The organism is Pseudomonas sp. C6002 (assembly GCF_013385805.1).
In the GTDB taxonomy this organism is placed as follows: Bacteria; Pseudomonadota; Gammaproteobacteria; order Pseudomonadales; family Pseudomonadaceae; genus Aquipseudomonas.
Genome location: NZ_JACAPH010000036.1, coordinates 56,815 through 106,641 on the forward strand (window position 1 = coordinate 56,815; position 49,827 = coordinate 106,641).

A 49,827-nucleotide genomic window follows, 5' to 3' on the forward strand; every position below is an offset into this window, starting at 1 on the left:
AATCCGGTCCAGCCGCTTTCGCGGACGGACACAGACCAGGCAAAGAGAAAAAGGGCTTCGATGTCGAAGATCACGAAGAGCATCGCGACCAGATAGAATTTGGCTGAGAGCCGCAAGCGGGCGCCACCTGTAGGTAGCATGCCGGACTCGAACGGTTCGTTTTTGCTGCGGCCCCAGGCTTTTGACCCGAGGAGGCTGGAGACGCCGAGCATGAAGGCGCAAAGGCCGACTACACCGAGGAGGAAAATGGCAAAGCCCCAGTTGTGGGCCATGAGTCCTGTCGCTTCGGTCATGCTGGAAATCCTTAACAGAGAGCAAAGGTCTCTGAGCTCGAAAAAGTAACGATGCAGTGACGATATGTCGCAGCGCAATCAATCGCGGTGATTTTATGGCTAAACACCGGGCAAGTAAAATTCCTATAGCGAAATTATTCGATGGAATAAGCACATAGTGCACCTTCTTGGGGCTGTAGCCCTTGTGCTGCGGGCATTAGCGGGCTTTTCACGAATTGTGTTTTGTTTAACCGGTAAAGAAGTTTTCATGCTCTAAATGATAATGAATATTGTTTGCGTGGGGTTTAAGCGAATGTTTCTCGTGTGGCGGGGGAAGTTGCCGTTACTTGCTAGATTGTCGCTTAGTTGCTGACGGAGATCTTTTAACCGATCTGGTTGATGCAGATACCGCTCTAGATCAATGTTTTGCACAAATTTTCAGAATGCACACATTCCCCTTGTGGGAGCGGGCTTGCTCGCGAATGCAGTGGGTCAGCCAATGAATCTGTTGACTGATACACCGCATTCGCGAGCAAGCCCGCTCCCACATTTTGATCTGTGTTGTGTCAGGCAGGGTTTCATCAGTGCAAAAAAAACGCCCCGAACCAGTCGGGGCGTCAGATCGTGCGGCACTGCGGTTAGGTCTTCCGTGGGGCCGCAGTGGCCGTGTACTCAGTACTTAGTGGAACTGCTCTTCTTCGGTCGAACCGGTCAGCGCAGTCACGGACGAGGTGCCGCCCTGGATCACGGTGGTCATGTCGTCGAAGTAACCGGTGCCCACTTCCTGCTGGTGCGCCACAAAGGTGTAACCCTTGGCAGCATCAGCGAACTCTTGTTCCTGCAGCTTCACGTAGGCAGTCATGTCGTTGCGAGCGTAGTCGTGTGCCAGGTTGAACATGCTGTGCCACATGTTGTGAATGCCGGCCAGGGTGATGAATTGGTGCTTGTAGCCCATGGCAGACAGTTCACGCTGGAACTTGGCGATGGTCGCGTCGTCCAGGTTCTTCTTCCAGTTGAAGGAAGGCGAGCAGTTGTAGGACAGCAGTTGATCCGGGTATTCCTTCTTGATGGCTTCGGCAAAGCGGCGAGCTTCGTCCAGGTCCGGCTTGGCAGTTTCGCACCAGATCAGGTCGGCGTACGGCGCGTAGGCCAGGCCACGAGCGATCGCCTGGTCGAGACCGGCGCGCACTTTATAGAAACCTTCCTGGGTACGTTCGCCAGTCACGAACGGCTGGTCGTACGGGTCGCAATCCGAGGTCAGCAAATCAGCCGCGTTGGCATCGGTACGGGCCAGGATGATGGTCGGAGTGCCAGCAACGTCAGCAGCCAGACGAGCAGCCGTCAGCTTTTGAACAGCTTCCTGGGTTGGAACCAGTACCTTGCCGCCCATGTGGCCGCATTTCTTCACCGAAGCCAGCTGGTCTTCGAAGTGAACGCCGGCAGCGCCTGCCTCGATCATGCTCTTCATCAGCTCGTAGGCGTTCAGTACGCCACCGAAACCGGCTTCAGCGTCTGCAACGATCGGTGCGAAGTAGTCGATGTAGCCTTCATCGCCCGGGCCTTTACCGGCTTTCCACTGGATCTGGTCGGCACGGCGGAACGAGTTGTTGATGCGCTTGACCACGGTTGGCACGGAGTCCACCGGGTACAGCGATTGGTCGGGGTACATGGATTCAGCGGAGTTGTTGTCCGCTGCCACTTGCCAGCCAGACAGGTAGATCGCCTGGATACCGGCTTTGACCTGTTGAACCGCTTGGCCGCCAGTCAGGGCGCCCATGCAGTTGACGAAATCTTTTTCGGGACGGAAGGACGGCTTGGCACCCTGGGTGACCAGCTTCCACAGCTTCTCGGCGCCGAGTTTTGCAAAGGTGTGCTCAGGTTGAACCGAGCCACGCAGGCGGACGACGTCAGCAGCGGAATAAGCGCGGGTCACGCCTTTCCAGCGTGGGTTTTCAGCCCAGTCTTTTTCAAGGGCTGCAATTTGCTGTTCGCGTGTCAGTGCCATGGGGAAAAACCTCGTCGCATAGGTCTAGGTGGAAAATTCCATTTGCCAGCCACGTAATCAGTGCGTGGTTATGGCTGCTCGCTGACCAGAAGCTTAGGCGGTCAAGTCAGGCTTGGCGGGGAAGGCGACGGGATGAACGATAGGCTCAAGGGGGAGTTGAGCAGGTAAGGGCGAACTGCGAACAGTCTTCGGGCGTCGTGGGCCTTTGTACGATCCATCAGTGTGTTGCCGGGTTACCTGGTTAGCTTCCGTCCCTCGGGACAACTTCGTTCCAGTCGCAACCTCGTCAAACACACCTTGTGGGCGGTACAGACACGAATCGGCTCAGGTGGGTGGCTTTGAGCGACGATCCGAAGGCCCTTGCCAGGGCCCCTGATTAGCGGGAGCGAGGCCATCATGCCCATGCTTTTTTGGATCGTCAAATGTTTTGTAGTGCTTTTTTTAAGGCACTACATCTTTAGTCTAATACGACTCGCCAGTCAGTTTTTGGTGCTTCAGTTCAGCGTGTCGACTTTGACCCGCAATGTCAGGTCATCGCGCCCTTGAGTAGAGTAGCTGCGGGTTGTAGTACTTTTGTCGGCCTGGGTCTGACGGTTGATCCCGGCCAGGGTGATCCACTCGCCCAGGCGTCCGCTGACAGTTGTGTCGGTACTTTGCACGTTCACTACATCGGGACGTTCCTGGCTCATGCGGTCACGATTGGTACTGATGCTCAGGTGAACGGTCTCGCCGGTGACGCTGGCCGTCACGTAGAAGCCCTGGGTTACGTTGCGATACTGGGTCTGGTTCTGCGGGCGGCCGTAGGCATCGGGCTGGGTGGTGGTGAGGGGCACGCTCTGGCCGATCTGGATCAGCGCGGGCACGCCTTCGCTGGCCTGGATCTGCTGGATCCCGCCGTCACGGCTCTCGGTGCTGTAGGTGATGACCTGGGTTTGGTTATTGCCGTTGCTCTGCTGGTTGTTTTCGTTGGTGTCGACGGTGATCAGCAGGCGCTTGGAAGGCGTGTCCAGTTGCGCGAGCAGGGCGCGCAGGCCCTGGATCTTGTCGGGCTCGGCATTCACGATCAGTTGGTTGCCGTAGGCGCTGACGGTGCCGTCCTTGCCGATAAAGTTCTGCGCCACCGGCAGCAGGTCGGCGCTGGTGCGGTTGCTCAGGGGCACGACTTCGGTGGCGGCCATCACCGAGAAACTGGTGGCCAGGAGCAACAGGGTGAGCAGGGTGCGTAGGGACATGTCCGTTATCTCTGCGAGTCATTTAGGCTAGATATTGCCAGTTTGTCGGCCTGGCGGGGTGCAAGTTGAATCCTGGACGGCAAAAGGCCCTGGCATCGGAGGATGGCAGGGCCTTTTGAGGTGTTGCTGATGGCGCCTTCGCGAGCAAGCCCGCTCCCACATTTGACCTCATTCCAAAGGATGTACTGGATCGAATGTGGGGGCTGGCTTGCCTGCGAAGGGCGCGGCGCGGTCTCGGATCAGCCCTCGCGCACCATATCAACGTGAGGAATCCCGACTTCCAGGAACTCATCGCTGACAATCTTGAAGCCCAGGCGCTCATAAAATGGCGCCGCATGGACCTGTGCACTGAGGATCTGCCGGGTCTGGCCGCGTTTCTCGGCCACGCCGATCACCGCTTCCATCAGCTTGTCGCCGACCTTCAGGCCGCGCCAGTCTTTGAGAACCGACACGCGGCCGATCTCGCCGGTAGGCAGCAGGCGTGCAGTACCGATGGGAAAGTCGCCTTCGAACGCCAGGAAATGCACGGCACTCGCGTCGTCTGCATCCCATTCCAGCTCCGGTGGAACCGATTGTTCAGCGATAAATACCGCTTCACGAATGCGCCGTATCTCGGCGATATCCTTTTGCCAGTCCGCGACACTTACGTGAATCTTATTCATCGGCAAACCCCAGGCTTCCTTGCTTGACCAGTTCCCACAGCAGGGCGCAGCCATCTTCATCCGCCAGCCATGGGCCGAGGTTGTCGATGTGCAGGGCGTCGGCGGCGCACACCAGCTTCAGCAGTTCCCGCAGCTTGCCCGGCAACAGGCGGCTCTGGCCGCTGGCGAACAGCAGCAGGTCGTCGTCGACTTCGGACCAGGCCAGGCGGGCGCTCGGGTTGCGGATCAGCACGGCGCCGTTTTCCAGGCTGCCCAGCAGGTCTTCTTCTTCCACTTCCGGGCCGGCGACCAGTTCCGGGTAGCGCGGCTCGGTCATGAACTGGCCGAACCAGGTCAGCAGCATGCGCTCGTCGCTCATGTGCTCGGCCAACAGGCTTTTCAGGCGGTCGAGGGCGTCGCCCTGGATCTGGTGCGGGTCGCTGACCGGCTGGGCATCGGCGTCGGTGTAGCGCTCTTCGTCAGTCAGGTACTGGCTGAGGAAGTCGGTGAAGTGGGTCAGCACTTCAGCGGCGCTCGGGGCGCGGAAGCCTACGGAGTAGGTCATGCAATCATCCACGGCCACGCCGCAGTGGGCCAGGCGGGGCGGCAGGTAGAGCATGTCGCCCGGTTCCAGCACCCATTCGGCGGTCTCTTCGAATTCAGCGAGGATGCGCAGGTCCGCGTGTTGCAGCAGCGGGCTTTCGGAGTTGCACATCTGGCCGATCTTCCAGTTGCGCTTGCCGGAACCTTGCAGCAGGAACACGTCGTAGTTGTCGAAGTGCGGGCCCACGCTGCCACCCGGGGCGGCGTAGCTGATCATCACATCGTCAATGCGCCAGCTTGGCAGGAAGCGGAAGTTTTCCAGCAGTTCGGCCACTTCCGGCACGAACTGGTCGACCGCCTGCACCAGCAGGGTCCACTCGCGCTCGGGCAGGGTGCTGAAGGCATCTTCGGCGAACGGGCCGCGGCGCAACTCCCACGGGCGTTCGCCGTGTTCGATGATCAGGCGCGACTCGACTTCTTCTTCCAGCGCCAGGCCGGCCAGTTCGTCGGCGTCGATCGGGCTTTCGAAGTCAGGGATGGCCTGGCGGATCAGCAGGGGTTTTTTCTGCCAGTAGTCGCGCAGGAATTCCCGTGCCGTGATGCCGCCCAGAAGTTGAAGAGGAATGTCAGGATTCATGTGTAACCTATTGAAAAAAAGCACTTTTCAGACGGGAATAAAAACGCCCGGCGCTGCCGGGCGTCTCAAGGGGTCAAGCTTCTATCAGATGCGTTTGGCTTGAGCCACAGCGTTGCCGATGTAGTTGGCCGGGGTGAGCAGTTTCAGCTCGGCCTTGGCGGCGGCTGGCATGTCCAGGCCGTCAATGAAAGTTTGCAGCGCTTCGGAGGTGATGCCCTTGCCGCGGGTCAGCTCTTTGAGCTTCTCGTACGGGTTTTCGATGTTGTAGCGGCGCATCACGGTCTGGATCGGCTCGGCCAGGACTTCCCAGCAAGCGTCCAGGTCGGCGGCGATCTTCTGCTCGTTGAGCTCCAGTTTGCTGATGCCTTTGAGGCTGGCTTCGTACGCGATCACGCTGTGGGCGAAGCCCACGCCGAGGTTGCGCAGTACGGTGGAGTCGGTCAGGTCGCGCTGCCAGCGGGAGATTGGCAACTTGCTGGCCAGGTGCTGGAACAGGGCGTTGGCGATCCCGAGGTTGCCTTCGGAGTTTTCGAAGTCGATCGGGTTGACCTTGTGCGGCATGGTCGACGAACCGATTTCGCCGGCAATGGTGCGCTGCTTGAAGTAGCCCAGGGAGATGTAGCCCCAGATATCGCGATCGAAGTCGATCAGGATGGTGTTGAAGCGCGCAATCGCGTCGAACAGCTCGGCGATGTAGTCGTGGGGTTCGATTTGCGTGGTGTACGGGTTGAAACCCAGGCCCAGTTCGTCTTCGATGAAGGCGCGGGCGTTTTCTTCCCAGTCGATCTCAGGATAGGCCGACAGGTGGGCGTTGTAGTTGCCTACGGCGCCGTTGATCTTGCCCAGCAGCGGTACGGCCGCGACTTGAGCGATCTGGCGCTCCAGGCGGTACACCACGTTGGCCAGTTCTTTACCCAGGGTGGTCGGCGAAGCCGGCTGGCCGTGGGTGCGCGACAGCATCGGAACGTCGGCGAAACGGATCGCCAGTTCGCGGATGGCGTCGGCAGTCTGGCGCATCAGTGGCAGCATCACGTCATCACGGCCTTCGCGCAGCATCAGGGCGTGGGACAGGTTGTTGATGTCCTCGCTGGTGCAGGCAAAGTGGATGAACTCGCTGACCTTGGCCAGTTCCGGCAGCTTGGCCGCTTGCTCTTTGAGCAGGTATTCGATGGCTTTAACGTCGTGGTTGGTGGTGCGCTCGATCTCTTTGACACGCTCGGCGTGCTCCAGAGCGAAGTTTTCCGCCAGGGCGTTCAGCACAGCGTTGGCTTCGGCGGAGAACGCCGGCACTTCGCTGATGCCAGGGTGAGCGGCCAGGCGCTGGAGCCAGCGCACTTCAACCAGAACACGAGCACGGATCAAGCCGTATTCGCTGAAAATAGGGCGCAGGGCCTGGGTTTTGCCGGCGTAGCGGCCGTCAACAGGGGAAACCGCAGTGAGCGAAGAAAGCTGCATGGGGTGTTCTCGGACAGTCGGGCAACGAAATGGGGCGCGTATCATACATGAAAAAATCCGCCGGTCCGTTGCCAACTGACCGGCGTATTACGCGTGGGGCTATAAAAAAATCGGTTGCTGCGACTTATTCGTTGCGCATCAACGGGTAAAGCTCTTTCAGCAATTTGCGTCGGCTGACCACCAACTGCCAGCGATGACCGCCCAATTGGCGCCATAACCGCGCCGAACGAATACCGGCCAACAGCAGGGCGCGGATTTTCGAGGCGTTGTTTGGTTGTTGCAGGTTGCGCATATCGCCGTGCACCTGGATCCGCTGGCGCAAGGTGCTCAGGGTGTCCTGGTACAGGGCGCCACAGGCTGCGATCACGTTTTCGTGGGCCGGGCCAAAATGCTCGACCTGGGACTGGATCTGCGGCAGGCGCTTGCCGATGGTGTCCAGCAGGTCGTCGCGCTTGGCCAATTGACGCTCCAGGCCGAGCATCGACAGGGCGTAGCGCAGCGGCTCGCGCTGCAAGGTGCTTGGGTCGCGCTCGAGGGCGCCGACCAGTGCGCGATAACCTTCGCGCAGGGCCAGGTCGTCGCCGCCGTACACTTCCAGGGTGTCCTTCGGGTCGCGGATCAGCAGGCTGCCGAGCATGCAGGTCAGGCCTGCCTCGGTGACCTGGCCGGTCTTGGCGATCTTGTCCACCAGCACCGCGGCGAGAAACACGCCGCCCAGTGCCGTCAGTTGCTCCTGGGTCGGGCTCATGCCTGGCTGCTCCAGGGTTCGGCAACTTCGATCACACCGCCCCCCAGGCAAATCTCTCCGTCATAGAACACTACCGATTGGCCCGGTGTTACGGCGCGCTGCGGGTCGTCGAAGGTGGCGCGATAGCCGGTGGCGGTTTTTTCCAGGGTGCAGGGCTGGTCGCTCTGGCGATAGCGCACTTTGGCCGTGAGGCGGCGCGGGCTGCTGAGGTCCACCGGGTTGACCCAGTAGATGTCCGAGGCCAGCAGGGCGCGGGAGAACAGCCATGGGTGGTCATTGCCCTGGCCCACGATCAGCTCGTTGTGCTCCAGGTCCTTGACCAGCACGTACCACGGCTCTTCGCCGGCGTCTTTCAAGCCGCCGATGCCCAGGCCCTGGCGCTGGCCGATGGTGTGGTACATCAAGCCGTGGTGACGGCCGATGATCTCGCCTTCGGTGGTCTTGATCTCGCCCGGTTGCGCCGGCAGGTACTGCTTGAGGAAGTCGCTGAAACGGCGTTCGCCGATAAAGCAGATCCCGGTGGAATCCTTCTTCTTGGCGGTGGCCAGGCCGTGTTTCTCGGCAATGGCGCGCACTTCGGGCTTTTCCAGCTCGCCCACCGGGAACAGGGTCTTGGCGATCTGTTCGCCGCCGACGGCGTGCAGGAAGTAGCTCTGGTCCTTGTTGGCGTCCAGGCCCTTGAGCAGCTCGGTGCGGCCATCGATGTCGCGACGGCGCACGTAGTGGCCAGTGGCGATCAGGTCGGCGCCAAGGATCATCGCGTAGTCGAGGAACGCCTTGAACTTGATCTCGCGGTTACACAGGATGTCCGGGTTCGGCGTGCGACCGGCCTTGTATTCGGCCAGGAAGTGCTCGAACACGTTGTCCCAGTACTCGGCGGCGAAGTTGGCGGTGTGCAGCTTGATGCCGATTTTGTCGCAGACGGCCTGGGCATCCGCCAAGTCGTCCATGGCGGTGCAATATTCCGTTCCATCGTCTTCTTCCCAGTTCTTCATGAACAGGCCTTCCACCTCATAACCCTGCTCCATGAGCAGAACGGCGGAAACGGAAGAATCCACGCCGCCGGACATACCGACGATGACGCGCTTCTTTTGTGTGTCAGAAGGGGCTGGATCACGCATAGGATTTCAACGGGAGTCTTTAAAAAGGACGCGATTCTAGCAGGCTCGCGTCTGCAAGGCTAAAGAGAAGGGCGGATCAATTCGAGGCTGTGGCGCTGGCCGGCCAGATAATCGTCGATGCAGCGGATGATCAGCTCGCTGCGCCAGTCTTCGCGCAGGGCCATCAATTCGTCACGGGTCAGCCAGCGGGCGCGCAGAATACCGTCGTCCAGTGGGTAGTCCGGGTGGTGTTTCAGGGCCTTGGCGATGAAGCATACGCGCTGATAGGTCACGCCATTGCTGGGAGCGGTGTACAGGTAAATCCCTACAACCCCGGTGGCTTCGACGTCCCAGCCGGTCTCTTCGAGGGTTTCGCGCACGGCGGCCTCGGTCAGGGTTTCGTTCGGGTCGAGGTGGCCGGCGGGCTGGTTGAGCACGGCGCGGCCGCCCTTGAGTTCTTCGACCATCAGGAAGCGGCCGTTGTCTTCGACGATGGTGGCGACGGTGATGTGGGGGAGCCAGGTCATGGGAGAGTCTCGAGAAATCAGAGAAACATCATACAGGGGCGCCCGCCGAGAGCGCCCCTGTCGGTTACTTCGCGGCCTTGGTGATCGCGTCGAAGGCGACCATGTCATCAATCACTTCACCGCCGGTGGCTTTGGTTTGCGCTTGCCATACGACGATCACCACGTTCTGCGTGGGATTGATGTAGACAAACTGCCCGAAAATGCCGGCAGCTGTGAAGGCCTTGTCCGCCTTCGAGGCGGCGGTCCAGGCGGGCCACCACATGGAGGCAAAGTCGCCGTACGCCGGGTCGGTGCCGGTGGTGGCGCTGGCGAAGCTCATCCAGCCCTGGGGCAGGACCTGTTTGTCGCCGGCTTTGCCGCCGCTGAGTACGAACTGTCCGAAGCGCCCGTAATCTTCCAGCGTTGCACTGATGCCGCTGCCGCCGACTTCGTTGCCATTGGGGCCATCGAGCCACCAGTTGGCGTCGGTTTGCATGCCGTAGGGCGCCCAGATCTTCTCGCTCAGGTATTGCGCAAGTGGCTTGCCCGTGGCGGCGCTGACCAGTTGGCCCAGCACTTGGGTCTCGCCGGTACTGTAGTTGGTGCGGGTGCCGGGCGGCGCGGCGCTGGGCAGGCTGGCCATGAACTTGAGGGCGGAGCCGGGCACCTGTTCGGTTTGCAGCTTGAGCATCATGCGCCGGTCTGACATCGGGTCGGCGTATTTCTCACTCCATTTGACCCCGGAGCGCATCGCCAGGACCTGGCGTACGGTGGCCTGGTCGTAACCACTGCCGGCGAGTGCGGGCAGGTATTGGGTGACTTTGTCATCCAGACTTTTGATCGAGCCGTCCTGCAGCGCGGCGCCCACGAGGGTCGAGGTGATCGACTTGGCCACCGACATCGACATCCACCGGGTGTCCGGCGTGTTGCCTTTTTCGTAGCGTTCAGTAACGACCTGGCCGTTCTTGATCACCAGCAGGCCTGTTACCCGGTTGAGGGCGACGTAGTCGTCGAGGCTGTAGCGTTTGCCTTCATAGTCGAAGGCCACTGGCCCCAGCGGTTGGCTGCTGTGCGGCAGTGGAAACGGGTGGCCACCGGCCTTGATGGTGCGTACCGGGAACAGGCGATCAATGTTGCGGAAGGTGCTGACAGCGTCGGGTTCACTGAGTTTGCCGTCGTACATGGTCTGTACGTCGCCGATCGGTTCCTGGGCGTGGGGGTAGGGACTTGAAGTGCCTGCGCAGGCCGTCAGCAGGGCCAGGACCGAGGAGCAGGTCAGCGCCTGTAGGAGGTTTCTTGGCATGGGAACGTCCTTATTTATTGTTCTTTGAGGGTTGGAACAATAAGAAGACAAAGCAAGGACTGCGCCCGTTCCTGAAAAACAGGCAAAAAAAATCCGGAATCCTTTCGAATTCCGGATTTTCCTGCCGCACGAGGATCAGTCAGCGATCCTCGTGCGGCGGCACCTCAAGGCATCACACCAGCGCAGCGATTGCCGCGTTGAGGGTGGCGCTTGGGCGCATGGCCTTGCTGGTCAGCTCGGCGTTCGGTGCGTAGTAGCCACCGATGTCCACTGGCTTGCCCTGGACAGCGTTGAGCTCGGCAACGATGGTTGCCTCATTCGCGGTCAGGGTCTTGGCCAGTTCGCCAAACTGCGCTTGCAGTGCAGTGTCTTCGGTCTGGGCCGCCAGGGCTTGAGCCCAGTACAGCGCCAGGTAGAAGTGGCTGCCGCGGTTGTCGATGTTGCCGACTTTGCGCGATGGCGACTTGTTGTTGTCGAGGAACTGGCCGGTGGCCTGGTCCAGGGTCTTGGACAGCACCAGGGCTTTCGGGTTGTTGTACGTCACACCCAAATGCTCGAGGGATGCGGCCAGGGCCAGGAACTCGCCCAGGGAATCCCAGCGCAGGAAGTTCTCTTCAACCAGTTGCTGCACGTGCTTCGGAGCCGAGCCGCCAGCGCCGGTTTCGAACAGGCCGCCACCGTTCATCAGCGGCACGATCGACAGCATCTTGGCGCTGGTGCCCAGTTCCATGATCGGGAACAGGTCGGTCAGGTAGTCGCGCAGAACGTTGCCGGTCACCGAGATGGTGTCCAGGCCCTTGCGGGTGCGCTCCAGGGTGAACTTCATCGCGTCGACTGGCGACATGATGCGGATGTCCAGGCCTTCGGTGTTGTGGTCTTTCAGGTAAGCCTGAACTTTCTCGACCACGACGCCGTCGTGCGCGCGCTGCGGGTCCAGCCAGAAGATGGCCGGGGTGTTGCTGGCGCGGGCGCGGTTGACCGCCAGTTTGACCCAGTCCTGGATCGGCGCGTCTTTGGTCTGGCACATGCGGAAGATGTCGCCGGCTTCAACAGCCTGTTCCATCAGCAGGTTGCCCTTGCTGTCGGTGACGCGGACTACGCCGTCAGCCTTGATCTGGAAGGTCTTGTCGTGGGAGCCGTACTCTTCGGCTTTTTTCGCCATCAGGCCAACGTTTGGCACGCTGCCCATGGTGGTTGGGTCGAAGGCGCCATTGGCCTTGCAGTCTTCGATCACTGCCTGGTAGATAGTGGCGTAGCAGCGATCCGGGATCACAGCCTTGGTGTCGTGCAGTTGGCCGTCGGTGCCCCACATCTTGCCGGAGTCACGGATCATGGCAGGCATCGATGCGTCGACGATGACGTCGCTCGGCACGTGCAGGTTGGTGATGCCTTTGTCGGAGTTGACCATCGCCAGGGAAGGGCGAGCAGCGTATACCGCCTGGATGTCGGCTTCGATCTGCGCTTGCTGATCGGCCGGCAGCGCCTTGATGCGAGCGTACAGGTCGCCGATGCCGTTGTTCAGGTTGAAGCCGATCTGCTCCAGCACCACAGCGTGCTTGGCCAGTGCGTCTTTATAGAACTCGGCAACGATCTGGCCGAACATGATCGGGTCGGAAACCTTCATCATGGTGGCTTTCAGGTGAACCGACAGCAGCACGCCTTGTTTCTTGGCGTCTTCGATTTCAGCGGCGATGAAGCTGCGCAGGGCTTTCTTGCTCAGCACGGCGGTGTCGATGATCTCGCCAGCTTGTACGCTGGTTTTTTCCTTCAGGACGGTAGCGGTACCGTCCTTGGCGATCAGTTCGATCTTGACGGCATCAGCGCCTTCGATCTGAACGGCTTTCTCGCTGCCGTAGAAGTCGCCGTTGCTCATGTGGGCAACGTGGGACTTGGAGTCGGCAGCCCAGGCACCCATTTTGTGCGGGTGCTTGCGAGCGTAGTTCTTGACCGACAGCGGGGCGCGGCGGTCGGAGTTGCCTTCGCGCAGTACCGGGTTCACGGCGCTGCCCTTGACCTTGTCGTAACGTGCACGGGTTTCTTTTTCCGCGTCGGTGGTTACGGTTTCCGGGTAGTCCGGCAGGGCGTAGCCCTGGGCCTGCAGTTCCTTGATCGCAGCTTGCAGCTGAGGGGTCGAGGCACTGATGTTCGGCAGCTTGATGATGTTGGCTTCAGGGGTAACGGCCAGGTCGCCCAGTTCGGCGAGGTGGTCCGGCACGGCCTTGGCGCCCAGTTGCTCGGGGAAGCTTGCGAGGATGCGCGCGGCCAGGGAAATGTCGCGGGTTTCCACGGCAATATCAGCGGAAGCGGTGAAGGCCTCTACGATAGGCAGCAGTGAATAGGTGGCGAGGGCTGGGGCTTCGTCGGTGAAGGTGTAGATGATCTTCGAGCGGGTGGGCATATTCGGATTAACTCTCTTCTTTGCTGAAAGCATGCGCAGAAACTCGAGATGCGCCGGGTAAAGCGCGTTCGTTCAAAGTCATCCATGAGCGAAATGTCGAAGTTTCTTCGCGGTGATGTTGGGTTGCATCAGTCGAGCGTCAAGCGGGTGAGCTACTGTAGTAGCTCGGCTTTTCTGGCGGAGGGCGTCTGTCTAGAGCGGTCGGCCGTCGTGACTCTTTGGTCAGCGGCGGCATTATACATAGGTCGCTATGCTTACGCCGAGCCTTCATACAAAAGGTGTGTCGTCCATTGGTCTAAAGGTCGCAGGCAGCGGGTTGCGCCTAAAGTCGCATGATGTGCTCAAGATTGGCGCTTTTCCCTTTGCTTTCAAGCTTGTAGGCCGCTAAATGTGCTGTTTTCGACGCAAATGTGTAGGGCCTGAGGTTTCAGTCCTCATTTATCTGGAGTAGGCTCGAACGCAGCCAGATGTTCAATCCATAGATGGAGTTCAGCATGGGATACAAGAAGATTCAGGTTCCGGCAGTCGGCGACAAAATCACCGTCAATGCAGACCATTCTCTCAATGTTCCTGACAACCCGATCATCCCCTTCATCGAGGGTGACGGTATTGGCGTCGACATCAGCCCGGTGATGATCAAGGTGGTCGATGCAGCTGTTAACAAGGCTTATGGCGGCAAGCGCAAAATCTCCTGGATGGAGGTTTATGCCGGCGAAAAGGCCACCCAGGTTTACGACCAGGACACCTGGCTGCCCCAGGAAACCCTGGATGCGGTCAAGGACTACGTGGTTTCCATCAAGGGCCCGCTGACCACCCCAGTCGGTGGCGGTATCCGTTCGCTGAACGTTGCCCTGCGCCAACAGCTCGACCTTTATGTGTGCCTGCGCCCGGTGCGCTGGTTCGAAGGCGTGCCCAGCCCGGTCAAGAAGCCAGGCGATGTGGACATGACCATCTTCCGCGAGAACTCCGAGGATATTTACGCCGGCATCGAGTGGAAAGCCGGCTCCCCGGAAGCGATCAAGGTCATCAAGTTCCTGAAGGAAGAGATGGGCGTCACCAAGATCCGTTTCGACCAGAACTGCGGGATCGGCATCAAGCCGGTGTCCCTGGAAGGCACCAAGCGCCTGGCGCGCAAGGCCTTGCAGTATGTCGTGGATAACGACCGCGACTCGCTGACCATTGTGCACAAAGGCAACATCATGAAGTTCACCGAAGGTGCCTTCAAGGAATGGGCCTACGAAGTGGCGGCCGAAGAGTTCGGCGCGACCCTGTTGGATGGCGGCCCGTGGATGCAATTCAAGAACCCGCGCACCGGCAAGAATGTGGTGGTCAAGGACGCCATTGCCGACGCCATGCTCCAGCAGATCCTGCTGCGCCCGGCCGAATACGACGTGATCGCCACCCTTAACCTTAACGGTGACTATCTGTCCGACGCCCTGGCGGCGGAAGTGGGCGGTATCGGTATTGCGCCGGGCGCCAACCTGTCCGACACCGTGGCGATGTTCGAAGCCACCCACGGTACTGCGCCGAAGTATGCCGGCAAGGACCAGGTCAACCCGGGTTCGCTGATCCTGTCGGCGGAAATGATGTTGCGCCACATGGGCTGGACCGAAGCGGCCGACCTGATCATCAAGGGCACCAACGGCGCAATTTCGGCCAAGACCGTGACCTATGACTTCCACCGCTTGATGGACGGCGCCAAGTTGCTGTCGTCGTCGGCGTTCGGGGATGCGCTGATTTCGCATATGTAAGCTGATACAGGGGCGTAAAAAAACCGGCCTGATGGGCCGGTTTTTTTTAGAGCGTTTGCTCAGTGGCTGATCAGGCCAGTTGTCTTTTTGATTTTTGAGCGACGCCCTCTTTGGGGGTAGTGGCGCTGACTGGAGCGCTGATATTCACTGCGTGCAAGCCCTTGGGTCCCTGAATGATGTCGAAGGAAACCGGTTGCCCTGCCTTTAGTGTCTTGTAGCCATCCATTTGGATAGCCGAGTAATGCGCAAATAGGTCGTCAGTCTTGTCGTCTTCGTTGATGAAGCCGTAACCCTTGGCATTGTTGAACCACTTGACCTTACCGCTCGCCATGCCCATATCCCTCTGCACCAGACTCCATCACTGGAGTATCATCCAGTTTATCCGTCCTAACCCGAATAAATAAGGTTGACTGCGCGGACCTTTTTTACCCACTGTGGGTTCTATTGGTTGTAACACTGATTTGCCGATAGTCAAGGCGACCAGTCGGTCAGAGTTGAAATTCTGACAGGTCGCCCCCACCACTGTATTTGAACCACTGACGAACCTTTCTTTCCATGCATGCAATCAGCCAGATTCGACTAACATTCAATCAGGATCGCCCGGATCATCAAGAAGACGACGACGGTTCTGCAGGCATTGCTGTCCAGGAGGCCAAGCCTGCTTTACAGGCGCCGCCGATGTACAAGGTGGTTTTGTTCAATGATGACTACACACCGATGGATTTCGTCGTCGAAGTACTCGAGGTGTTTTTTAACCTGAACCGCGAGTTGGCGACCAAGGTAATGCTGGCCGTTCACACAGAAGGACGGGCAGTATGTGGAGTGTTTACCCGCGACATCGCCGAGACAAAGGCCATGCAGGTCAACCAGTACGCCAGGGAAAGCCAGCATCCGCTACTCTGTGAAATCGAGAAGGACGGTTAACTCCGACCACTTGGGTATGAGGTGAAGCTATGTTAAACCGCGAGCTCGAAGTCACCCTCAATCTTGCCTTCAAGGAGGCCCGTTCGAAGCGTCATGAATTCATGACCGTCGAACACCTGCTGCTGGCACTTTTGGATAACGAAGCTGCCGCCACCGTACTGCGTGCGTGTGGTGCCAATCTCGACAAACTCAAGCATGACCTGCAGGAGTTTATCGACTCCACCACGCCGTTGATCCCCGTTCATGACGAGGACCGCGAGACCCAGCCAACCCTGGGCTTCCAGCGGGTACTGCAGCGTGCCGTTTTCCACGTACAGAGCTCCGGCAAGCGCGAAGTCACAGGGGCCAATGTGCTCGTGGCGATCTTCAGCGAGCAGGAAAGCCAGGCCGTATTCCTGCTCAAGCAGCAAAGCGTTGCCCGTATTGATGTCGTCAACTACATCGCCCATGGCATTTCCAAGGTGCCGGGGCATGGCGATCACTCGGAAGGTGAGCAGGATATGCAGGATGACGAGGGCGGTGAGTCTTCTTCTTCGAGCAACCCGCTGGACGCTTATGCCAGCAACCTCAACGAACTGGCGCGCCAGGGGCGGATCGATCCGCTGGTGGGGCGTGAGCTGGAAGTTGAGCGCGTGGCGCAGATCCTGGCGCGTCGCCGCAAGAACAACCCGTTGTTGGTCGGTGAGGCAGGCGTGGGTAAAACCGCGATTGCCGAAGGCCTGGCCAAACGCATTGTTGATAACCAGGTGCCCGACCTGCTGGCCAACAGCGTCGTCTACTCCCTTGACCTGGGCGCATTGCTCGCCGGGACCAAGTACCGTGGCGATTTCGAGAAGCGCTTCAAGGCGTTGCTCGGCGAGCTGAAAAAACGCCCGCAGGCGATCCTGTTCATTGACGAAATCCACACCATCATCGGTGCCGGTGCGGCTTCCGGTGGCGTGATGGATGCGTCGAACCTGCTCAAGCCGCTGCTGTCTTCGGGCGATATCCGTTGCATCGGTTCGACCACGTTCCAGGAATTCCGCGGGATCTTCGAAAAAGACCGTGCCCTGGCGCGCCGCTTCCAGAAAGTGGATGTGTCCGAGCCTTCGGTAGAAGACACCATTGGCATCCTGCGCGGGCTCAAGGGGCGCTTTGAAGCGCACCATGGCATCGAGTACACCGATGAGGCGCTGCGTGCAGCCGCCGAGCTGGCATCGCGCTACATCAATGACCGGCACATGCCGGACAAGGCCATCGACGTGATCGACGAGGCGGGTGCCTACCAGCGCCTGCAGCCGGTAGAGAAGCGTGTGAAACGCATCGACGTGCCTCAGGTCGAGGATATCGTGGCGAAGATCGCGCGGATTCCGCCAAAACACGTCAACACCTCCGATCGGGAGCTGCTGCGTAACCTGGAGCGCGACCTCAAGCTGACGGTGTTTGGTCAGGATGCGGCGATCGACTCGCTGTCCACCGCGATCAAGCTGTCCCGCGCTGGCCTCAAGTCGCCGGACAAGCCGGTCGGTTCGTTCCTGTTCGCCGGGCCTACCGGCGTCGGCAAGACCGAAGCGGCGCGGCAATTGGCCAAGGCCATGGGGATCGAGCTGGTGCGTTTCGACATGTCCGAGTACATGGAGCGTCACACCGTGTCGCGCCTGATCGGTGCGCCTCCGGGCTATGTCGGCTTCGACCAGGGCGGCCTGTTGACCGAGGCGATCACCAAGCAGCCACATTGCGTGCTGCTGCTCGATGAAATCGAGAAGGCGCACCCGGAAGTCTTCAACCTGCTGTTGCAGGTCATGGACCACGGCACCCTGACCGACAACAACGGGCGCAAGGCGGACTTCCGCAACGTGATCGTGATCATGACCACCAATGCCGGTGCCGAAACGGCCGCGCGGGCTTCCATTGGCTTTACTCATCAGGATCACTCTTCCGACGCCATGGAAGTGATCAAGAAGAGTTTCACGCCGGAATTCCGCAACCGCCTGGACACCATCATCCAGTTTGGTCGCCTCAGCCATGAGGTCATCAAAAGCGTGGTGGACAAGTTCCTCACCGAGCTCCAGGCGCAGTTGGAAGACAAGCGCGTGCAGCTGGAAGTCTCGGACGCGGCGCGCAACTGGCTGGCGGAAGGTGGCTACGACGCGGCAATGGGCGCTCGGCCAATGGCTCGCCTGATCCAGGACAAGATCAAGCGCCCACTGGCGGAAGAGATCCTGTTCGGCGAACTGGCAGACCATGGTGGCGTGGTGCACATCGATCTGAAGGACGGCGAGCTGACCTTCGACTTCGAAACCACGGCTGAAATGGCCTGATAGCTGACGCAACAAAACAAAAAGGCGCCGAGAGGCGCCTTTTTGCTGCCTTGAAACCGATGGAGATCAAATGTGGGAGCGGGCTTGCTCGCGAATGCGGTGTGCCAGTCGACACAATCAGTGACTGACACGCCGCATTCGCGAGCAAGCCCGGTCCCACAAGGGATTTCTGGTTTCAGGTAAATAGCGCGCACACAAAAACGCCCGGCATAACCGGGCGTTTTGTATTGACTTGATTAACGGGCGCGGTAAGTGATGCGCCCTTTGCTCAGGTCATAGGGCGTCAGTTCGACGCGCACTTTGTCACCGGTAAGAATACGAATGTAGTTCTTGCGCATCTTGCCGGAGATATGCGCGGTTACGACGTGCCCATTTTCCAACTCCACACGAAACATGGTGTTGGGCAGGGTGTCGACGACAGTGCCTTCCATTTCGAAGCTGTCTTCTTTCGACATGCAGTAAAGCCCTCGGTATCCAGTGAATGGCCCGGTGCAACTGCGCCAGGCAAAAGCGGCGTGCATTGTGCCCGAAAAAGGGTGTTTAAGCCAAGAGGTTCTAGTTCAACGTGACCCATCTTTGGTTAATTAGCAGCTCAATGGGCCGATATTGGGTCTTGTAGTTCATCTTTTTGCAGTTTTTTATCCAGTATCCGAGGTACACCGCCTCCAATTCCAGTCGCAAGGCTTCACCGATCTGCCACAGGATCGCAAAGCGTCCCAGGCTGCGCCGTTCCTCGGCGGGCTCATAAAAGGTGTAGACCGCCGACAGGCCATTGGGCAGCAGGTCAGTCACGGCGACCGCCACCAGTCGTCCCTCGAGCCGAAACTCATAGAAGCGCGAGAAGGGCAGGTCGCGCACCAGGAAGGTGGAAAACTGGTCGCGGCTGGGCGGGAACATGTCGCCGTCGGCGTGGCGCTGTTCGATGTAGCGTTGGTAAAGGTCGAAATATTCTTCGCTGAAGCCGGGTTTGGTGGCGGTGACGGTCAGGTCGGCGTTGCGCTTCAGGATGCGTTTCTGGTTGCGGTCCGGCAGGAACTGCGCCACCGGGATGCGCGCCGGTACGCAGGCGTTGCAGTTCTGGCAGTGCGGCCGGTAAAGGTGGTCGCCGCTGCGCCGGAAGCCCATTTCCGACAAATCGGCATACACATGCACGTCCATCGGCTGGCTGGGGTCGAGGAACAGCGTGGTGGCCTGCTCATCGGGCAGATAGCTGCATGAGTGGGGTTGAGTGGCATAAAACTTCAAACGCGCCAGCTCGGTCATGATCAACCCTCGGATAAGCTTTGAAATAAGTGTAAGCCAGGTGCGGGGAAGTCGCCTAGGAAACCCACGGAGCAGAGCTGGTTTGGTCCAGATGGTCGCGCAGGTAGTTGGCGAAGTCGCTGCGGGGAATGGCGCGGGCGCCGAGGCTGTGCAGGTGATCGGTGGGCATCTGGCAGTCGATCAGCACAAAGCCCCAGGCCTGTAGTTGCCGAACCAGGGTGGCAAAGCCGTATTTCGAGGCGTTGTCGGCGCGACTGAACATGGACTCGCCGAAAAACAACTGGCCCATCGCCAGGCCGTACAGGCCGCCCACCAGTTCGCCCGCGTCCCACACCTCCACCGAATGCGCATAACCGCGCTGGTGCAGTTGCAGGTAGGCGTTCTGCATGGCTTCGGTGATCCAGGTGCCATCGGCATAACTGCGCGGCGCCGCGCATGCCTGGATGACTGCAGCGAAGTCCTGGTCGAAGGTCACTGTGTAACGCTGCTGGCGCAACAATTTGCCGAGGCTGCGGGAAACGTGCAGCTCATCGGGGAACAGTACGGTGCGCGGGTCGGGCGACCACCAGAGGATGGGCTGGCCTTCCGAGAACCAGGGAAAACAGCCGTGACGGTAGGCCTGGATCAGGCGGTCGGCCGACAGGTCGCCACCGGCAGCGAGCAGGCCATTGGGTTCGCGCATGGCCTTGGCCAGCGGTGGGAAGGTCAGGGTGTTGCGTTGTAACCAGGTCAGCATGGCATCCAGGCTTACGGAAGGGGAGGGCGGTAACGGCGATGTTGTCCGTTGCAAGAGCTGTGATTATTGTCGACGAAACGCTCTGGGGCTACCCCGAACATGGGATCGGTGCAGATAAGCATGAACGGGTGTTTCTGCAACTCTATGCCGGGGGCGTGGTCGTAATCGCGTACGTCGGTCGGCAAGCTAGCCTGGATTGGCAAAACAGCTCATAAGCCTTTGTCAGTAAAGACAATGCATGCTCAAATTGAACGTTATGAAATTGAACATTGGCTATGCTGTGTAACGTAGGGCCAAGTGCGTGGCATCGCGCACACAAACCCGTACAATGCGGCCATTGGGGCGTTATCGCCGTTTCATGAATCAGTAGCAGGGTGTTAAAAGTAGCTCCACTGGCACTCGTTCATTTTTTACCTGCCCGGATTGGGCAGTGTTTTGCAGTCATTCAACAGATGGACGCGCTAAAGGCGCAGGAAAAGACCCCTTTTGAAGAAATCCGCCGCAACACCTAAAGCCGCAGTCGTGCCCGCCTGGCGCCAGCACCTGCACTACCGACTCAAGGAAGGTGCACTGATCGCCATCGGCGCGCTGTGCCTGTTCCTGATGATGGCCTTGCTCACCTATGGCAAGGACGATCCAGGCTGGAGCCACAACAGCAAGATCGAAGACGTGCAGAACTTCGGTGGTCCGGCCGGTTCCTACAGCGCCGACATCCTGTTCATGGTGCTGGGTTACTTCGCTTACATCTTCCCGTTGCTGCTGGCCATCAAGACCTGGCAGATTTTCCGCCAGCGTCACGAGCCGTGGCAATGGAGCGGCTGGCTGTTCTCCTGGCGCCTGATCGGCCTGGTGTTCCTGGTGTTGTCCGGCGCGGCCCTGGCCCATATCCATTTCCATGCACCTACCGGTCTGCCGGCCGGTGCCGGCGGCGCTCTGGGCGAAAGCCTCGGCGATCTGGCCCGCAGGACCCTGAATATCCAGGGCAGCACCCTGATGTTTATTGCGCTGTTCCTGTTCGGCCTCACCGTGTTTACCGACCTGTCCTGGTTCAAGGTCATGGACGTGACCGGCAAGATCACCCTCGACCTGCTCGAACTGTTTCAGGGCGCCGCCAATCGCTGGTGGTCGGCCCGGGTGGACCGCAAACGCATGGTTGCGCAACTGCGCGAGGTGGATACCCGCGTCAACGAGGTGGTGGCCCCGAGCACGCCGGACCGGCGTGAGCAGGCCAAGGTCAAGGAGCGCCTGATCGAACGCGAGCAGGCCCTGACCAAGCACATGTCGGACCGCGAGAAGCAAGTGCCGCCGGTGATTGCCCCTGCGCCGCCGAAGGCCCCCGAGCCAAGCCACCGCGTGCAGAAAGAGAAACAGGCGCCGTTGTTTGTCGACAGCGCCGTGGAAGGCACCTTGCCGCCGATCTCGATTCTTGATCCTGCGGAAAAGAAACAGCTCAATTACTCCCCTGAATCCCTGGCGGCCGTCGGCCACCTGCTGGAAATCAAGCTCAAGGAATTCGGCGTCGAAGTCTCGGTGGATTCGATCCACCCGGGCCCGGTGATTACCCGCTACGAAATCCAGCCGGCTGCCGGCGTCAAGGTCAGCCGCATTTCCAACCTGGCCAAGGATCTGGCGCGTTCGCTGGCCGTGACCAGCGTGCGGGTGGTGGAAGTGATTCCGGGAAAGACTACCGTCGGTATCGAGATTCCCAACGAAGACCGGCAGATCGTGCGCTTCTCCGAAGTGCTGTCGACCCCGGAATACGACAACTTCAAATCGCCGGTCACCCTGGCCCTGGGCCACGACATCGGCGGCAAGCCGGTGATCACCGACCTGGCGAAAATGCCTCACTTGCTGGTTGCCGGTACCACCGGTTCCGGTAAGTCGGTGGGTGTGAACGCGATGATCCTGTCGATCCTGTTCAAGTCGGGCCCGGATGACGCCAAGCTGATCATGATCGACCCGAAAATGCTTGAGCTGTCGATCTACGAAGGCATTCCACACCTGTTGTGCCCGGTGGTGACCGACATGAAGGATGCGGCCAACGCCCTGCGCTGGAGCGTTGCCGAGATGGAACGGCGCTACAAGCTGATGGCGAAGATGGGCGTGCGTAACCTGTCGGGCTTCAACGCCAAGGTCAAGGAAGCCCAGGACGCCGGCACGCCGCTGACCGACCCGTTGTACAAGCGCGAAAGCATCCACGACGAAGCGCCGCTGCTGACCAAATTGCCGACCATCGTGGTGGTGGTCGACGAATTTGCCGACATGATGATGATCGTCGGCAAGAAGGTCGAAGAGCTGATCGCCCGTATCGCCCAGAAGGCGCGGGCCGCCGGGATCCACTTGATCCTCGCGACCCAGCGTCCGTCGGTGGACGTGATCACCGGCCTGATCAAGGCCAACATCCCGACCCGCATGGCGTTCCAGGTGTCGAGCAAGATCGATTCCCGGACCATCATCGACCAGGGCGGCGCCGAGCAACTGCTGGGCCACGGTGACATGCTCTACATGCCGCCGGGCACCAGTTTGCCGATCCGTGTCCACGGCGCGTTCGTCTCCGACGATGAGGTGCACCGTGTGGTGGAAGCCTGGAAACTGCGTGGCGCCCCGGAATACAACGACGACATCCTCGCCGGTGTCGAAGAGGCCGGCAGCGGCTTCGACGGTGGCAGCGGCGGTGGCGACGATGATGCCGAGACCGATGCGCTCTACGACGAAGCGGTGCAGTTCGTGCTTGAAAGCCGCCGCGCCTCGATCTCCGCCGTACAGCGCAAGCTGAAGATTGGCTACAACCGCGCTGCCCGCATGATCGAAGCCATGGAAATGGCCGGCGTGGTCACCTCGATGAACACCAACGGCTCGCGCGAAGTGATTGCGCCAGCGCAGATGCGTGACTGATTACGTGCCGCGTGGCAACACGCGGCACGCCTTGCAACCGAATCTAAGAGGACTCCCATGCGTCTTATCCGCATGCTGTTGTTGCCTGCATTGGCCCTGACTGCTGTTTCGGCTCATGCTGACCCGGCTTCCGTCGCGAGCCTGAAAAACCTGTTGGACAAATCCCAGACCCTGACCGCGCGCTTCTCCCAGCTCACGCTGGATGCCGGTGGCACCCAGTTGCAGGAAACCGCCGGCGAGATGGCTGTGCAGCGCCCAGGGCTGTTCTACTGGCACACAGAAGGCAAGGCCGAGCAGACCATCGTCTCTGACGGCCAAAAAGTCACCCTGTGGGACCCGGACCTGGAGCAGGCGACCATCAAGAAGCTCGACCCGCGCCTGAACCAGACGCCAGCGCTGTTGCTGTCGGGCGATGTGTCGAAGATCAACGACAGCTTCGACATTACCTCCAAGCAGACCAGCAACGTGATTGAATTCACCCTTAAGCCGAAATCCAAGGACACGCTCTTTGACACGCTGTCCCTGTCGTTTGGCAACGGCGTGATCAACAACATGCGTCTGATTGACAGCGTCGGCCAGCGCACCGATATCCTGTTCTCCGGGGTCAAGGCCAACCAGCCGGTACCGGCATCCAAGTTCAAGTTCGACATCCCGAAGGGTGCCGACGTGATCCAGGAATAAACTGCCCAGAGGTTTCAAACGCTGCCCATGGACCTGTTTCGAAGTGACCCGATTGCTCAGCCTCTGGCGGCGCGCCTGCGCTCGACCAACCTGGACGAGTACGTCGGGCAGGAACACCTGCTCGCCCGCGGCAAGCCTTTGCGCGAGGCCCTTGAGCAGGGTGCGCTGCACTCGATGATTTTCTGGGGGCCGCCGGGCGTGGGTAAAACCACCCTGGCGCGGCTCCTGGCAAAAGTCTCGGATGCACACTTCGAGACGGTCTCGGCGGTGCTGGCCGGGGTCAAGGAGATCCGCCAGGCGGTGGAAGTCGCCAAGCAGCAGGCCGGGCAGTACGGCAAGCGCACCATCCTGTTCGTCGACGAAGTGCATCGCTTCAACAAGTCGCAGCAGGATGCGTTCTTGCCGTATGTCGAAGACGGCACGCTGATCTTTATTGGTGCCACCACCGAAAACCCGTCTTTTGAACTGAACAATGCCTTGCTGTCCCGGGCGCGTGTCTATGTGCTCAAGAGCCTCGATGAAGCCGCGATGCAGAAGCTCTTGCAGCGTGCGCTGAACGAAGACAAGGGCCTGGGCAAGCGCCAGTTGAGTGTCAGTGAGGAAGGCTTCAAGATCCTGCTGACTGCTGCGGATGGCGACGGTCGACGTTTTCTCAATCTGCTGGAAAACGCTTCCGACCTGGCCGAGGATGGCAGCGAAATCGGCGTCGACTTGCTGCAGAGCCTGTTGGGCGACACCCGCCGGCGTTTCGACAAGGGCGGCGAAGCGTTCTACGACCAGATTTCCGCGCTGCACAAATCTGTGCGCGGCTCCAACCCCGACGGCGCGCTGTACTGGTTTGCGCGGATGATCGACGGCGGTTGCGACCCGTTGTACCTCGCCCGGCGCGTGGTGCGCATGGCCAGCGAAGATATCGGCAATGCCGACCCGCGTGCGCTGAGCCTGTGCCTGGCCGCCTGGGAAGTGCAGGAACGCCTGGGCAGCCCGGAAGGCGAGTTGGCGGTGGCCCAGGCCATCACCTATCTGGCCTGCGCACCGAAGAGCAACGCGGTGTACATGGGCTTCAAGTCCGCCCTGCGTGCTGCCGCCGAGCATGGTTCCCTGGAAGTGCCGCTGCACCTGCGCAATGCGCCGACCAAGCTGATGAAGCAACTCGGCTACGGCGATGAATACCGCTACGCCCACGATGAGCCGGACGCCTATGCGGCTGGCGAAGATTACTTCCCGGATGACCTTGAGCCGCAGCCGTTCTACCAGCCGGTGCCCCGCGGCCTGGAGCTGAAGATCGGCGAAAAGCTCAATCACCTTGCCCAACTTGACCGGCTCAGTCCGAAACAGCGGAGAAAGTAGTGCTCAGAACGATTCTTGCCGTGTCCGTGGCCGGCATCGCTGGTACATTATTGCGTTTCGCCACCAGCACCTGGGTCAGCGCCAATTGGCCGAAGCATTTTTATGCGGCGACCCTGGCGGTCAACCTGGTGGGCTGTTTGATCATCGGCTTGTTGTACGGGTGGTTTCTGCTTCGCCCGGAAGTGCCGATTGAGATTCGTGCCGGCTTGATTGTCGGTTTTGTAGGCGGTCTGACGACCTTTTCATCCTTTTCACTGGACACGCTACGCCTGCTGGAAAGCGGGCAGGCACCGGTCGCCTTCGGGTACCTGGCCGTCAGCGTGTTCGGCGGGCTGCTCGCCACCTGGGCTGGCCTGTCCTTGACCAAACTTTGATAAACGAGAGACCGACATGCTCGATTCCAAACTGTTACGTAGCAACCTTCAGGACGTAGCGGACCGCCTGGCATCCCGTGGCTTTGCCTTGGATGTTGCGCGCATCGAAGCGCTGGAAGAACAGCGCAAGACCGTCCAGACCCGCACCGAAGCACTGCAGGCTGAGCGTAATGCGCGTTCCAAATCCATCGGTCAGGCCAAGCAGCGCGGCGAAGACATCGCGCCGTTGATGGCGGACGTCGAGCGTATGGCTGGCGAGTTGGCTTCCGGCAAAGTCGAGCTGGACGTTATCCAGACCGAACTGGACTCGATCCTGCTGGGCATCCCGAACCTGCCGCACGAATCCGTGCCGATCGGCGAAGACGAAGACGGCAACGTCGAAGTCCGTCGCTGGGGCACGCCAAAAGCCTTCGATTTCGAGATCAAGGACCACGTCGCCCTGGGCGAACTGACCGGTGGCCTGGACTTCGAAACGGCGGCCAAAATGTCCGGCGCGCGCTTTGCCTTGCTGCGTGGCCCGATTGCACGCATGCACCGCGCCCTGGCGCAGTTCATGATCAACCTGCACACCGGCGAGCACGGCTACGAAGAGGCTTACACCCCGTACCTGGTCCAGGCTCCGGCGCTGATGGGCACCAGCCAGCTGCCGAAATTCGAGGAAGACCTGTTCAAGATCAGCCGCGATGGCGAAGCCGACTTGTACCTGATCCCGACCGCCGAAGTGTCGCTGACCAATATCGTGGCCGGGGAAATCCTCGACGCCAAGCAGCTGCCGATCAAGTTTGTCGCCCACTCGCCATGCTTTCGCAGCGAAGCCGGTGCATCGGGCCGCGACACCCGCGGCATGATTCGCCAGCACCAGTTCGACAAGGTCGAGATGGTGCAGGTTGTCGAGCCGTCGACTTCCATGGAAGCGCTGGAAGGCCTGACCGCCAACGCCGAACGCGTCCTGCAACTGCTGGAGCTGCCGTACCGCGTTCTGGCGCTGTGCACCGGCGACATGGGTTTCAGCGCCGTGAAGACTTACGACCTGGAAGTGTGGGTGCCGAGCCAGGATAAATACCGCGAGATTTCGTCGTGCTCCAACTGCGGTGATTTCCAGGCCCGTCGCATGCAGGCGCGTTTCCGTAACCCGGAAACCGGCAAGCCCGAGCTGGTCCACACCCTCAACGGTTCGGGCCTGGCAGTAGGCCGTACCCTGGTGGCCGTGCTGGAAAACTACCAGCAGGCTGACGGTTCGATCCGCGTACCTGAAGTGCTCAAGCCGTACATGGCGGGCGTTGAGGTCATCGGCTAAATGGAATTTCTGCCGCTGTTTCATAACCTGCGCGGCAGTCGTGTGTTGGTCGTCGGTGGCGGGGAGATTGCCTTGCGCAAATCCCGGCTGCTGGCCGACGCCGGCGCGTTGTTGCGGGTGGTTGCTCCCCAGATTGAAGACCAGTTGCGTGAACTGGTGCAGGGCAGTGGCGGTGAACTGATTTTGCGTGGTTATCAGGAGGCCGACCTCGACGGTTGCACCCTGATCATCGCGGCGACCGACGACGAGCCGCTGAACGCGCAAGTGTCCAGCGATGCCCGGCGTCGTTGCGTACCGGTCAATGTGGTGGATGCGCCGGCCTTGTGCAGCGTGATCTTCCCGGCGATTGTCGACCGTTCGCCGTTGGTGATCGCAGTGTCCAGCGGCGGCGATGCGCCGGTGCTGGCACGGCTGATCCGCGCCAAGCTGGAAACCTGGATTCCGTCGACTTACGGCCAGTTGGCCGGGCTGGCGGCGCGGTTTCGCAGCCAGGTCAAAGGCTTGTTCCCGGATGTGCAGCAACGTCGCGCGTTCTGGGAAGATGTCTTCCAGGGCCCGATTGCTGATCGGCAACTGGCCGGGCAGGGCGATGAAGCCGAGCGTCTGCTGGTGGAGAAAATCAACGGCGCACCGCCCCACGCACCGGGCGAAGTCTACCTGGTGGGCGCAGGCCCGGGTGATCCGGACCTGCTGACGTTCCGCGCCTTGCGCTTGATGCAACAGGCCGACGTGGTGCTGTACGACCGGCTGGTGGCGCCGGCGATTCTTGAGCTGTGCCGTCGCGATGCCGAGCGGGTGTATGTCGGCAAGCGTCGCGCCGACCATGCGGTGCCGCAGGACCAGATCAACCAGCAACTGGTGGACCTGGCCAGGCAAGGCAAGCGCGTGCTGCGGCTCAAGGGTGGCGACCCGTTCATCTTTGGGCGTGGCGGTGAAGAGATCGAAGAGCTGGCGGCCCATGGCATCCCGTTCCAAGTGGTGCCGGGTATTACCGCGGCCAGTGGTTGCGCGGCGTATGCCGGTATTCCGCTGACCCACCGCGACTATGCGCAATCGGTTCGCTTCATTACCGGGCACTTGAAGGACGGGACTTCGGATCTGCCGTGGAGTGACCTGGTGGGCCCTTCGCAGACCCTGGTGTTCTACATGGGCTTGATCGGGTTGCCGATCATCTGCGAACAGCTGATCAAGCATGGTCGTTCGGCGGATACGCCGGCGGCGTTGATCCAGCAGGGCACCACGTCCAACCAGCGGGTGTTTACCGGCACCCTGGCTGACCTGCCACGCATGGTGGCGGAACATGAGGTTCATGCGCCGACACTGGTGATTGTGGGAGAAGTGGTGCAGTTGCGTGAGAAGCTGAAGTGGTTTGAAGGCGCTCAGTCGCAAGTCTGACACGTCTCTTGTGGCGAGACCGTCTCTGTGGCGAGGGAGCTTGCTGTGGGGAGGGAGCTTGCTGTGGCGAGGGAGCTTGCTCCCGCTGGAGTGCGAAGCGCTCCCAGGATTTTGGGGCCGCTGCGCAGCCCAGCGGGAGCAAGCTCCCTCGCCACAGGGTGTGTCAGCTCAAGATGCCTTTTCCGCTCAGTCTCGCGCGGTCATGTTCCGCCTCAAACGTCTGCAACGGCCCCTTTGGCACAATCCCCGTCGGATTAATCGTGCGGTGACTGGCGTAGTAATGCCCCTTGATGTGAGCAAAATCCACCGTCTCGGCAATCCCCGGCCACTGATACAACTCCCTTAGCCAGTTCGACAGGTTCGGATAATCCGCAATTCGCCGCAGGTTGCATTTGAAGTGGCTGTAGTACACCGCATCAAACCGAATCGCCGTGGTGAAAAGCCTTACATCGGCTTCAGTCAGGTATTCTCCCGCCAGGTAACGATGCTCACCCAAGTGCTGCTCAAGGTGATCCAGTTCGGCAAACACATCATCAAATGCGGCCTCATAAGCCTTTTGTGACGTGGCAAAGCCTGCGCGGTACACACCGTTGTTCACGGCGGGATAGATTCGATCGTTCAGTGCATCAATGGTCGAGCGCTGGGCTTCGGGATAGAAATCCAGTTGATTGCCGGTCAGTTCATTAAACGCACTGTTGAACATGCGAATAATCTCCGCCGACTCATTGCTGACAATCCGCTTGAGCTTCTTGTCCCACAACACCGGCACTGTGACCCGCCCGGTGTAGCTGGCGGTGTCGGCGGTGTAGCGTTGGTGCATGAAGGTGAAGTCGTCAAGCTTGTCGCCGCTGGAGCCATGGGCCTTGTCGAAGGTCCAGCCGTTTTCCAGCATCAGCCAACTGACCACCGACACGTCGATCAGGCTTTCCAAGCCTTTGAGCTTGCGCAGGATCAATGTGCGGTGCGCCCAGGGGCAGGCGAGGGATACGTATAAATGGTAGCGACCGGCTTCAGCCGCGAAACCGCCTTTGCCGGTCGGGCCGGGTTCACCATCGGCGGTCACCCAGTTGCGGCGTTGCGCCTGCTCCCGTTGGAAGGCGCCGTCTTCGCTACTTTCGTACCACTGGTCATGCCAGCGTCCTTCGATCAGCAAACCCATGACTGACTCCTTGGCTAATAAGCGTTGGAGTGCAGTCTAAAGGTCTGAGTTCGAACAAAAAGCGCAAAGGCTGGGGGTTAATGATCGACTAAATCGATTTGTCCCGGGCATCCCAGTACTGCTGGGCCAGTTCGAACGCCTGTTCCCGCGGGTGGCCGAGGCCGCGCAAGGCCAGGGCCATGGTGGCGATCAGTGCCAGTTGCGGGTAGCTGTCCTGCACCTCACCGCGCCATAGCGCCTTGAGATGCTCGGGCTCCAGCGCGGCAGGCTTGACGTGACGCTGGGCGGAGAGGGCGGGCCACTCTTCATCCCAGCTCTCGCCGCCGGTAGTGCCGTACAGGTGGCTGATGGTGTCCGGGTTGATCTCGATCTCGCCGCCGTCGCCCTTGACCACGATGCTGTTGTCGCCAAGCAGGCCGCTGGCATCGCGGTGTACGCCCTGGTAGCCCGGGTGGAAGATGCTTTGCAGGCCGCAGCGGGCGCTCAACGGGTTGAGGATGCGCGCCAGTGAATGGATCGGCGAGCGCAGGCCCAGGGTGTTTCGCAGGTCGATCATGCGCTGCAGTTGCGGCGCCCAGTCCCCCAGGGGAATAAACGCCAGGTTGCCCTGTTCAAGGGCCGCTTCCACCTGTTGCCAATTGCGGCACAACGGAATCTGCAAGCCATCCAGCAACTGCTCGGTGTAGAGCCGGCCTGCCGTATGCGCGCCGCCGCCGTGCATCAGGATACGCACGCCGTTCTGTGCCAGGCACTTGGCTGCCAGCAGGTACCACGGCAGGTGGCGTTTTTTACCGGCGTAGGTCGGCCAGTCGACATCCACATTGAGCGACGGTGCATTCAGGCGCTCGCGCACGGCTTCGGTGAAGCCTGCGAGTTCTTCCGGGCTTTCTTCCTTGTGCCGCAGCAGCATGAGGAAGGCGCCGAGCTGGGTGTCTTCGACCTTCTCGTCCAGCAACATGCCCATGGCTTCCCGGGCTTCCTCACGGGTGAGGTTGCGGGCGCCGCGCTTGCCTTTGCCGAGGATGCGCACGAACGGCGCGAACGGGTGCTCAGCAGGGGTTTCAGTGATCAACGGGGCAAAATCAGTCATAAGCAATTCGTCGGCCTGGGCAGGCCCGCCAACTTGGCGGCGAGTTTGGCGGGAGTGCCTTTGAACAGTCGGTTGAGGTGCAGGCTGTTGCCCTTTTCCGGGCCCAGCTTCAAGGCGGTGTACTTGATCAGCGGGCGGGTGGCGGGCGACAGCTGGAATTCGGTATAAAAGCCGCGCAGCAGTTCGAGGATTTCCCAGTGTTCCGGGGTCAGCTCCAGCTCCTCGGTAGTGGCGAGGGCGTTGGCCACGTCGCTGGACCACTCGGTCAGGTCGACGAGGTAGCCGTCCTTGTCCAGTTCGAGGGTGCGTTCACCTACGGTCAAAGTGTTCATAGCCAGGTATTGACCTTGTCATAGTCGATCGACAGCTGGACGAACGCCGGGTAATCGACACTGCCGGCCCATTCAGGCACGGCGAGGTTACGCGCCTGGCTGTCTTCGGCCAGTACAAACACTTTCACGCCCCTGGCCTGCAGGGCCTGGCAAGGCGCGCTGGCGGGTTGCAGGGCGTAGGCGCCGTCGCCGCACAGCAGGATCGCATCCTGGGTGCCACAGAGGCGCAGGCAGCTGTCCAGCCGGCTGTCGGTAAAAGGCGAGTGGGATACCACATGCAAGGTCGACATCAGAGGGTAATCACCTGGTCGTAACGGTCAATCATCTGTGAAATTTGTTCACTGCTCAGCGGCTGTGCGTTGTCGGAGGTGGCCAGCCCGCGCACGGCGAGGCTATGGCTGCAGGCAAACACCTCTTCGACGCCAAATAATTCCAGGGCCTGGAGGTTGGCGCTCAGGTCTTTCTGTTGCACGGCCCTGGCGTCCTGGCTCGCGGCCAGTTGAAACACGCCGTCATCCAGAAACAACAGGCCAATCGGCAAATCAAACGCGCCGCCAGCCAATACGATATCCAGCGCTTCACGGGCGCTGGGGCCGGACCACGGCGCCTGTCGGCTGATCACCAGCAAGGATTTCGACATGTCACGGCCCTCCGAAGCAGATCAAGCGGTCAGCGGACTGGGCGGCGTCATGCAACTGCCCAAGCCCGGACAATGCCCAAGGCGCGTCCAGGTTCACCGCGCTGCGCTGATAACGGGTGGCCTCTTCGGCATTCAGCACGCCACGGCGCAGGGCCGCGGCGATGCACACCACGCCATCGAGCTGATGCTCGCTGACAAACTCGCGCCACTGACGGGCGATATCCTGCTCATCCTGCGGCGCAACAATGTTAGTGGACGCGCTGTAGACGCCATCCTGATAAAAAAACAGCCGCACAATCTCATGTCCACCCGCCAGCGCCGCCTGGGCGAACAGCAAGGCACGGCGCGAGGAGGGCGCATGGGCGGCGGAAAAAAGCGCAATCGCGAACTTCATGGAACACTCTGAAGGCAAAACCTGTGGCAATGATAAAGCCGCAGGCAACAAAAAGCCCGCCGAAGCGGGCTTTTTGCATGCGGCTGCGATCAGTCGTCGCGGCCCATGATGCCGAAGATCTGCAACAGGCTGATAAACAGGTTGTAGATCGATACATACAGGCTGATGGTGGCCATGATGTAGTTACGCTCGCCACCCTGGATGATTGCGCTGGTCTGGAACAGGATGCAGGCCGAGGAGAACAGCACGAAACCTGCGCTGATCGCCAGTTGCAGGCCGCTGATCTGGAAGAACATGCCTGCCAGTACGGCAGCCAGCAACACGAAGAAACCGGCGGTGATGAAACCACCCAGGAAGCTCATGTCCTTGCGGGAGATCAGCACGTAGGCCGACAGGCCGCCAAATACCAGGGCAGTCATGGCAAATGCCGAGCTGACCACTTCCGCGCCGCCGGCCATGCCGAGGTAGCGGTTAAGGATCGGGCCGAGGATAAAGCCCATGAAACCGGTCAGGGCAAACGCCGACACCAGGCCCCAGGCCGAGTCGCGCAGCTTGTTGGTCAGGAAGAACAGACCGTAGAAGCCGATCAGCACGACGAAGATATTCGGGTAGCCGACGCGCATTTGCTGGGCTACGAAGGCCATCACGCCGCTGAACGCGAGGGTGAGAGCGAGCAAGCCGTACGTATTGCGCAGGACGCGGCTAACTTCTAGCTGCTCAGCCTGCGCGTTTCCATTCACTGCGTAATTTTGTTCGCGCATGGCGACACTCCTTCAGTTTTGAAACATTCAGTCGCAAGGATCATAACAGACGCTCTGTAACAAGCTATGGCGAGAGTTTGACAGTGTGTTTCATTCGGGTATTATGGCGCCCGCTGAGGCAGGATGAGCTACGCTAATCCTGTGTTGCACAAGGGAAATTGGCAGAGTGGTTGAATGCACCGGTCTTGAAAACCGGCGGACGTTAATAGCGTCTCCAGGGTTCGAATCCCTGGTTTCCCGCCAAGATTTACTCAAGAGCCCCGCTATTGCGGGGCTTTTGCGTTTCTGGGGTTCAGGAATACACCTCTAATCGTTTCCGTATCATTTCAGGCAGTTTCCGCAACTCTGCAAAAAGTGGGCGTCAGCGGGTAGGTTTCACGATCTCACCCCCCGCGCCGATAACCGTCTCGGTTATCAGTTCACGCTGGAGAAGTCAGGCACCCAAGCCGGGCGCGCTGACTGGCGTGATTCGTTACTGAGAAAAGGCGCAATTACAGGTGGAAGTCGCCCGCAGCCTCCGGCTGGTAAAGCACTTTCTTGATCTCAATCCGGCGGGTCCGGTCAGCAATTCGCCAGTCGATGGCGTCTCCCTCCTGATAGCCAAGGATGGCGGTGCCTATGTCGGAATACACGGAGTGCTTTGCTGCGTTGCTGTCCGCGTCTTCAGGGTAGACCAAGGCCACTTCGAACTCTTCATCGTCCAGTTGCAGCAAGGCCCTGGAGTTCATCGTGATGACATTGCACGCCACCTGCTGCGGCTTGACGACAATGGCCCGCTCAAGCTCATGTTCGAGTTCAACAACCGCCGGGCCTTGCTCGAACGCGATCAGATCCTCGAGCCTGGCCTTGTCGATTTCAGTGATGTAGATCCTGGTGGAGTCGCCACCGGCGCCTTCGCGCAAGAACTGGAAATAGCTCGCCGCCGTCATGGAAAATGACGTCAATGTCGGCGTTTCGCTCTCCAGCATAAAGCCGCTGCGCAGAAAGGCTTTCAGCGAGCGCGAGTTGTCCGGGTGAATCTTGGCGATGAGCTTCTCGGCCCGCATGTCGAGGAAGGCCAGTTTCATGCCTTCGCGGATCGTGCTGGCGCCCAGGTTCCGGCCCCATTTGTCGCTGTCTCCGATGACCAGGACAATCTCGCAATTTGAGCCGGTCTTGATGAGACGGACAAAGCCCACCGGGGCGTCATGCCGGTCATAGGCCATAAAGAATCTGCCGCCCTGGTTGAATAGATGAGTCAGGATCGGCAACTGAGTCCGATCAATGACTTGCTCAATGGAGCGGGAGACATGACGCGAATCGCTCAGATAGCAGGTGATGCGTTCATCCTCTAACCAATCCACCAACGTCAGCGCGTGCGCCCGCGTAATTTCAGGGCACAGCGAAATGAAAGGCTTGTTCATCTTGACCACACTTATTTGTAAAGGATTGAAGCCCTTCATGGATATGTCATGGCGGTTCTTCGGCAACCGGATATTTTAAGACATGCCGCGAGTAATGGCGAACATGCCAGAGAGTTCCAAGAAGCCACCGCTTGCTGAACCCGACCCAGGCAAGCACTCAAGAGAAAGGTGGGCTGACTACGCATCGCAGCCTGAGGGCGGCCTGTCTATCCAACCGAGCAAGCCGTTCCCGGCTGGTACTCAAATGTAAAAATTTTTATCTGGCCTCTTGAAAATTTTCCCGGCGAACATAAATTTTTATCACGCGACGCCGAATGCGGGTCGCGCACTTAATCACTTGGATTTAATCAGGAGATTTTGAGATGGCTACTACCCTTTCCTTGGCCCCTTTGTTCCGTCAATCCGTGGGCTTCGATCGCTTCAATGACCTGTTCGAGTCGGCGCTTCGCAGCGAGGCTCCGAACACTTATCCGCCTCACAATGTGGAAAAGCACGGTGATGACGAATATCGCATTGTCATTGCTGTCGCTGGGCTTACTGAAGCGGATCTGGATATACAGGTCGAGAAGGGCGTTTTGACAGTCGTTGGCGACAAGCGCGAAACCGAGAAAGCAGTCACTTATCTGCACCAGGGCATCGCGCAACGAGCATTTCGGCTGTCGTTCCGGCTGGCAGATCATATCGAGGTGCGCGGTGCTTCGATGAACAACGGGCTGTTAAGCATCGACTTGCTGCGCGTGGTTCCTGAAGAGGCCAAGCCCAAGCGCATCACGATTGGTAGCGGGAAAGAGCCCGAACTGCGTCAGGTTAGTTTGCAATAAGTCAGCGGTAACAAAAAAGGCGCTCTTGGTAGCGCCTTTTTTTGTGTGTGGAATCAAAACGCTTACCGATCAATATCTGGCTACGCAGAGTACCCGGTAGATCCATCAACCGGGCACTTCCGCCTGTTTAGAAGATATTCAACGGGTACTCGGTAATCAGGCGTGTCTGCACCAGATGCCCCCCGGTGGAAGCATCGCCATCGTGCCAGGCTTCCCTCAGGCGGAAGGACAGCTTCTTGGCCGGGCCACTCTGCACGACGTATTTCACTTCGGCGTCGGTTTCGTGTTCCTGGTCGTTGGCGCCATAGAACCCGGTGTAGGCCGAATTGCCGGGGGTATGCGTACCGTCGATGCCAGCACCGCGAATATGGCGGGCCATGAAGCTCAGGCCGGAGGCGCCAAAGGCTCCCATGTCCAGGTCATAGCGCATCTGCCAGGACCGCTCGCCCGGGCCGTTGAAGTCGGAGTATTGCACCGAGTCAGCCAGGTTGATCGAGTTGCCGTAGCGCCCGGCACCGACGCCGGCATTGGTCTCCCCAAAGCCGACGTAGTCGAACGGCTCGTCACCATGCACTTTCTGCCCGGCCAGGGTGAAGGTCTGTGCACCCAGGGTGTAGGCAGCCGCCAGCGAGGCTGCGGTGGTGTCGATGGTCCCGGCCTTGGCGCTGCCGTCGTCCAGTGTGCGATAGAGGTTGAAGTCCAGCGCGACGGATTGGTCATCGGTCAGTGGATGAACAAGGTTCAGGTTGACGTAGTACTGATTCCACACGTCTTCCAGGTGTGCTCCGTACAGCGACGCGGTGAATTCCTTGCTGAACTGGTATTTGCCGCCCGCGAAGCTGGCCGACGACGCTTCCACGCCCGCATAGCTGGCGAGAATGTCGCCGCTGCGCGAGGTGGTGGTGGTACCGGTGCCGGAGGTGTAATGGCCGGCCTCCAGGTTCAGGCCGGTGATTTCATGGCTGTCGATCTGGAAGCCTGTTGCGGTCTGTGGCATCAGGTAGTTATCGGCGGTGGCGAACACCGGCGACGTAGGCTGCAGGTCGCCGACCTTGAGCGTGGTATTGGAAATACGGAACTTGACGTCACCACCGGCCTTCGCGAAGCCATGATCCGGATTGCCATTGGCGTCGGACGGTATGTTCGGGCCACCGGCGCGGTCGGTGTCCCCGTCGATGCGCAACGCCAGGTCGGCAAACGCATCAATGCCGATGCCAATGGTGCCTTGAGTGAAGCCCGAGCTGTAGGTTGCCATCAGCGCCTGGCTCCAGTCACGGGTGTGGGCGCCGTTGCCGTTCTGGTTCCAGAACAGGTTGCGGTTGAGGATATTCAAGCTGCTGTCGGCGACAAAGCCCTTGGAGTCGGACTGATCGCTGGCATAGCTCATGGCCGGCAAGGCAAATGCCAGCGCCACGGCCAAGGTATTGAGCTGAAGTAACGGTTGACGTTTTTTCATTATATTTTGCTCCTGTGCACGAGTTCGTGTGGGAGCATTAAGGCGACAGCCCAGGCCATCAACAAATGAAACTGGATGAAGGTTTTGATATCCCTTTTACCAAATTCCAGGCAAAGAAAAGCCCGCGATGGGGAGTGCGGGCTTAAAGGTGTTCACTTAGGAGCTGGAGTGACGATAAGCGCTCGAGTGTGAAAGGGATGTGAAAGGTTGTTGGGTGCGTAGCGTATTTATCACGAGTGATCCTCTCCTCGCACAATCCTTCCGGCCTTCACCTCATCCGCGTACCCGCTGAGCTTTTCCTGCTGAGCCGCGAGCAGTGCACCCATCTTCATCAGGGCGACTGCTTCGTCGGGTGATTTGGCGACCCCGGCGATAGTGGCCAATTGATTGACCGACCAGGCGATAACGGCCGTCGCATCTTCGAGGTCGTAGAACAGTTCCTGCTGTGCGGTCCTTGGGCCGTCGAGCATTTCCATCAGTTCTGCCATTTACCCGTGCTCTCCAAAAAAGTGGTTCAGTGCGATCAGCTCAAGCACCGTTGCGCCAATCCTCCTGTAAGCCGGCGGACACGGCAATCGCGATTTTCCCTTGAATGCCGTTGTTGGGGCTTTCCAGGCGGGAATGGGCGAGCGGGATGTCGGCAAGGGAATAGACCGCGCCAACGTGTGGCCGCAGTTGACCGTTGGCGATCAGTGCGCTCATTTCATCCAGCTTGCCGCGGTTTTGTCGTGTGAAGACGAAGTGATAACTCGCGTTCCTGCCCCAGGCCTGGACGAGGTTCTGGGGGTGCGCCGTGTCCACAATCGTGACCACGCGACCCAGTTGCGCAAGCGCGTCCGGGCTACGGGACAATGTGGTGCCGCCGATGGTATCGAACACCACATCAACGCCACGGCCACCCGTTTCCCGCAGGATGGCGTCGACGTAATCTTCCTTTTCGTAGTCGATGATTACGTCCGCACCCAGGCTTCGCGCGAACTCGACATTGACGTCGCGTACGGTGGTGAACACCTGGGCGCCAATGGCTTTCGCCAGTTGGATCGCCACATGGCCGACGCCGCCCGCGCCGCCGTGCACCAGGATGCTTTCTCCCACCCTGAGGGCTGCACGCACCACCAGCGCTTCCCAGGCGGTGCCGCCGACCAGGCTCAGGCTTGCCGCTTCAAGGTGACTCAGGGCAGGGGGCTTCTTCCCGATAATGCCTTCGGCCGCCACGTGGTATTCGGCATAGCTGCCGGGTCCGTCAAATATTTGCGGGGTGTACCAGACTTCGTCGCCTGGCGCGAAGGACGTAACCCCCGGCCCGACTTCCTCAACGACCCCCGATACGTCATGCCCGGTAATCGCCGGTAGCGGCACCAGGTCAGCGTAGTCGCCACGTCGGACCTGGTAATCCAGCGGGTTGATGGAGGTTGCGTGTACGCGGACCAGGACTTGCCCCGTGTGCGGAACGGGCTTGGGAACGTCGCGAAGTTCGAATGATTCCGGGCCGCCAAATGACTTGAGTATCAACGCCTTCATTGCATTTCCTCGTTTCGACAAAAAGGGATATCGCGAAATCTCGATATTCTGTGGTAAAAAAACTACAAATCTTTCCCTATGATCTCGGCAAGCCTGCGGATGGTGGCTTCATTGCGCTTGTAGTAAGTCCACTGGCCGATGCGCCTGACTTCGACCAGACCCACCCGTTGCAGCGTTGCCAGGTAACCAGACACCGTCGACTGCGAGAGCCCGATGCCTTCCTGAATACTGCTGACGCACACGCCCACCGTGTGAACGTCCCCTTCATCTTGTGCAGGGAAGTTCTTCTCGGGGTCCTTCAAACCTTTCAGGATTTCGAGGCGTGTCTGGTTTGAGAGGGCTTTGAATATTTCGAGTAAGTCCATGGCGCGATCATATCGAGAATTATCGATATGTCAATGTGTGTCAGATATAAAGGGTAGTCAGTTTCAGGCCTCACCGGAGGCGGCGACCAAGGACCTGTCGCGCTGCGGGCCTCTGAGCTATAACAGTGTAAAAGCACAAAAAACAAACGTGTTTCCGGGCTGTTTTCAGGAGAGAACTCATGAGCGCCATGGACGTGGGGCAAGTGGTGCCTGGCTACGTAACCTTCGTCGGGCGTGAGGCATCGTGGGCCGGACGCCAATTCATGAGCTTCAGCTATAGCGTCAATGGGCAGCACTTTCACAAGTCTCTCAACGAGACGGTTGACGCTTGGTCAACGACGACGCTTCGTAAAGCTTCGTATGGCTTGCGAGTGGGAGACCCGGTGTCTGTCTGGTGTTCTCTCACCGACCCGGAGGTGTGTTGCATTGGCGAAAAACCAGCAGAGAAACCCGCGATCCTGCGGTGGATAGAGTCTCTCGGAGCGTTAGGGCCGTTATGAAATTGATCCACACCGTTCGTCCATCGTCCGGCACTCGCGACACCGCACCGTTTCTCATGTTCAAGCACGGACATCCCGCGCTAGAACGGAGAGCCAGCATGGAAATTAACGAGAAGGCCCCTGGAAACGTATCCCAGCAAGGCGTAACGCGCGGTACAGACAATGAAACTGGGCATGATCCTCGGCGCGATCAACCTGAAGCGCCTCTACCGCCGGACGATGACGCCCCTCTGGAAGAGGATATGTCGGATGTGGATGCCGCTGATTCTGTCGCGAGTGAACACCCCGACAACTGAAGCATCCGAATCAGCCCGACGCACACTGCGTCGGGCTTTTCGGTGTCAAGCGACGATTACGGCATCAGCACCGAATCAACCACATGAATCACGCCATTGGACTGCATCACATCCGCAATGCTGATGCTGGCCTTGCCACCCTTGGCATCCACCACCCACAGTTTGCCGTCATGCAGCTTGATCGTCAGCGACTCACCCTGCACGGTTTTCAACATCACGGTACCGCCGTTCTTCTTGGCGTCGGCCATCAGTTGTGCAGAGGTATGAGTGCCAGCCACCACGTGATAGGTCAGGATTTTTGTGAGATCGGCTTTGTGCTCAGGTTTCACAAGCGTATCCACGGTGCCTGCGGGGAGCTTGGCGAAAGCTTCGTTGGTCGGTGCGAATACGGTGAACGGGCCTTTGCTGTTAAGGGTATCCACCAGTCCGGCTGCCTTGACCGCCGCAACCAGAGTGGTGTGGTCCTTTGAGTTGACTGCGTTTTCGACGATGGTTTTCGTCGGATACATCGCCGCGCCGCCCACCATTACGGTGTCGGCGGCAAAACTTAGGGATGTGGTGACGGAGAGGATCGTAAAGCAGGCAACGGCAGCAATTTTTTTGTAGATGGCGTGCATGATGTATCTCCTTGGTGCTTGTGCCCTCCGGGTGAGGGTATTGAATCTACGTACCAAGGATCAAAGTGGATGCACCTCTGGAAAAATTATTGGTTTGCCGCCCTCACTGCACTTTTTCCCGTTCTTCCGATCTATCTCTGTCCCGACCACACTAATTTCCGGCGTGGACAGCAGACCCAGACCTGGTGCCGATGGATCGCACGTTACCTGTTTTTATCACCCGATGGATGCGTCAGCCGCTGTGGCTGGCTGCGGTTTTGATGCTTTGCGCCAACGGTTGCAGCCAGCAGCAGGGGCGCGATATTGCCACGCAGTTCAGCAACGGCAAGCCCGATGAATTCTTCCAGACCAGCGTTGATCGCATGGCCACCCTGAGCATGCGCGACAACCTGCAAAGCCTGTATCTGCTGATGAGCAAGCTCTACCTGCGCAACCCCAACCAGTGGCGTCAATCGGGTTACACCGACGCGGTGACCGCCGCCCGGCAAATCCGCCAGGCCATCGAACTTCGCCAACCACTGCCCGCCCTGGGCGATCGTCGCGACCTGGCGGCGCTGAGCTATTCGCTGAGCCCGGAGTTTCGCGGCGACCGGGTAGGCGCCTTCATCTACGCGATCGGCAGCATGCTGGTGACGGCACACGGCGGGCGCACCGAGTTTTATATAACGGACTCGATCAACCCGCAGTTCGTCAGCAATGCCGCGCGCAATATCGAGAAGGCCACTTGGCTGCTCAGTCAGCGCCAGGATGCCAATGGCTCGCTGTTGCTGTTCTCCAACGAGATCTCGGAGGCGGGCAGCAACCTCAGCTTTGCCGTGGAGTTCGGCAAGATCGTCGCGCGCCTCGACCTGTTGACCCAGATGCTCGACGAACGCTACCGGCGCATCGGGCTCAACTACGCGCAAAGCTTGCTGCTGATGAATTTCCTGCCGGTGCAGTGACGATGCGGGCCTCCCTCACACCTCGGTTTGCGCTTTGCCGCGGGCAACGGTTTTCTTCGGCGCGCGCATCAGCAGTGGGCCGAACGTCGCGAGCAAACCGAGCATCACCAGCGGGAAGAACATCAGCTTGCTCAGGCCGAAGTTGCTGACGATGACGGTGATGACGGCGGGGCCCACCAGCATCCCGGAAAATCCGATGCAGTTGACGATGCCGATATTGCGCCCGGCATGTGCCGGGTCCCGGCGCCCGGCGGCGGAGATCATCAACGGTGCGATGCACGAAAGGCCGAGGCCAAACAGCGCGAAGCCGACAACGCCGGTCACGGCCGTACCGCCCAATATCGTGGTGATCATGCCGAGGACGCACAACGTACCGCATCCAAACACCACCTGCGCATTACCGAACGCAGCGGCCAGGCGGTCGCCAAAAAGGCGCCCCACGAATGACGCACCGACGAACAGTGAGACCGCCATGCCTGCGGTCGAGGTGGTGGTCGCGAACTCCCGGCGAATGTATTCCTGGCCCCAGTCGGCAATTGCGTTTTCGCCCATCATGCTGCCCAGCAGCAAGGTGCCGAGAGCGATCATCACCAGCAGCGTCTTGGCCGAAGGGCCCTTGCCGGTTTCGTCCCGGGAATGGGTGCCGGCTTGCCAGTCGTCGAGCTGGGCGTCGGGCACATCATGCTTGCCCAGCAACCATCGGCTGAACACACAGCCCAGAATGAACATCGCCAGGCCCAGTACGGTGTAAGGCACCAGCACGCTGTCGGTGTAGAACCGGGTCAGCCAACTGCATGCCATGCCCAGCAGGAAGCCGCCCAGGGAATAGAAGGCATGGAAGCCGGACATGATCGAGCGTCGATAAAACCGTTCAACCTGCACGCCGTGGGCATTCAAGGCGGTATCCAGGGCGCCGCGCAACAGCCCCAGCACAGAGCCGAAACACAGCGCAAACCAGAAACCGTTGACGAAGCCCAGCGGGATAATCGAAAGGGGATAGGCGAGGGCGCCAAGGGTAATTACCGGCTTGGCGCCGAAGGTGTCCAGCAGCCGCCCGACCAGCAGCGCACCGGCTGCGGAACCGACACCGACCCCGAGGGCAATCAGGCCGAAACTCGAGTCCCCGAGTTCTCCCGTCAGGCCAAGCTGGGTCCTGAACACGCTTACACCGGTGGACCAGATGTACATCATGGCGCCGATCATCATGAAGCCGAGAAAGGTGGCGATACGTGCCTTGCGAATACGCGGGGGGATCGGGGTTTTCTGGAAAGTGCTTATCACGCTGCATGGTCCCTTTTGTTTTTGTGGGGTGGTTATGCAATTTTGGGTTATACGAATAACCTTGCGAAAGTAAAACCTGCACCCTGTGGGCTGTCAATGCTTTATCAATCCAGAATATGTAACAGTAACAAGGCAGTGGCTGGCGCTTGAGTTTTAAGTTATACGTATAACTCCAACTGTTCAGGTATTGGGGTTTCCGTGTCGTCTCAAGAGTTGTTATTGCCGTGCTCCACGCCGCATATGTCGGCCTACCGCTTGACGTTTCTGCTGTCCGGCCTGTGCATGGGCGCCTGGGCGCCGCTGGTTCCCTATGCGCGCAGCCGGGCCGGGGTGGACGACGGCGCATTGGGCATCCTGTTGCTGTGCCTGGGCCTCGGCTCACTGGTGATGATGCCGCTGGCGGGCATCCTGAACGCCCGCAAAGGTTGCCGCTTTACCATGCACATCGGCATCGCCCTGGTGTTTCTGACGCTGCCTCTGCTGGCGACCACACATTCATTCTTGGGCTTGATGTTTGCCCTGACCGTGTTCGGCGCAGGGTGCGGCGCAGTGGATGTGACGATGAACGTACAGGGCGTGATGGTTGAGCGTGCGACCGGGCGGTCCTTGATGTCGGGTTTTCATGGCTTGTTCAGCCTGGGCACGATTGTCAGTGCGGCGGGGATCACCGCGCTGCTCTGGCTGGGCGCCACGCCGTTGCTGGCCAGCAGCGCGGTGATGGCGGCACTGGCTGTGTTTGTCCTGAGTTACGGGCGCCATATGCTCGGGCGCAGCGGCGAAGAGGGCAGCCCGATCTTTGTGCGGCCCACGCGTAAAGTCCTGGTGCTGGGGGGGCTGTGCCTGTTCGCGTTTCTGGCCGAAGGTGCGATTCTCGACTGGAGCGCGGTGTTCCTGACCCAGGTGCGTGATGTCGAGCCTTCCATTGCAGGCCTGGGCTACGCCTGCTTCGCCGTGATGATGGCGTTGGGGCGCTTGAGTGGCGACCGGATTCTGCTCAGGCTCGGCGCCCGGCTAGTACTGGTGGGCGGTGGCCTGATTGTAATCCTGGGCTTTCTCACGGTGGTGCTCGCGACGAACTGGCAGGTGAACCTGGTGGGGTTTGCGGTCATCGGCATCGGTTTGGCCAACATCGCGCCGGTGTACCTGTCGCTGGCGGGCGCGCAAAAGACCATGCCGGGGGAACTGGCGATTGCCGCTGCCACCAGCCTCGGTTATCTGGGTATCCTGATGGGCCCGGCGGTGATCGGCTTGTTCGCCCACGCGACGGATCTATCCTGGGCGCTGCTGGCGGTTGCCTCGCTGATGGTCGCAATCATGTTCAGTGCCACACGACTGGTTCCGAAGGTTTCCCCTCAACGGGTACACTGAGCGCCTGTTTTTTCATGACCTCGCATGAGGTTTCAAAAGGATTGGGAAGCAAGCGATGGCCGTTTCAATGAAAGACGTAGCACTGGCGGCAGGGGTGTCCCAGCCTGCGGTGTCTTACGCCTACAACCGACCTTCCAAACTGTCCCCGGCCCAGCGCGAGCATATCCTCGAGGTGGCCGCTTCATTGGGCTACCCGGGCCCCAATGTGCTGGGCCGCAGCCTGCGCTCGGGCAAGATCGGCGCCATCGGGTTGATGATGATGGACAAGTTGTCCCTGGCCTTTGCCGACCCGTGCACCATCGCCATGCTGCGCGGCATCAGTGAAGTGGGCGAGTTGGAAAATGTCGCACTGACACTGTTTCCGCTCAACAACAACCGCCTGGTGGGCCGGGGCCCGGCGGCGAGCCACGGCAGCCTGGCCCTGCGCGGGCTGGTGGATGGCCTGATTATCTCGACCCTGCCCGATGATCACCCGGCGGTGCTGGCGGTGGTGAAGCACAGTATTCCGTTCGTGGTGATCGACTCGCCGCTGGTCGAGAATTCGTTTTTTGTCGGCATCGACGATCGCGGTGCGGCTCGCACGCAAATGCAGCATCTGCTGGACCTGGGCCACCGCAAGATCGGCGTCATCATTGACCGCCTCAACCCGGATGGTTACCGCGGCCCGATTGACCTGCAGCGCTTCAAAAGTGCCAGTGAGCGGATTGTCCGCGAACGCCTCACCGGTTACGTGGAGGCGGCCACCGCCGCGGGCCTGGCGTTTGAAGACCTGAGCGTGATCGAGGCCGGTGGGCTGGATTCCACGTCCGGCCAGGCCGCAGCGTTCACATTGCTGACCTCCAACGACGTCACGGCAGTGGTGGCGTGCTCGGATGTGATGGCGATTGCCTGCATGAAAACCGCCCACGCCCTCAGTCGCCAAGTGCCGCAGACGCTTTCGGTGATCGGCTTCGACGATATTCCCGAGGCGGTGCAACTCGGTTTGACCACCATTGCGCAACCCATGGTGGAGAAGGGCGTGTACGCCGCACGCATGCTGACCGAGCAATTGAATGCCCCGGCTGATGCGCCGCTGGCGCCCGAGCAGAAGATTTTCGCCACCAAGCTGGTGGTGCGTACCTCGACCCGCAGTATCCAGCAGGCAGACGCCTGATCCCGTTGGTAAGGGATCGCTGTAGGAGCTGGCTTGCCTGCGATGGCATCGACTCAATACCACTGACAGACCGAGTCGACTGCATCGCAGGCAAGCCAGCTCCCACCTTTACCCGGGCTGCCCCTTGAAGTGTGCCGCTACTCTGAGGGCATTCGCCGCGATGGTCAGTGCCGGATTAACCGCCGCCGACGACGGGAAGAACGAGCTGTCCACCACCCATACATTCTCCAGGTCATGCAGCTTGCAGTTCAGGTCCAGCACGCTGGTGGTTGGGTCCTTGCCCATCACGGCAGTGCCGCACTGGTGGGAGTTCGTCGCGATGCCCATGCGCGCCTTGAGGATCAGCGGATACCCTGCATCACGCATGGTTTGGGTGGCCTTGCTCACCAGTCCTTCATGGGCCTTGAGGTTGTTCGGCGTCCAGTGAACCTTGATCGCACCGCGCTGCGTGTCGTAGGTGACGCGGTTGTCCTGGGTCGGCAGATCTTCCGAGGTCAGGTACAGGTCGACGCTGTGGTCAGTGATATAGCGTGAAGCGAATTTCGGCAGCCAGGGCCGCATGGCACTGATCATCGGCTCGCGGATTTTCCCCAGCATCTGCACGTTACCCAAGGGGAATGCGTTGTGCGGGCTGGCGCTGTACCAGTCGTTGATGGCCAGGGTTTTCTGGAAGGTCACGTTGTTCTTGCGTCGCGGGTCCACCGCCAGCATGAAGGTGCTGTTGTGCACCATGTAGTTACGCCCCAACTGCCCAGAGCTATTGCCCAGGCCATGAGGATATTGAGCGTTCGCAGACTTGAACAGCAATGCCGCACTGTTGACTGCGCCGCACGCCAGCACGAAGCGTTTGGCACGCAGTGTCACCTCGCGTCCATCGAACAGACCCCGCGCTTGAGTCACGGTTTTGCCATCGTTATCGGTGTTCAGCTGCCGGATCGTGGTGCGAGTCATCAGCCGAATGCTGCCACTGCGCAGGGCGGGCCTGAGCGCAGAAACTTCGGCGTCGGCCTTGGCCTCCACCAGGCACGGATAGCCATCGCAGGTTGAGCACAATACGCAATCGCCGCCATCGCCATAGTCCACCGCCGCCGGCATCACGAACGGCTTGAGTCCGGCACGCTGCATGCTTTGTTCCAGCGCAACCAGGGCCGGGTCGTGCTTGAGTGCCGGTTGCGGGAAGGGTCCTGAACGCCAGGGTTCGCTGGGGTCAATGCCGGCCTGGCCATGCACGCGGTAGAGCTTTTCCGCTTCGGCGTACCAGGGTTCAAACTCGGCGTAGCTGACGGGCCACGCAGGCGACACGCCCTCGGCATGCTGGATCTCGCCAAAGTCCGCCTCGCGAAACCGTGGCAGCATGGCGCCGTAGAATTTGGTGTTGCCGCCGACGTAATAAAACACCCCCGGCGAAAATGCTTGGTTGGCCTGGTCCAGCCACGGTTCGGCATTGCGATAGCGTCCTTGGCCGAACACCGCTTCAGCGCTCCAGTTCTGGATTTCCCGGGGCAGGAAATCCCCTCGTTCGACGATCACAATATCCAGCCCGCTGTCACGCAGGGCATGGGCGAAGGTCGAACCGCCCATGCCCGAGCCGATAATCACCACGTCACAGTTGATCGTGCCATCTGCATCAGGTGTCACCACGTCGAGGGCGCGCGGTTCGCGCGGCGCCCCCGGTTGTGGATTCAGCTCTGCATGATGCGAAATCAATGCATCACTCATGTGAGCCGCTCCGGCATTTACAGGTGTTGTTCGGAATTACGGATTTGCCAGTACTCATCCTGGCGTTCGTCGGTGATGTATTCCGGAATCGGGAAGTCCCACCAGCCGGGCACCCAAGGGCCAGCCGCATCGCGGTCGGTGGGTACTTCGATCAGCACCGGCACATTCAAATCCAGCGCTTCCTGCAGGATAGGCTCAAGGTCTTCCGGGCGCTCCACACGGTAGGATTTGAGGCCGAAGGCTTCGCCCACCGCCTTGAAGTCCGGGCTGTAGGGCGTGCCGTCCGGGTGGTTGAATTCAGTGCCGATATGGCGGCTGGTCTGCTTGCGCTGGCCACCGCGAATCGACATGTAGCCGGCGTTGTTCTGGATCAGGAACACCACAGGGATATTGTTGGTCACGCAGATCGCAATTTCCTGGGAGGTCATCAGGAAATCGCCATCCCCGAGGATGCACACCACCGGCTGGTCAGGCGCCGCCAACTTCGCACCGATGGCCGCAGGTACGGCCCAGCCCATGGACGAGAAGCCGCCGGAGGTCAGGTGGGTACGTGGCGCATAGACCGGGAAAGTCTGCTTGACCGCGCCCTGGGTGTTGCCCGAGCCAACCACCACGATGGTGTCCCGCGGGAACACTTTGCGCAGCGCGCCGAGGGGGCGTTGGGAGGTGAACGGAAAGCGATCGGAGTCACGACGGCCCGCCAGTTTGGTCTCCCATTCTTCCTGATAACCGCGCAGGTCGCTCAGGTACTCTTCGCGCTCAACCGTCTCGCCTTTCAGGCTTTCGACAATGGCGGCGAGGGCGTATTTGGCGTCGGCACAAATGCCCACGGTCACCGGGTAGTTCTTGCCGATTTCATGCGGGTCGATGTCGATGTGGATCAGCTTCGACGGCGGGATCGCGAAGGTCACGCCCTTGGCGTAGCTGGACGACGACCAGTCGGTGAAACGGCAGCCCACGGCGATGATCACGTCTGCGGTGGACGCGACTTTATTTCCGCACAGGGTGCCGGTCTGGCCGACACTGCCGGCGAACAACGGGTGATCTTCCGGGAAGCCGCTCTTGCCGTTCCAGGTGGTGACCACCGGGATCTTCCAGGCTTCGGCCAGGGCGAACAATTGCGCGCTGGCTTCGCCGGTAATCACGCCGCCGCCGATCACCAGCACCGGGCGCTTGCTCAGTTTCAGCTCTTCCACTGCGCGAGCGGTGGCTGCCGGGTCCGGGAAGCATTTGCCGATCGGGGTGCGCTCTTCGAGGGCATGCAGGGTCACTTCAGCGGCCTCGGCCTGCACATCCATCGGGATTTCCAGGTGCACCGGCCCGGGGCGTCCGGTGACCATTGCGCTCCAGGCGCGGTGCATCATGAACGGCAACTCTTCAACACGGGTCGCCACCCAATGACGCTTGGTCACGGCCTCGGCGATTTTCGGGAAGTCGTTGTCGGTGTAGCGCTCCAGCTCCTGCAGCAAGCCATGGCCACGCATGTGGGTGGGTGGCCCGCCGGTGATCAGCATCAGGCTGGTGGAGTCGGTAAACGCGGTGGCCATGCCGATCACCGTGTTGGCGGCGCCGGCACCGATGGACGTCACTGCCGCCATCGGCTTGCCGCTCACCCGGTAGTAACCGTCGGCGAGATGCACCGCGCTCTGCTCATGGAACACCTGGATGAACTTGAGCTTGGAGTCTTCTTCGAGGAAGGCGTCGGTCAGGGTCCAGATACCGTGGCCGGGAATACCGGCGACGTATTCGACGCCATAGTTTTTCAGGGTTTGAGCCACGATCTGGCTGCCGGTCAATTTAGTCATGACAGGACTCCTTGGGTTGATGAAACGGAGGGGGTTGCCTCGGCGGTACTGGCTGCACGCCCGCGTGTCGCCCAGTTCAGGCCTTGCTTGGTCAGGCGGCGGATATTCGGGTCGGCGAGGTTGCTGGTGTCGTGCCCGATGGAGTGATAGAACACCCGCCCAAGGCCCCACTGGCGCACCCAGGCCACCGGGCTGCGATGGCCGTTGAGCCAGGGGAAGGGGTTGCCGTCGAAGGTGGTTTCAGCCAGCACATGAATGTTCGGGTCGACCTGCATGTAGTACTGCTCGGACCGTACCTCGAAATCCTCGACGCCCTGGGTCACCTCGTGGCTGTGGTCGATGACGTTGACCTGGTACGGGTGGGGAAAGCCTTCGCCCATCGGGTGTTCGAGGAATGAGCCGCCGAGCACCCAGTGATATTTGAGGCTGGCGCGAAACGCCGCGCCTGCGCCGTGCCAACCCACCAGGCCGGTGCCGCTTTCGATCGCTTCCAGCAGGCGGTTTTCCTGGGACGCGGTGAGCGTCTCGGTAGTGACGGCGTTGTTCCAGCCGATCACGATCAGGTCATAACCGGTCAAGTCCCTGTCCAGTGTGAAGATGTCGGTGGACTCTTCGACCTCGAAATCCAGTTCCTGGAAAACGGTGCGCGCCCATGCCGCAATTTCGTAGGGGAAATGGCCGGGCCAGCCACCGAATAGATACAAGACTCGACTCACGGTTGATCACCTCTTTACGTTGGGTGTGATTGTTAGGTTATACGTATAACCGCTTATTTAACCTATCACTCCGAATCCCTAAGTCAATGGGGCTTACATGTTTTTCATCGGGGGTTATACGAATAACGTCAGCAGCCCGCCGCAGTGCTTCAACACTGCGTCTGTGTTGCGTCAGGTTGCGTCACCAATAGGGAGGCTGCGAAATTGCCCGGGGCAGGGGGGTAGGAAAAGATGGTTGCCAATGCCGGGGGCATGTCGCGTGCCCTCAAGAACCACCTGGAGCCACTGATGATTCGTTACCTGAAAACGCCTAAACCGGTCGAAGCCCAAGCCGAGATTGCCGCCCAAGTCCGCGATACCGTTGAGCGCATCATCGCCAACGTCGCCCGTAACGGCGATGCGGCCGTACGTGAATACTCGAAGCAGTTTGATCAGTGGTCGCCTGTATCTTTCCGGCTGAGCGACGAAGAAATTGCCGCCTGCGTGGCGAGCCTGTCCGAGCAGGAAATCGGCGATATCACCTTTGCCCAGGCCCAGGTCCGGCGCTTCGCCGAGGTGCAAAAAGCCTCGATGCACGATGTGGAAGTCGAGACCTTGCCTGGCGTGATCCTTGGGCATCGCAATATTCCGGTGAACTCGGTGGCTTGCTACATTCCGGGCGGCAAGTACCCGTTGCTGGCGTCGGCGCATATGAGCGTGCTGACGGCCAAGGTGGCCGGGGTGAAGCGCGTTGTTGCGGCCGCGCCGCCGTTTGATGGCAAGCCTCATCCGGCCATTGTGACGGCGATGTATTTGGCGGGTGCCGATGAGATCTATTGCGTGGGCGGGGTGCAGGCGATTGCTGCGTTTGCGTTGGGCACCGATACGTTCAAGCCGGTGGATATGATCGTTGGGCCGGGTAATGCGTATGTGGCCGAGGCCAAGCGCCAGTTGTTCGGCAAGATTGGTATCGACTTGATTGCCGGGCCTACAGAGACACTGGTGATTGCTGATGACAGCAGCGATGTTGAAATCATCGCTGCCGATTTGTTGGGGCAGGCGGAGCATGGGGTTAATTCGCCTGCGGTGTTTTTGACGAACAGTGCGGAGTTGGCGCAAACCCTGCCGGCGGAGATCGAGCGGCAGTTGGCGATCCTGTCCACCGCACCGGTTGCTTCTGTCGCCTGGCGCGACTATGGCGAAATCATCCTGTGCGACAGCGTCGACGAGCTGGTGCAGGAAGCCGATCGCATCGCCTCCGAGCACGTGCAGGTGATGACCCGCGATCCGTTGTATTTCCTGGAGCACATGACCAATTACGGCGCGTTGTTCCTCGGTGAGCGCACCAACGTTTCCTATGGCGACAAAGTGATTGGGACCAACCACACATTGCCTACCACCGGGACTGCGCGGTACACCGGCGGGCTGTGGGTCGGCAAGTTCATCAAGACGTGCACGTACCAGCGGGTGCTGACGGATGAGGCTTCGGTGTTGGTAGGGGAATACTGCTCGCGGCTTTGCGGGATGGAAGGGTTTGCGGGGCACAAGGAGCAGGCGGATATTCGGATTCGTCGTTACAAGAAGCACGGTTGAGGGTACATATCCGTTGTTTGGGTAACGGCCTCTATTGGTTCCGCTCTTACAGCGGCTCACTTTTGAAGAGCGCAAAAGTAAGCAAAACGCTCTTGCCCCACCACTCGGCAC

General features: G+C 60.0%; 47 protein-coding genes and 1 tRNA gene (1 of these 48 only partly in view). 16 read left to right on the plus strand and 32 right to left on the minus strand.

What is annotated here, in order from left to right; genetic code table 11:
* The 11 genes from HX817_RS26825 to HX817_RS26875 all read right to left on the minus strand — a co-directional run.
* A protein-coding gene (locus tag HX817_RS26825; protein ID WP_003219575.1) for an NADH-quinone oxidoreductase subunit A crosses the window boundary here: on the minus strand, positions 1 to 293 show its 5' portion. Its footprint begins 121 nt before the window's first position; only the first 293 of its 414 coding nucleotides appear in the window; it begins with the start codon at positions 291 to 293; the stop codon falls past the left edge of the window.
* Between the two features lie 658 nt (positions 294 to 951).
* On the minus strand, positions 952 to 2,277 hold the full coding sequence (aceA, locus tag HX817_RS26830; protein WP_003219577.1) for an isocitrate lyase: 1,326 nt from the start codon (positions 2,275 to 2,277) through the stop codon (positions 952 to 954).
* Positions 2,278 to 2,771: 494 nt separating this feature from the next.
* Positions 2,772 to 3,509 (minus strand): secretin N-terminal domain-containing protein, encoded by a 738-nt coding sequence (locus HX817_RS26835; protein WP_177023236.1) that lies wholly within the window; start codon positions 3,507 to 3,509, stop codon positions 2,772 to 2,774.
* Positions 3,510 to 3,748: 239 nt separating this feature from the next.
* Positions 3,749 to 4,171, minus strand: coding sequence for a GNAT family N-acetyltransferase (locus HX817_RS26840; protein WP_003219580.1), 423 nt, complete (start codon positions 4,169 to 4,171; stop codon positions 3,749 to 3,751).
* On the minus strand, positions 4,164 to 5,330 hold the full coding sequence (locus tag HX817_RS26845; RefSeq protein ID WP_003219582.1) for a cupin domain-containing protein: 1,167 nt from the start codon (positions 5,328 to 5,330) through the stop codon (positions 4,164 to 4,166). Before HX817_RS26845 ends, HX817_RS26840 begins: the two co-directional genes overlap by 8 nt.
* Positions 5,331 to 5,414: 84 nt before the next feature.
* Positions 5,415 to 6,785: an adenylosuccinate lyase gene (gene purB / locus HX817_RS26850; protein ID WP_003219584.1), complete on the minus strand. Its 1,371-nt coding sequence runs from the start codon at positions 6,783 to 6,785 to the stop codon at positions 5,415 to 5,417.
* A gap of 124 nt (positions 6,786 to 6,909) precedes the next feature.
* Complete coding sequence (gene hflD, locus HX817_RS26855) at positions 6,910 to 7,533, minus strand: high frequency lysogenization protein HflD (protein ID WP_003219586.1); 624 nt, start codon at positions 7,531 to 7,533, stop codon at positions 6,910 to 6,912.
* Positions 7,530 to 8,654 carry a tRNA 2-thiouridine(34) synthase MnmA gene (gene mnmA / locus HX817_RS26860; RefSeq protein WP_003219588.1) on the minus strand — a complete coding sequence of 375 codons (1,125 nt, stop codon included), beginning with the start codon at positions 8,652 to 8,654 and terminating at the stop codon, positions 7,530 to 7,532. Before mnmA ends, hflD begins: the two co-directional genes overlap by 4 nt.
* 59 nt (positions 8,655 to 8,713) lie before the next feature.
* Positions 8,714 to 9,160: an NUDIX hydrolase gene (locus HX817_RS26865; protein ID WP_177041781.1), complete on the minus strand. Its 447-nt coding sequence runs from the start codon at positions 9,158 to 9,160 to the stop codon at positions 8,714 to 8,716.
* 64 nt (positions 9,161 to 9,224) lie between these two features.
* Complete coding sequence (locus HX817_RS26870) at positions 9,225 to 10,442, minus strand: serine hydrolase (protein ID WP_177041783.1); 1,218 nt, start codon at positions 10,440 to 10,442, stop codon at positions 9,225 to 9,227.
* A gap of 172 nt (positions 10,443 to 10,614) precedes the next feature.
* Complete coding sequence (locus HX817_RS26875; RefSeq protein WP_087693052.1) at positions 10,615 to 12,840, minus strand: NADP-dependent isocitrate dehydrogenase; 2,226 nt, start codon at positions 12,838 to 12,840, stop codon at positions 10,615 to 10,617.
* A 494-nt stretch (positions 12,841 to 13,334) separates the two neighbouring features.
* Here HX817_RS26875 and icd point away from each other — a divergent pair, with 494 nt between their 5' ends.
* On the plus strand, positions 13,335 to 14,591 hold the full coding sequence (gene icd / locus HX817_RS26880; protein WP_003219599.1) for an NADP-dependent isocitrate dehydrogenase: 1,257 nt from the start codon (positions 13,335 to 13,337) through the stop codon (positions 14,589 to 14,591).
* Positions 14,592 to 14,661: 70 nt separating this feature from the next.
* Here icd and cspD read toward each other — a convergent pair whose 3' ends face one another.
* Positions 14,662 to 14,922, minus strand: a complete 261-nt coding sequence (cspD, locus tag HX817_RS26885) for a cold shock domain-containing protein CspD (RefSeq protein WP_023658953.1) — start codon at positions 14,920 to 14,922, stop codon at positions 14,662 to 14,664.
* A 224-nt stretch (positions 14,923 to 15,146) separates the two neighbouring features.
* On the opposite strand from cspD, the gene clpS reads away from it, so the two are divergent.
* On the plus strand, positions 15,147 to 15,515 hold the full coding sequence (gene clpS / locus HX817_RS26890) for an ATP-dependent Clp protease adapter ClpS (RefSeq protein WP_003219604.1): 369 nt from the start codon (positions 15,147 to 15,149) through the stop codon (positions 15,513 to 15,515).
* 29 nt (positions 15,516 to 15,544) lie between these two features.
* Positions 15,545 to 17,815 carry an ATP-dependent Clp protease ATP-binding subunit ClpA gene (gene clpA / locus HX817_RS26895; RefSeq protein WP_003219606.1) on the plus strand — a complete coding sequence of 757 codons (2,271 nt, stop codon included), beginning with the start codon at positions 15,545 to 15,547 and terminating at the stop codon, positions 17,813 to 17,815.
* Positions 17,816 to 18,051: 236 nt separating this feature from the next.
* On the opposite strand, the gene infA is transcribed toward clpA, so the two are convergent.
* The 3 genes from infA to aat all read right to left on the minus strand — a co-directional run bounded on the left by infA (position 18,052) and on the right by aat (position 19,814).
* Positions 18,052 to 18,270, minus strand: coding sequence for a translation initiation factor IF-1 (gene infA / locus HX817_RS26900; RefSeq protein ID WP_002553999.1), 219 nt, complete (start codon positions 18,268 to 18,270; stop codon positions 18,052 to 18,054).
* Between the two features lie 100 nt (positions 18,271 to 18,370).
* Positions 18,371 to 19,078, minus strand: coding sequence for an arginyltransferase (locus HX817_RS26905; RefSeq protein ID WP_003219609.1), 708 nt, complete (start codon positions 19,076 to 19,078; stop codon positions 18,371 to 18,373).
* A gap of 55 nt (positions 19,079 to 19,133) precedes the next feature.
* Positions 19,134 to 19,814 carry a leucyl/phenylalanyl-tRNA--protein transferase gene (gene aat, locus HX817_RS26910; RefSeq protein ID WP_003219611.1) on the minus strand — a complete coding sequence of 227 codons (681 nt, stop codon included), beginning with the start codon at positions 19,812 to 19,814 and terminating at the stop codon, positions 19,134 to 19,136.
* A 486-nt stretch (positions 19,815 to 20,300) separates the two neighbouring features.
* On the opposite strand from aat, the gene ftsK reads away from it, so the two are divergent.
* From ftsK to cysG, 6 genes are read left to right on the plus strand one after another with little or no spacing between them, the layout of a single operon-like run.
* Positions 20,301 to 22,709 carry a DNA translocase FtsK gene (ftsK, locus tag HX817_RS26915; RefSeq protein ID WP_003219614.1) on the plus strand — a complete coding sequence of 803 codons (2,409 nt, stop codon included), beginning with the start codon at positions 20,301 to 20,303 and terminating at the stop codon, positions 22,707 to 22,709.
* 57 nt (positions 22,710 to 22,766) lie between these two features.
* The gene (gene lolA / locus HX817_RS26920) at positions 22,767 to 23,390 is read left to right on the plus strand and encodes an outer membrane lipoprotein chaperone LolA (RefSeq protein ID WP_003219615.1); all 624 of its coding nucleotides are present in this window, start codon (positions 22,767 to 22,769) and stop codon (positions 23,388 to 23,390) included.
* A gap of 27 nt (positions 23,391 to 23,417) precedes the next feature.
* Positions 23,418 to 24,740 carry a replication-associated recombination protein A gene (locus HX817_RS26925; RefSeq protein WP_003219616.1) on the plus strand — a complete coding sequence of 441 codons (1,323 nt, stop codon included), beginning with the start codon at positions 23,418 to 23,420 and terminating at the stop codon, positions 24,738 to 24,740.
* Positions 24,740 to 25,114 carry a fluoride efflux transporter CrcB gene (gene crcB / locus HX817_RS26930; RefSeq protein ID WP_003219617.1) on the plus strand — a complete coding sequence of 125 codons (375 nt, stop codon included), beginning with the start codon at positions 24,740 to 24,742 and terminating at the stop codon, positions 25,112 to 25,114. The genes HX817_RS26925 and crcB overlap by 1 nt, the downstream gene beginning before the upstream one ends.
* A gap of 16 nt (positions 25,115 to 25,130) precedes the next feature.
* A complete protein-coding gene (gene serS / locus HX817_RS26935; RefSeq protein ID WP_003219618.1) occupies positions 25,131 to 26,411 on the plus strand; it encodes a serine--tRNA ligase in 1,281 nt (426 codons plus the stop codon).
* Positions 26,412 to 27,806, plus strand: coding sequence for a siroheme synthase CysG (gene cysG / locus HX817_RS26940; protein ID WP_003219620.1), 1,395 nt, complete (start codon positions 26,412 to 26,414; stop codon positions 27,804 to 27,806).
* Positions 27,807 to 27,969: 163 nt separating this feature from the next.
* Here the strand turns inward: cysG and HX817_RS26945 are convergent, their stop codons facing one another.
* The 7 genes from HX817_RS26945 to HX817_RS26975 all read right to left on the minus strand — a co-directional run bounded on the left by HX817_RS26945 (position 27,970) and on the right by HX817_RS26975 (position 32,182).
* The gene (locus HX817_RS26945) at positions 27,970 to 28,965 is read right to left on the minus strand and encodes a glutathione S-transferase family protein (RefSeq protein WP_177041785.1); all 996 of its coding nucleotides are present in this window, start codon (positions 28,963 to 28,965) and stop codon (positions 27,970 to 27,972) included.
* 88 nt (positions 28,966 to 29,053) lie between these two features.
* Entirely contained in the window at positions 29,054 to 30,055 is a 1,002-nt protein-coding gene (locus HX817_RS26950; RefSeq protein WP_087693048.1) for a glycosyl transferase family protein, read from the minus strand.
* Positions 30,052 to 30,387: a TusE/DsrC/DsvC family sulfur relay protein gene (locus tag HX817_RS26955; RefSeq protein ID WP_177041787.1), complete on the minus strand. Its 336-nt coding sequence runs from the start codon at positions 30,385 to 30,387 to the stop codon at positions 30,052 to 30,054. The genes HX817_RS26950 and HX817_RS26955 overlap by 4 nt, the downstream gene beginning before the upstream one ends.
* A complete protein-coding gene (gene tusB / locus HX817_RS26960) occupies positions 30,384 to 30,677 on the minus strand; it encodes a sulfurtransferase complex subunit TusB (protein ID WP_003219628.1) in 294 nt (97 codons plus the stop codon). Before tusB ends, HX817_RS26955 begins: the two co-directional genes overlap by 4 nt.
* Complete coding sequence (tusC, locus tag HX817_RS26965) at positions 30,677 to 31,027, minus strand: sulfurtransferase complex subunit TusC (RefSeq protein WP_177041789.1); 351 nt, start codon at positions 31,025 to 31,027, stop codon at positions 30,677 to 30,679. The genes tusB and tusC overlap by 1 nt, the downstream gene beginning before the upstream one ends.
* Before the next feature lies 1 nt (position 31,028).
* Complete coding sequence (gene tusD / locus HX817_RS26970; RefSeq protein ID WP_003219632.1) at positions 31,029 to 31,421, minus strand: sulfurtransferase complex subunit TusD; 393 nt, start codon at positions 31,419 to 31,421, stop codon at positions 31,029 to 31,031.
* Positions 31,422 to 31,510: 89 nt separating this feature from the next.
* A complete protein-coding gene (locus HX817_RS26975; protein WP_003219636.1) occupies positions 31,511 to 32,182 on the minus strand; it encodes a Bax inhibitor-1/YccA family protein in 672 nt (223 codons plus the stop codon).
* A 152-nt stretch (positions 32,183 to 32,334) separates the two neighbouring features.
* Between HX817_RS26975 and HX817_RS26980 the strand changes: the two genes are divergently transcribed.
* Positions 32,335 to 32,425: transfer RNA gene (locus HX817_RS26980), tRNA-Ser, on the plus strand.
* 248 nt (positions 32,426 to 32,673) lie between these two features.
* On the opposite strand, the gene HX817_RS26985 is transcribed toward HX817_RS26980, so the two are convergent.
* The gene (locus HX817_RS26985; RefSeq protein WP_008431545.1) at positions 32,674 to 33,585 is read right to left on the minus strand and encodes a bifunctional GNAT family N-acetyltransferase/nucleoside diphosphate kinase regulator; all 912 of its coding nucleotides are present in this window, start codon (positions 33,583 to 33,585) and stop codon (positions 32,674 to 32,676) included.
* Positions 33,586 to 33,947: 362 nt separating this feature from the next.
* Between HX817_RS26985 and HX817_RS26990 the strand changes: the two genes are divergently transcribed.
* The gene (locus HX817_RS26990; RefSeq protein WP_003219642.1) at positions 33,948 to 34,406 is read left to right on the plus strand and encodes an Hsp20 family protein; all 459 of its coding nucleotides are present in this window, start codon (positions 33,948 to 33,950) and stop codon (positions 34,404 to 34,406) included.
* 127 nt (positions 34,407 to 34,533) lie between these two features.
* Here the strand turns inward: HX817_RS26990 and HX817_RS26995 are convergent, their stop codons facing one another.
* The 4 genes from HX817_RS26995 to HX817_RS27010 all read right to left on the minus strand — a co-directional run bounded on the left by HX817_RS26995 (position 34,534) and on the right by HX817_RS27010 (position 37,748).
* A complete protein-coding gene (locus HX817_RS26995) occupies positions 34,534 to 35,862 on the minus strand; it encodes an OprD family porin (RefSeq protein WP_177041791.1) in 1,329 nt (442 codons plus the stop codon).
* 230 nt (positions 35,863 to 36,092) lie between these two features.
* A complete protein-coding gene (locus HX817_RS27000; RefSeq protein ID WP_003219645.1) occupies positions 36,093 to 36,350 on the minus strand; it encodes a hypothetical protein in 258 nt (85 codons plus the stop codon).
* Positions 36,351 to 36,390: 40 nt separating this feature from the next.
* Positions 36,391 to 37,383 (minus strand): zinc-dependent alcohol dehydrogenase family protein, encoded by a 993-nt coding sequence (locus tag HX817_RS27005; RefSeq protein WP_003219647.1) that lies wholly within the window; start codon positions 37,381 to 37,383, stop codon positions 36,391 to 36,393.
* 62 nt (positions 37,384 to 37,445) lie between these two features.
* Positions 37,446 to 37,748 carry a helix-turn-helix transcriptional regulator gene (locus HX817_RS27010; protein ID WP_003219649.1) on the minus strand — a complete coding sequence of 101 codons (303 nt, stop codon included), beginning with the start codon at positions 37,746 to 37,748 and terminating at the stop codon, positions 37,446 to 37,448.
* 598 nt (positions 37,749 to 38,346) lie between these two features.
* Here HX817_RS27010 and HX817_RS27015 point away from each other — a divergent pair.
* Positions 38,347 to 38,544, plus strand: coding sequence for a hypothetical protein (locus tag HX817_RS27015; protein WP_023658951.1), 198 nt, complete (start codon positions 38,347 to 38,349; stop codon positions 38,542 to 38,544).
* A gap of 56 nt (positions 38,545 to 38,600) precedes the next feature.
* Here HX817_RS27015 and HX817_RS27020 read toward each other — a convergent pair whose 3' ends face one another.
* The gene (locus tag HX817_RS27020; protein ID WP_003219652.1) at positions 38,601 to 39,161 is read right to left on the minus strand and encodes a fasciclin domain-containing protein; all 561 of its coding nucleotides are present in this window, start codon (positions 39,159 to 39,161) and stop codon (positions 38,601 to 38,603) included.
* A gap of 191 nt (positions 39,162 to 39,352) precedes the next feature.
* Between HX817_RS27020 and HX817_RS27025 the strand changes: the two genes are divergently transcribed.
* Complete coding sequence (locus HX817_RS27025) at positions 39,353 to 40,102, plus strand: hypothetical protein (RefSeq protein ID WP_032898777.1); 750 nt, start codon at positions 39,353 to 39,355, stop codon at positions 40,100 to 40,102.
* A gap of 15 nt (positions 40,103 to 40,117) precedes the next feature.
* On the opposite strand, the gene HX817_RS27030 is transcribed toward HX817_RS27025, so the two are convergent.
* Positions 40,118 to 41,380 (minus strand): MFS transporter, encoded by a 1,263-nt coding sequence (locus HX817_RS27030; protein ID WP_177041804.1) that lies wholly within the window; start codon positions 41,378 to 41,380, stop codon positions 40,118 to 40,120.
* Between the two features lie 243 nt (positions 41,381 to 41,623).
* Here HX817_RS27030 and HX817_RS27035 point away from each other — a divergent pair, with 243 nt between their 5' ends.
* Together HX817_RS27035 and HX817_RS27040 are read left to right on the plus strand one after the other, a co-directional pair.
* The gene (locus tag HX817_RS27035; protein WP_177041806.1) at positions 41,624 to 42,751 is read left to right on the plus strand and encodes an MFS transporter; all 1,128 of its coding nucleotides are present in this window, start codon (positions 41,624 to 41,626) and stop codon (positions 42,749 to 42,751) included.
* A 55-nt stretch (positions 42,752 to 42,806) separates the two neighbouring features.
* Positions 42,807 to 43,904, plus strand: coding sequence for a LacI family DNA-binding transcriptional regulator (locus tag HX817_RS27040; protein WP_008431528.1), 1,098 nt, complete (start codon positions 42,807 to 42,809; stop codon positions 43,902 to 43,904).
* Positions 43,905 to 44,012: 108 nt separating this feature from the next.
* On the opposite strand, the gene HX817_RS27045 is transcribed toward HX817_RS27040, so the two are convergent.
* From HX817_RS27045 to HX817_RS27055, 3 genes are read right to left on the minus strand one after another with little or no spacing between them, the layout of a single operon-like run.
* Positions 44,013 to 45,623: a GMC oxidoreductase gene (locus HX817_RS27045; RefSeq protein ID WP_177041793.1), complete on the minus strand. Its 1,611-nt coding sequence runs from the start codon at positions 45,621 to 45,623 to the stop codon at positions 44,013 to 44,015.
* A gap of 17 nt (positions 45,624 to 45,640) precedes the next feature.
* Positions 45,641 to 47,428, minus strand: coding sequence for a thiamine pyrophosphate-binding protein (locus HX817_RS27050; protein ID WP_177041795.1), 1,788 nt, complete (start codon positions 47,426 to 47,428; stop codon positions 45,641 to 45,643).
* Positions 47,425 to 48,144 (minus strand): ThuA domain-containing protein, encoded by a 720-nt coding sequence (locus HX817_RS27055; RefSeq protein WP_177041798.1) that lies wholly within the window; start codon positions 48,142 to 48,144, stop codon positions 47,425 to 47,427. The genes HX817_RS27050 and HX817_RS27055 overlap by 4 nt, the downstream gene beginning before the upstream one ends.
* A gap of 288 nt (positions 48,145 to 48,432) precedes the next feature.
* Here HX817_RS27055 and hisD point away from each other — a divergent pair, with 288 nt between their 5' ends.
* On the plus strand, positions 48,433 to 49,716 hold the full coding sequence (gene hisD / locus HX817_RS27060) for a histidinol dehydrogenase (RefSeq protein ID WP_008431521.1): 1,284 nt from the start codon (positions 48,433 to 48,435) through the stop codon (positions 49,714 to 49,716).
* Positions 49,717 to 49,827 lie beyond the last annotated feature (111 nt).

Excerpts from the sequence above, each read along its gene's own strand:
- aceA (WP_003219577.1), bottom strand. The coding sequence starts at position 2,277 with ATGGCACTGACACGCGAACAGCAAATTGCAGCCCTTGAAAAAGACTGG.
- cspD (WP_023658953.1), bottom strand. The coding sequence starts at position 14,922 with ATGGCGAGCGGTAAGGTCAAGTGGTTCAACAATGCCAAGGGTTACGGC.
- HX817_RS27005 (WP_003219647.1), bottom strand. The coding sequence starts at position 37,383 with ATGAAGGCGTTGATACTCAAGTCATTTGGCGGCCCGGAATCATTCGAA.
- HX817_RS27035 (WP_177041806.1), top strand. The coding sequence starts at position 41,624 with ATGTCGGCCTACCGCTTGACGTTTCTGCTGTCCGGCCTGTGCATGGGC.
- lolA (WP_003219615.1), top strand. The coding sequence starts at position 22,767 with ATGCGTCTTATCCGCATGCTGTTGTTGCCTGCATTGGCCCTGACTGCT.
- tusB (WP_003219628.1), bottom strand. The coding sequence starts at position 30,677 with ATGTCGACCTTGCATGTGGTATCCCACTCGCCTTTTACCGACAGCCGG.
- HX817_RS26990 (WP_003219642.1), top strand. The coding sequence starts at position 33,948 with ATGGCTACTACCCTTTCCTTGGCCCCTTTGTTCCGTCAATCCGTGGGC.
- HX817_RS27015 (WP_023658951.1), top strand. The coding sequence starts at position 38,347 with ATGGAAATTAACGAGAAGGCCCCTGGAAACGTATCCCAGCAAGGCGTA.
- clpS (WP_003219604.1), top strand. The coding sequence starts at position 15,147 with ATGCATGCAATCAGCCAGATTCGACTAACATTCAATCAGGATCGCCCG.
- HX817_RS26995 (WP_177041791.1), bottom strand. The coding sequence starts at position 35,862 with ATGAAAAAACGTCAACCGTTACTTCAGCTCAATACCTTGGCCGTGGCG.
- HX817_RS26950 (WP_087693048.1), bottom strand. The coding sequence starts at position 30,055 with ATGACTGATTTTGCCCCGTTGATCACTGAAACCCCTGCTGAGCACCCG.
- tusD (WP_003219632.1), bottom strand. The coding sequence starts at position 31,421 with ATGAAGTTCGCGATTGCGCTTTTTTCCGCCGCCCATGCGCCCTCCTCG.
- mnmA (WP_003219588.1), bottom strand. The coding sequence starts at position 8,654 with ATGCGTGATCCAGCCCCTTCTGACACACAAAAGAAGCGCGTCATCGTC.
- infA (WP_002553999.1), bottom strand. The coding sequence starts at position 18,270 with ATGTCGAAAGAAGACAGCTTCGAAATGGAAGGCACTGTCGTCGACACC.
- HX817_RS26845 (WP_003219582.1), bottom strand. The coding sequence starts at position 5,330 with ATGAATCCTGACATTCCTCTTCAACTTCTGGGCGGCATCACGGCACGG.
- HX817_RS26875 (WP_087693052.1), bottom strand. The coding sequence starts at position 12,840 with ATGCCCACCCGCTCGAAGATCATCTACACCTTCACCGACGAAGCCCCA.
- HX817_RS26975 (WP_003219636.1), bottom strand. The coding sequence starts at position 32,182 with ATGCGCGAACAAAATTACGCAGTGAATGGAAACGCGCAGGCTGAGCAG.
- HX817_RS26905 (WP_003219609.1), bottom strand. The coding sequence starts at position 19,078 with ATGACCGAGCTGGCGCGTTTGAAGTTTTATGCCACTCAACCCCACTCA.
- HX817_RS27010 (WP_003219649.1), bottom strand. The coding sequence starts at position 37,748 with ATGGACTTACTCGAAATATTCAAAGCCCTCTCAAACCAGACACGCCTC.
- HX817_RS27045 (WP_177041793.1), bottom strand. The coding sequence starts at position 45,623 with ATGAGTGATGCATTGATTTCGCATCATGCAGAGCTGAATCCACAACCG.
- HX817_RS26840 (WP_003219580.1), bottom strand. The coding sequence starts at position 4,171 with ATGAATAAGATTCACGTAAGTGTCGCGGACTGGCAAAAGGATATCGCC.
- cysG (WP_003219620.1), top strand. The coding sequence starts at position 26,412 with ATGGAATTTCTGCCGCTGTTTCATAACCTGCGCGGCAGTCGTGTGTTG.
- clpA (WP_003219606.1), top strand. The coding sequence starts at position 15,545 with ATGTTAAACCGCGAGCTCGAAGTCACCCTCAATCTTGCCTTCAAGGAG.
- HX817_RS27040 (WP_008431528.1), top strand. The coding sequence starts at position 42,807 with ATGGCCGTTTCAATGAAAGACGTAGCACTGGCGGCAGGGGTGTCCCAG.
- serS (WP_003219618.1), top strand. The coding sequence starts at position 25,131 with ATGCTCGATTCCAAACTGTTACGTAGCAACCTTCAGGACGTAGCGGAC.
- HX817_RS26870 (WP_177041783.1), bottom strand. The coding sequence starts at position 10,442 with ATGCCAAGAAACCTCCTACAGGCGCTGACCTGCTCCTCGGTCCTGGCC.
- HX817_RS26955 (WP_177041787.1), bottom strand. The coding sequence starts at position 30,387 with ATGAACACTTTGACCGTAGGTGAACGCACCCTCGAACTGGACAAGGAC.
- icd (WP_003219599.1), top strand. The coding sequence starts at position 13,335 with ATGGGATACAAGAAGATTCAGGTTCCGGCAGTCGGCGACAAAATCACC.
- HX817_RS26835 (WP_177023236.1), bottom strand. The coding sequence starts at position 3,509 with ATGTCCCTACGCACCCTGCTCACCCTGTTGCTCCTGGCCACCAGTTTC.
- hisD (WP_008431521.1), top strand. The coding sequence starts at position 48,433 with ATGATTCGTTACCTGAAAACGCCTAAACCGGTCGAAGCCCAAGCCGAG.
- HX817_RS27025 (WP_032898777.1), top strand. The coding sequence starts at position 39,353 with ATGGATCGCACGTTACCTGTTTTTATCACCCGATGGATGCGTCAGCCG.
- HX817_RS26945 (WP_177041785.1), bottom strand. The coding sequence starts at position 28,965 with ATGGGTTTGCTGATCGAAGGACGCTGGCATGACCAGTGGTACGAAAGT.
- purB (WP_003219584.1), bottom strand. The coding sequence starts at position 6,785 with ATGCAGCTTTCTTCGCTCACTGCGGTTTCCCCTGTTGACGGCCGCTAC.
- HX817_RS26925 (WP_003219616.1), top strand. The coding sequence starts at position 23,418 with ATGGACCTGTTTCGAAGTGACCCGATTGCTCAGCCTCTGGCGGCGCGC.
- aat (WP_003219611.1), bottom strand. The coding sequence starts at position 19,814 with ATGCTGACCTGGTTACAACGCAACACCCTGACCTTCCCACCGCTGGCC.
- HX817_RS27050 (WP_177041795.1), bottom strand. The coding sequence starts at position 47,428 with ATGACTAAATTGACCGGCAGCCAGATCGTGGCTCAAACCCTGAAAAAC.
- HX817_RS26985 (WP_008431545.1), bottom strand. The coding sequence starts at position 33,585 with ATGAACAAGCCTTTCATTTCGCTGTGCCCTGAAATTACGCGGGCGCAC.
- HX817_RS26865 (WP_177041781.1), bottom strand. The coding sequence starts at position 9,160 with ATGACCTGGCTCCCCCACATCACCGTCGCCACCATCGTCGAAGACAAC.
- HX817_RS27000 (WP_003219645.1), bottom strand. The coding sequence starts at position 36,350 with ATGGCAGAACTGATGGAAATGCTCGACGGCCCAAGGACCGCACAGCAG.
- HX817_RS27020 (WP_003219652.1), bottom strand. The coding sequence starts at position 39,161 with ATGCACGCCATCTACAAAAAAATTGCTGCCGTTGCCTGCTTTACGATC.
- tusC (WP_177041789.1), bottom strand. The coding sequence starts at position 31,027 with ATGTCGAAATCCTTGCTGGTGATCAGCCGACAGGCGCCGTGGTCCGGC.
- hflD (WP_003219586.1), bottom strand. The coding sequence starts at position 7,533 with ATGAGCCCGACCCAGGAGCAACTGACGGCACTGGGCGGCGTGTTTCTC.